This window comes from Salegentibacter maritimus (assembly GCF_016236915.1).
GTDB lineage: Bacteria > Bacteroidota > Bacteroidia > Flavobacteriales > Flavobacteriaceae > Salegentibacter > Salegentibacter maritimus.
Genome location: NZ_JAEHOK010000001.1, coordinates 230,687 through 287,552, shown reverse-complemented (window position 1 = coordinate 287,552; position 56,866 = coordinate 230,687). Strand labels below are relative to the sequence as shown.

At 35.8% G+C, this 56,866-nt stretch carries 58 protein-coding genes (2 of these 58 cut by a window edge); 40 read left to right on the top strand and 18 right to left on the bottom strand.

Translation table 11 applies throughout. From position 1 onward, the window contains the following. On the bottom strand, nucleotides 1–810 hold the 5' portion of the coding sequence (locus I6U49_RS01335; RefSeq protein WP_193709707.1) for a transporter. It extends 165 nt beyond the left edge of the window; 810 of the gene's 975 nt are visible here — the first part of the coding sequence; it begins with the start codon at nucleotides 808–810; the stop codon falls past the left edge of the window. A gap of 106 nt (nucleotides 811–916) precedes the next feature. Between I6U49_RS01335 and I6U49_RS01330 the strand changes: the two genes are divergently transcribed. The 4 genes from I6U49_RS01330 (at nucleotide 917) to I6U49_RS01315 (ending at nucleotide 6,551) form a co-directional block, all read left to right on the top strand. Beyond that, a complete protein-coding gene (locus I6U49_RS01330; protein WP_193709706.1) occupies nucleotides 917–1,192 on the top strand; it encodes a DUF4834 domain-containing protein in 276 nt (91 codons plus the stop codon). A 78-nt stretch (nucleotides 1,193–1,270) separates the two neighbouring features. Continuing rightward, on the top strand, nucleotides 1,271–3,685 hold the full coding sequence (locus I6U49_RS01325; RefSeq protein ID WP_198627289.1) for a YfhO family protein: 2,415 nt from the start codon (nucleotides 1,271–1,273) through the stop codon (nucleotides 3,683–3,685). 108 nt (nucleotides 3,686–3,793) lie between these two features. Further along, nucleotides 3,794–5,086 (top strand): glycosyltransferase family 4 protein, encoded by a 1,293-nt coding sequence (locus I6U49_RS01320; RefSeq protein WP_198627288.1) that lies wholly within the window; start codon nucleotides 3,794–3,796, stop codon nucleotides 5,084–5,086. 1 nt (nucleotide 5,087) lies between these two features. After that, nucleotides 5,088–6,551 carry a polysaccharide biosynthesis C-terminal domain-containing protein gene (locus I6U49_RS01315; RefSeq protein WP_198627287.1) on the top strand — a complete coding sequence of 488 codons (1,464 nt, stop codon included), beginning with the start codon at nucleotides 5,088–5,090 and terminating at the stop codon, nucleotides 6,549–6,551. A gap of 80 nt (nucleotides 6,552–6,631) precedes the next feature. Here the strand turns inward: I6U49_RS01315 and I6U49_RS01310 are convergent, their stop codons facing one another. Both I6U49_RS01310 and uvrA read right to left on the bottom strand, forming a co-directional pair. Then, on the bottom strand, nucleotides 6,632–7,837 hold the full coding sequence (locus tag I6U49_RS01310; protein WP_198627286.1) for a hypothetical protein: 1,206 nt from the start codon (nucleotides 7,835–7,837) through the stop codon (nucleotides 6,632–6,634). 195 nt (nucleotides 7,838–8,032) lie between these two features. Beyond that, entirely contained in the window at nucleotides 8,033–10,819 is a 2,787-nt protein-coding gene (gene uvrA, locus I6U49_RS01305) for an excinuclease ABC subunit UvrA (RefSeq protein ID WP_198627336.1), read from the bottom strand. 237 nt (nucleotides 10,820–11,056) lie between these two features. On the opposite strand from uvrA, the gene I6U49_RS01300 reads away from it, so the two are divergent. Beyond that, a complete protein-coding gene (locus I6U49_RS01300) occupies nucleotides 11,057–11,641 on the top strand; it encodes an RNA polymerase sigma factor (protein WP_193709701.1) in 585 nt (194 codons plus the stop codon). Nucleotides 11,642–11,699: 58 nt separating this feature from the next. Next, on the top strand, nucleotides 11,700–11,852 hold the full coding sequence (locus I6U49_RS01295; protein WP_198627285.1) for a hypothetical protein: 153 nt from the start codon (nucleotides 11,700–11,702) through the stop codon (nucleotides 11,850–11,852). A gap of 43 nt (nucleotides 11,853–11,895) precedes the next feature. On the opposite strand, the gene I6U49_RS01290 is transcribed toward I6U49_RS01295, so the two are convergent. After that, the gene (locus I6U49_RS01290) at nucleotides 11,896–12,552 is read right to left on the bottom strand and encodes an endonuclease III domain-containing protein (protein WP_198627284.1); all 657 of its coding nucleotides are present in this window, start codon (nucleotides 12,550–12,552) and stop codon (nucleotides 11,896–11,898) included. 81 nt (nucleotides 12,553–12,633) lie between these two features. Here I6U49_RS01290 and bcp point away from each other — a divergent pair, with 81 nt between their 5' ends. Then, complete coding sequence (bcp, locus tag I6U49_RS01285) at nucleotides 12,634–13,089, top strand: thioredoxin-dependent thiol peroxidase (RefSeq protein WP_198627283.1); 456 nt, start codon at nucleotides 12,634–12,636, stop codon at nucleotides 13,087–13,089. A gap of 104 nt (nucleotides 13,090–13,193) precedes the next feature. Here the strand turns inward: bcp and I6U49_RS01280 are convergent, their stop codons facing one another. From I6U49_RS01280 to porX, 6 genes are all read right to left on the bottom strand, one after another. Continuing rightward, nucleotides 13,194–13,568, bottom strand: coding sequence for a DUF4258 domain-containing protein (locus tag I6U49_RS01280; RefSeq protein WP_198627282.1), 375 nt, complete (start codon nucleotides 13,566–13,568; stop codon nucleotides 13,194–13,196). A gap of 37 nt (nucleotides 13,569–13,605) precedes the next feature. Further along, nucleotides 13,606–14,805, bottom strand: a complete 1,200-nt coding sequence (locus tag I6U49_RS01275) for an alanine dehydrogenase (protein ID WP_198627281.1) — start codon at nucleotides 14,803–14,805, stop codon at nucleotides 13,606–13,608. A 59-nt stretch (nucleotides 14,806–14,864) separates the two neighbouring features. After that, entirely contained in the window at nucleotides 14,865–15,278 is a 414-nt protein-coding gene (locus tag I6U49_RS01270) for a hypothetical protein (protein WP_232804604.1), read from the bottom strand. 118 nt (nucleotides 15,279–15,396) lie between these two features. Further along, complete coding sequence (locus I6U49_RS01265; RefSeq protein WP_198627279.1) at nucleotides 15,397–15,543, bottom strand: hypothetical protein; 147 nt, start codon at nucleotides 15,541–15,543, stop codon at nucleotides 15,397–15,399. A 281-nt stretch (nucleotides 15,544–15,824) separates the two neighbouring features. Then, on the bottom strand, nucleotides 15,825–16,229 hold the full coding sequence (gene tsaE / locus I6U49_RS01260; protein WP_198627278.1) for a tRNA (adenosine(37)-N6)-threonylcarbamoyltransferase complex ATPase subunit type 1 TsaE: 405 nt from the start codon (nucleotides 16,227–16,229) through the stop codon (nucleotides 15,825–15,827). 85 nt (nucleotides 16,230–16,314) lie between these two features. Then, on the bottom strand, nucleotides 16,315–17,865 hold the full coding sequence (porX, locus tag I6U49_RS01255; protein WP_198627277.1) for a T9SS response regulator signal transducer PorX: 1,551 nt from the start codon (nucleotides 17,863–17,865) through the stop codon (nucleotides 16,315–16,317). A 177-nt stretch (nucleotides 17,866–18,042) separates the two neighbouring features. Here porX and I6U49_RS01250 point away from each other — a divergent pair, with 177 nt between their 5' ends. From I6U49_RS01250 to hisIE, 22 genes are all read left to right on the top strand, one after another. Continuing rightward, on the top strand, nucleotides 18,043–19,272 hold the full coding sequence (locus I6U49_RS01250) for an HD domain-containing protein (RefSeq protein ID WP_198627276.1): 1,230 nt from the start codon (nucleotides 18,043–18,045) through the stop codon (nucleotides 19,270–19,272). A 24-nt stretch (nucleotides 19,273–19,296) separates the two neighbouring features. Beyond that, the gene (gene lpxD, locus I6U49_RS01245; protein ID WP_193709690.1) at nucleotides 19,297–20,325 is read left to right on the top strand and encodes a UDP-3-O-(3-hydroxymyristoyl)glucosamine N-acyltransferase; all 1,029 of its coding nucleotides are present in this window, start codon (nucleotides 19,297–19,299) and stop codon (nucleotides 20,323–20,325) included. Continuing rightward, on the top strand, nucleotides 20,315–21,715 hold the full coding sequence (locus I6U49_RS01240) for a bifunctional UDP-3-O-[3-hydroxymyristoyl] N-acetylglucosamine deacetylase/3-hydroxyacyl-ACP dehydratase (protein ID WP_193709689.1): 1,401 nt from the start codon (nucleotides 20,315–20,317) through the stop codon (nucleotides 21,713–21,715). Before lpxD ends, I6U49_RS01240 begins: the two co-directional genes overlap by 11 nt. 5 nt (nucleotides 21,716–21,720) lie before the next feature. After that, nucleotides 21,721–22,506, top strand: a complete 786-nt coding sequence (gene lpxA / locus I6U49_RS01235; RefSeq protein ID WP_193709688.1) for an acyl-ACP--UDP-N-acetylglucosamine O-acyltransferase — start codon at nucleotides 21,721–21,723, stop codon at nucleotides 22,504–22,506. 11 nt (nucleotides 22,507–22,517) lie between these two features. After that, a complete protein-coding gene (efp, locus tag I6U49_RS01230) occupies nucleotides 22,518–23,084 on the top strand; it encodes an elongation factor P (protein ID WP_193709687.1) in 567 nt (188 codons plus the stop codon). 133 nt (nucleotides 23,085–23,217) lie between these two features. Further along, nucleotides 23,218–24,147 carry a UDP-3-O-(3-hydroxymyristoyl)glucosamine N-acyltransferase gene (locus I6U49_RS01225; RefSeq protein ID WP_198627275.1) on the top strand — a complete coding sequence of 310 codons (930 nt, stop codon included), beginning with the start codon at nucleotides 23,218–23,220 and terminating at the stop codon, nucleotides 24,145–24,147. 7 nt (nucleotides 24,148–24,154) lie between these two features. Beyond that, nucleotides 24,155–24,550: a nuclear transport factor 2 family protein gene (locus I6U49_RS01220; protein ID WP_198627274.1), complete on the top strand. Its 396-nt coding sequence runs from the start codon at nucleotides 24,155–24,157 to the stop codon at nucleotides 24,548–24,550. 137 nt (nucleotides 24,551–24,687) lie between these two features. Further along, entirely contained in the window at nucleotides 24,688–25,563 is an 876-nt protein-coding gene (gene sucD / locus I6U49_RS01215; RefSeq protein WP_198627273.1) for a succinate--CoA ligase subunit alpha, read from the top strand. 130 nt (nucleotides 25,564–25,693) lie between these two features. Then, entirely contained in the window at nucleotides 25,694–26,440 is a 747-nt protein-coding gene (fabG, locus tag I6U49_RS01210) for a 3-oxoacyl-[acyl-carrier-protein] reductase (RefSeq protein WP_198627272.1), read from the top strand. A 77-nt stretch (nucleotides 26,441–26,517) separates the two neighbouring features. Continuing rightward, complete coding sequence (locus I6U49_RS01205; protein WP_198627271.1) at nucleotides 26,518–28,542, top strand: VWA domain-containing protein; 2,025 nt, start codon at nucleotides 26,518–26,520, stop codon at nucleotides 28,540–28,542. Between the two features lie 13 nt (nucleotides 28,543–28,555). Then, entirely contained in the window at nucleotides 28,556–29,374 is an 819-nt protein-coding gene (locus I6U49_RS01200; protein WP_193709681.1) for a prohibitin family protein, read from the top strand. 10 nt (nucleotides 29,375–29,384) lie between these two features. After that, nucleotides 29,385–30,683 carry a serine hydrolase domain-containing protein gene (locus I6U49_RS01195; RefSeq protein WP_198627270.1) on the top strand — a complete coding sequence of 433 codons (1,299 nt, stop codon included), beginning with the start codon at nucleotides 29,385–29,387 and terminating at the stop codon, nucleotides 30,681–30,683. A 359-nt stretch (nucleotides 30,684–31,042) separates the two neighbouring features. Then, nucleotides 31,043–31,906: an ATP phosphoribosyltransferase gene (gene hisG, locus I6U49_RS01190; RefSeq protein ID WP_198627269.1), complete on the top strand. Its 864-nt coding sequence runs from the start codon at nucleotides 31,043–31,045 to the stop codon at nucleotides 31,904–31,906. Between the two features lies 1 nt (nucleotide 31,907). Then, nucleotides 31,908–33,191 (top strand): histidinol dehydrogenase, encoded by a 1,284-nt coding sequence (gene hisD / locus I6U49_RS01185; RefSeq protein WP_198627268.1) that lies wholly within the window; start codon nucleotides 31,908–31,910, stop codon nucleotides 33,189–33,191. A 108-nt stretch (nucleotides 33,192–33,299) separates the two neighbouring features. Continuing rightward, nucleotides 33,300–34,373 carry a histidinol-phosphate transaminase gene (gene hisC, locus I6U49_RS01180; RefSeq protein ID WP_394370297.1) on the top strand — a complete coding sequence of 358 codons (1,074 nt, stop codon included), beginning with the start codon at nucleotides 33,300–33,302 and terminating at the stop codon, nucleotides 34,371–34,373. A 53-nt stretch (nucleotides 34,374–34,426) separates the two neighbouring features. Further along, nucleotides 34,427–34,738: a GIY-YIG nuclease family protein gene (locus tag I6U49_RS01175; RefSeq protein WP_198627267.1), complete on the top strand. Its 312-nt coding sequence runs from the start codon at nucleotides 34,427–34,429 to the stop codon at nucleotides 34,736–34,738. Between the two features lie 4 nt (nucleotides 34,739–34,742). After that, nucleotides 34,743–35,885: a bifunctional histidinol-phosphatase/imidazoleglycerol-phosphate dehydratase HisB gene (hisB, locus tag I6U49_RS01170; protein ID WP_198627266.1), complete on the top strand. Its 1,143-nt coding sequence runs from the start codon at nucleotides 34,743–34,745 to the stop codon at nucleotides 35,883–35,885. A 174-nt stretch (nucleotides 35,886–36,059) separates the two neighbouring features. Further along, nucleotides 36,060–36,653 (top strand): imidazole glycerol phosphate synthase subunit HisH, encoded by a 594-nt coding sequence (hisH, locus tag I6U49_RS01165; RefSeq protein ID WP_198627265.1) that lies wholly within the window; start codon nucleotides 36,060–36,062, stop codon nucleotides 36,651–36,653. Nucleotides 36,654–36,665: 12 nt separating this feature from the next. Next, nucleotides 36,666–37,031, top strand: coding sequence for a four helix bundle protein (locus I6U49_RS01160; protein ID WP_198627264.1), 366 nt, complete (start codon nucleotides 36,666–36,668; stop codon nucleotides 37,029–37,031). 49 nt (nucleotides 37,032–37,080) lie between these two features. Beyond that, a complete protein-coding gene (gene hisA / locus I6U49_RS01155; protein ID WP_198627263.1) occupies nucleotides 37,081–37,818 on the top strand; it encodes a 1-(5-phosphoribosyl)-5-[(5-phosphoribosylamino)methylideneamino]imidazole-4-carboxamide isomerase in 738 nt (245 codons plus the stop codon). 53 nt (nucleotides 37,819–37,871) lie between these two features. Beyond that, nucleotides 37,872–38,627, top strand: coding sequence for an imidazole glycerol phosphate synthase subunit HisF (gene hisF, locus I6U49_RS01150; RefSeq protein ID WP_198627262.1), 756 nt, complete (start codon nucleotides 37,872–37,874; stop codon nucleotides 38,625–38,627). A 272-nt stretch (nucleotides 38,628–38,899) separates the two neighbouring features. Next, the gene (hisIE, locus tag I6U49_RS01145) at nucleotides 38,900–39,517 is read left to right on the top strand and encodes a bifunctional phosphoribosyl-AMP cyclohydrolase/phosphoribosyl-ATP diphosphatase HisIE (RefSeq protein ID WP_198627261.1); all 618 of its coding nucleotides are present in this window, start codon (nucleotides 38,900–38,902) and stop codon (nucleotides 39,515–39,517) included. Nucleotides 39,518–39,648: 131 nt separating this feature from the next. Here the strand turns inward: hisIE and I6U49_RS01140 are convergent, their stop codons facing one another. Genes I6U49_RS01140 through I6U49_RS01130 form a run of 3 tightly spaced genes read right to left on the bottom strand, consistent with a single transcriptional unit; the run spans nucleotide 39,649 to nucleotide 42,030 of the window. Beyond that, nucleotides 39,649–39,978 (bottom strand): CCC motif membrane protein, encoded by a 330-nt coding sequence (locus tag I6U49_RS01140; protein WP_198627260.1) that lies wholly within the window; start codon nucleotides 39,976–39,978, stop codon nucleotides 39,649–39,651. A 10-nt stretch (nucleotides 39,979–39,988) separates the two neighbouring features. Then, nucleotides 39,989–40,285 carry a DUF2752 domain-containing protein gene (locus I6U49_RS01135; RefSeq protein ID WP_232804603.1) on the bottom strand — a complete coding sequence of 99 codons (297 nt, stop codon included), beginning with the start codon at nucleotides 40,283–40,285 and terminating at the stop codon, nucleotides 39,989–39,991. Continuing rightward, nucleotides 40,285–42,030, bottom strand: a complete 1,746-nt coding sequence (locus tag I6U49_RS01130; RefSeq protein WP_198627259.1) for a T9SS type A sorting domain-containing protein — start codon at nucleotides 42,028–42,030, stop codon at nucleotides 40,285–40,287. The genes I6U49_RS01135 and I6U49_RS01130 overlap by 1 nt, the downstream gene beginning before the upstream one ends. Nucleotides 42,031–42,106: 76 nt before the next feature. On the opposite strand from I6U49_RS01130, the gene I6U49_RS01125 reads away from it, so the two are divergent. Further along, nucleotides 42,107–42,304, top strand: a complete 198-nt coding sequence (locus tag I6U49_RS01125; protein WP_198627258.1) for a hypothetical protein — start codon at nucleotides 42,107–42,109, stop codon at nucleotides 42,302–42,304. Beyond that, the gene (locus I6U49_RS01120) at nucleotides 42,304–42,849 is read left to right on the top strand and encodes a Smr/MutS family protein (RefSeq protein WP_198627257.1); all 546 of its coding nucleotides are present in this window, start codon (nucleotides 42,304–42,306) and stop codon (nucleotides 42,847–42,849) included. The genes I6U49_RS01125 and I6U49_RS01120 overlap by 1 nt, the downstream gene beginning before the upstream one ends. A gap of 11 nt (nucleotides 42,850–42,860) precedes the next feature. Here the strand turns inward: I6U49_RS01120 and I6U49_RS01115 are convergent, their stop codons facing one another. Beyond that, the gene (locus I6U49_RS01115; protein WP_198627256.1) at nucleotides 42,861–43,907 is read right to left on the bottom strand and encodes a hypothetical protein; all 1,047 of its coding nucleotides are present in this window, start codon (nucleotides 43,905–43,907) and stop codon (nucleotides 42,861–42,863) included. 99 nt (nucleotides 43,908–44,006) lie between these two features. On the opposite strand from I6U49_RS01115, the gene I6U49_RS01110 reads away from it, so the two are divergent. The 3 genes from I6U49_RS01110 to mtaB all read left to right on the top strand — a co-directional run bounded on the left by I6U49_RS01110 (nucleotide 44,007) and on the right by mtaB (nucleotide 47,365). Continuing rightward, nucleotides 44,007–45,155 carry a cysteine desulfurase family protein gene (locus I6U49_RS01110; RefSeq protein ID WP_198627255.1) on the top strand — a complete coding sequence of 383 codons (1,149 nt, stop codon included), beginning with the start codon at nucleotides 44,007–44,009 and terminating at the stop codon, nucleotides 45,153–45,155. A gap of 109 nt (nucleotides 45,156–45,264) precedes the next feature. Then, a complete protein-coding gene (locus I6U49_RS01105; protein ID WP_198627254.1) occupies nucleotides 45,265–45,714 on the top strand; it encodes an OsmC family protein in 450 nt (149 codons plus the stop codon). A gap of 319 nt (nucleotides 45,715–46,033) precedes the next feature. Next, on the top strand, nucleotides 46,034–47,365 hold the full coding sequence (gene mtaB, locus I6U49_RS01100) for a tRNA (N(6)-L-threonylcarbamoyladenosine(37)-C(2))-methylthiotransferase MtaB (protein WP_198627253.1): 1,332 nt from the start codon (nucleotides 46,034–46,036) through the stop codon (nucleotides 47,363–47,365). Here mtaB and I6U49_RS01095 read toward each other — a convergent pair. Beyond that, the gene (locus I6U49_RS01095; RefSeq protein WP_193709788.1) at nucleotides 47,362–47,664 is read right to left on the bottom strand and encodes a GNAT family N-acetyltransferase; all 303 of its coding nucleotides are present in this window, start codon (nucleotides 47,662–47,664) and stop codon (nucleotides 47,362–47,364) included. The genes mtaB and I6U49_RS01095 overlap by 4 nt on opposite strands. Nucleotides 47,665–47,943: 279 nt before the next feature. Here I6U49_RS01095 and I6U49_RS01090 point away from each other — a divergent pair, with 279 nt between their 5' ends. From I6U49_RS01090 to cls, 3 genes are read left to right on the top strand one after another with little or no spacing between them, the layout of a single operon-like run. Continuing rightward, on the top strand, nucleotides 47,944–48,630 hold the full coding sequence (locus tag I6U49_RS01090) for an alpha/beta fold hydrolase (protein ID WP_198627252.1): 687 nt from the start codon (nucleotides 47,944–47,946) through the stop codon (nucleotides 48,628–48,630). 17 nt (nucleotides 48,631–48,647) lie between these two features. Further along, entirely contained in the window at nucleotides 48,648–49,598 is a 951-nt protein-coding gene (locus I6U49_RS01085) for a lytic transglycosylase domain-containing protein (protein WP_193709662.1), read from the top strand. After that, nucleotides 49,599–51,068 (top strand): cardiolipin synthase, encoded by a 1,470-nt coding sequence (gene cls / locus I6U49_RS01080; protein WP_198627251.1) that lies wholly within the window; start codon nucleotides 49,599–49,601, stop codon nucleotides 51,066–51,068. A gap of 42 nt (nucleotides 51,069–51,110) precedes the next feature. Here cls and I6U49_RS01075 read toward each other — a convergent pair whose 3' ends face one another. Beyond that, on the bottom strand, nucleotides 51,111–51,680 hold the full coding sequence (locus I6U49_RS01075; protein WP_198627250.1) for a TlpA family protein disulfide reductase: 570 nt from the start codon (nucleotides 51,678–51,680) through the stop codon (nucleotides 51,111–51,113). Between the two features lie 140 nt (nucleotides 51,681–51,820). Beyond that, complete coding sequence (locus I6U49_RS01070) at nucleotides 51,821–52,336, bottom strand: tetratricopeptide repeat protein (RefSeq protein WP_198627249.1); 516 nt, start codon at nucleotides 52,334–52,336, stop codon at nucleotides 51,821–51,823. Between the two features lie 152 nt (nucleotides 52,337–52,488). Here I6U49_RS01070 and rpmH point away from each other — a divergent pair, with 152 nt between their 5' ends. The 3 genes from rpmH to I6U49_RS01055 all read left to right on the top strand — a co-directional run bounded on the left by rpmH (nucleotide 52,489) and on the right by I6U49_RS01055 (nucleotide 56,224). After that, on the top strand, nucleotides 52,489–52,647 hold the full coding sequence (gene rpmH, locus I6U49_RS01065; RefSeq protein ID WP_075327124.1) for a 50S ribosomal protein L34: 159 nt from the start codon (nucleotides 52,489–52,491) through the stop codon (nucleotides 52,645–52,647). Between the two features lie 110 nt (nucleotides 52,648–52,757). Further along, nucleotides 52,758–55,610 (top strand): carbamoyl-phosphate synthase large subunit, encoded by a 2,853-nt coding sequence (gene carB, locus I6U49_RS01060; protein ID WP_193709658.1) that lies wholly within the window; start codon nucleotides 52,758–52,760, stop codon nucleotides 55,608–55,610. A 221-nt stretch (nucleotides 55,611–55,831) separates the two neighbouring features. After that, on the top strand, nucleotides 55,832–56,224 hold the full coding sequence (locus tag I6U49_RS01055) for a DUF423 domain-containing protein (protein WP_198627248.1): 393 nt from the start codon (nucleotides 55,832–55,834) through the stop codon (nucleotides 56,222–56,224). 160 nt (nucleotides 56,225–56,384) lie between these two features. Here I6U49_RS01055 and I6U49_RS01050 read toward each other — a convergent pair whose 3' ends face one another. Continuing rightward, a protein-coding gene (locus I6U49_RS01050; protein WP_198627247.1) for a bile acid:sodium symporter family protein crosses the window boundary here: on the bottom strand, nucleotides 56,385–56,866 show its 3' portion. The gene runs 478 nt beyond the window's last position; only the last 482 of its 960 coding nucleotides appear in the window; its start codon lies off the right edge, out of view; it ends in the stop codon at nucleotides 56,385–56,387.

Below are 56,866 nucleotides of genomic sequence, written 5' to 3'. Positions count from 1 at the left end.
AGGAGTGTCTTTAAAATTTACAAGTCCGGAAATATCAACCTGAAAATCTTTTCCAAATAAGTAGGCAGCCCCGCCTCTTAATAACTCATCGGCATATAAATCGCTTATATAGGTTTGAAACTCCCCGAAAACTGCAAATCTGGGGGTAACCGCGTGGGTAAGGGTAAACACTCCTCCGTAAGAAGGATATTCTTCCGTAAACTTATCGGCTATAAAATTCATGACCAATACCCAACGTCCCCAGTTGTTTTGAGTAATAATGGCTGCTTTGGGACTAATCGAAGATTCTCCTTCAAACATATATGGGTTTTCCCACCAGCTAAAATTGGCGCCACCATAAACCGAAACGGCAGGGATTAGACTGCGTAAATCCATACGTTGGTTAGCTTTCCAGCTATATAGATTTACTTCTCGTTTTTTAACACTTATATTGGGATCAAAAATTAAAAATTTACCACCTATAGTATTTGTCTTAAAGTTGGTTACTTTAAATTCATCTACACCATTTCCTGAAGGAATAGAAGTTACCTGGTCCTGAAAGGAACCAAATAAGTTAAGCTCCAGGATTTCGGTTAAAAACCCAAAACGAATACCGTAACTTGCTCCCAAAATATCTGTATCACTATTAAAAAGAGTGTGATTATCGTTTCCCAAATACCCACCTGCTTCCAATTGTAGTACATTTTTTCCTACGGCGTAGGCTCCCTGAGATTCCCCGGGTCTATTGGAGTTAATGGTTTCAGTGTATTGTGCGTTTGCAGTAAAAATTCCGAAGAAGATAAAAGCGATACCTACTTTTAAATAGTGCATATTAGATTGGTTTGTTACTTTCAAAGATAGCAGATTTATTATTTTTTTAGGAATAGAAAGCGACCATTCTCAAGGCTTATTTTTACTTTTGCAAAAAGACCTTAAAATGTTAGAAGCTTCTTTTTCCGATGTATTACAAACGATTCTAATTATTCTATTAGTATATTTTGCTTTTAAAATACTAATTAAATGGTTTGGACCACTTATACTTAAATATTTTCTAAGAAAAGTGGGAAAGCGTTTTGAACAACAATTTAGGCAGCAGCAAGACCCTAACTCTCAAAAAAAGGAGGGAAAAGTTAGTATTGATAAAGGCCCAAAAAGCGGTAGAAAATCTAATAAAAACGTTGGTGAATATATAGATTACGAGGAAATTGATTAATTTCGGGATCAATTTTTTATAATGAATAGGGAGGTAGCTCCCTTTCAGGTTTAATAAATGTGATCTAAAAAAAATCAGATGGCCAATCTTAAAAAGTTTCTACCCCACCTTCTTGTTTTGGTAGGCTTCGTAATAGTTTCTTTATTTTATTTTAGTCCTGTTCTTGAAGGAAAAAAAATCTTTCAAAGCGATATTGTTCAATATATCGGGATGGCCAAAGAGCAAAACGATTTTCGGGACCAAACCGGGGAAGAACCTTACTGGACCGATGCGGCTTTTGGAGGAATGCCCACTTTTCAGTTAGGAGCGTATTATCCGCATAACTATGTGAAAAAACTAGATAATGTTTTACGGTTTTTACCACGACCGGCCGATTATCTTTTTCTTTATTTTTTAGGCTTTTATATTCTCTTACTCTGTTTAAAACTAGATTTTAGATTGGCACTGTTAGGTGCACTTGCTTTCGGGTTTTCTACCTATCTAATTATTATTCTTGGTGTTGGGCATAATGCTAAAGCCCACGCAATTGCCTATATGCCTATGGTTTTAGGCGGCATTATTCTCACTTTTAGGCAAAAGTATTTGTGGGGTTTCTTATTGCTATCGTTAGCAATGGCCTTGCAAATTGGGGCCAATCACTTTCAGATGACTTATTACTTGCTCCTCTTGGTTATTGTGCTGGGAATAGCATATTTAATTGATGCCTACCGAAAAAACATACTTCCTAAATTCTTTAAGGCTTTAGGGGTAATGGTAGTGGCTGTTATATTGGCCATAGGAGCAAATGCTACTAATTTACTGGCCACTCAGGAATATACGGCTTACAGTACCCGGGGAGATACCGGTTTAACAATTTCACCAGATGGATCTGATAAGCCTGCGGCTGGACTAAGCTTTAATTATATTACTGAATATAGTTACGGAATAATGGAGTCTTTAAACCTTTTTAGCCCCCGATTTATGGGTGGCTCTAATGCTGAAGATATTGGTAAAGACACCGAAATTTATGATGCCTTGTTAAAATTAGGAGCTTCCCCGGTTCAGGCGGCCGATTTTGCTGAAAACGCACCTACCTATTGGGGAGACCAACCTTATGTGGGGGCTCCTGCTTATATTGGCGCCACAGTATTATTCCTATTTATTTTTGCCCTATATCTGGTGAAAGGCCGTTTAAAATGGTGGATTGTTGGCGGAAGTGTTTTGGCACTTGTTCTCTCCTGGGGTAAGAATTTCAGGTTTTTCACCGAATTTTTTATAGACTATGTGCCCTTGTACAATAAATTTAGAGCGGTTTCATCTATACAGGTAATTATAGAACTATGTGTGCCCATACTGGCCGTTTACGGACTTTATAAATTATTTGACCCAAAGCTTCAAAAAGAAGCCAAGGTGCAGGCATTAAAATGGTCAGGTATTGTCGTAGGAGGAATTGGTCTAGCTTTATTGCTATTCCGTTCAGTACTGTTTGATTTTAGCGGAGCAGGAGATTCAACTTTAATTCAACAACTGGGAGCCGATTTTGTAAGAGCGCTTAAAGAAGATAGAAAAGCTATTTATACCGAAGATCTAATTAGGTCGCTTATTTTTTCAGCCTTAACAGCAGCCGTAATTTGGCTATATATTGAGAAGAAGATCACACAGAATTGGTTGGTGCCGGCTTTGGGACTCTTAATTCTTATAGATTTGATTCCTGTGGATAAGCGCTATGTAAATAAGGACGATTTTGTAAATGCAGGTCAAATGGATAGGCCATTTCAACCAAATGAAGCCGACCAGCAAATTTTACAGGATGAAGGGCATTACAGGGTTTTTGATGTTTCCGGTAGCCCTTTTAATACAGGGCGTACCTCTTATTTTCATAATGCCATAGGTGGTTACCACGCTGCCAAACCCGGAAGGATACAGGATTTATATGATTTCTATATTTCGAAGAATAATATGGCAGTGCTAAATATGCTAAATGCAAAGTACTTTATTGTTCCTTCTGAAAGTGGCCAGCCACAGGCGCAGCAAAATCCGAATGCTTTTGGTAATGCATGGTTTGTAAATAATATTAAGTGGGTTGAATCTGCTAATGAAGAAATATTAAGTTTAAAAGAGGTTGATCTTCAAAAGACTGCAATTATAAATTCAAAATTTAAGGAGGAAGTTTCTAAAAATTTTAAGGCTGCTGAAAAAGCTGAAATTGAATTAACCAGCTATCAGCCTAACGAATTGGTATACAAAACCAACACATCAGAAGCTCAATTTGCAGTTTTTTCCGAGATGTATTATCAGCCGGGTTGGCAGGCGTATCTGGATGGAGAAGAAGTGGAGCATGTGCGTGTAAATTACGTGTTGCGTGCTATGAATATTCCGGCCGGGGAACATACCCTAACTTTTAGGTTTGAGCCCGAAGTAGTAAATACCGGTAGTAGTATTGCCCTTGCCAGTTCTATTATTTTGGTTTTAATTATTTTAGGAGGATTATATTGGCATCGCCAAAGGCTGTAAAACCCTGAGGCTTGTCTCGAAATTAAAAATTTGTTTCAAACAAATGCCGCGTGGGCTTGCCCCGAGGTAGTTTAGTATAAATCCCGAAAAAGGGAATAAGCTCTTTTCATGGAAAAGGTACTCATTATAACTTACTATTGGCCACCGGCCGGAGGTCCCGGTGTGCAACGCTGGCTAAAGTTTGTAAAGTACTTACGGGATTTTGGCGTTGAGCCGGTGGTGTTTATTCCCGAGAATCCTAATTATCCTATGTTGGATGCCTCTTTTGAGGCCGATATTCCGGAAGGAATCACAATCCTGAAAAAACCTATTTTTGAGCCTTATCAACTAGCCGGAATATTTGCTAAAAATCAAACAGAAACTATAAGTAAGGGAATTATTGCCGCAGAAGAAAATCAATCTTTGCTACAAAAGTCGTTACTTTTTATTCGCGGTAACCTATTTATTCCCGATGCTCGAAAATTTTGGGTAAAACCTTCGGTAAAATTTCTGAAAACTTATTTAAAAGAGCAGAAGATTAAAAAAATAATTACAACCGGCCCGCCACATAGCTTACATCTTATTGGATTAGAACTTAAGAAAGCACTGAAATTACAATGGATAGCCGATTTTAGGGATCCATGGACGCAAATTGGCTATCATAAAAAGTTAAGACTTACCAAAAAAAGTGCGCAAATACATATTGAGCTGGAGCAGGAGGTACTAAATACAGCCAACCATATTATTACTACCAGTTTTACCACAAAAGCCGAATTTGCAGAAAAAACCCCGAAACCAATTAGTGTAATCACCAATGGGTTTGATGCGACCGAAAAAGACCTAAAAAATACCGGTAAATTAGATGAAAAGTTCAGTATTTCCCATATCGGTTCTTTACTTTCCGAAAGAAACCCGCTAAACCTATGGCAGGCCATAGCCGAGCTTTGTAAAGAAAATTCTAGGTTTGCTGAAGACCTTGAGCTAAAATTAGCAGGTACATTAAGCGAAGAGGTGATCGCTTCAATTAAATCTGAAGGTTTAGGTGAGAAACTTAAAGTATTAGGTTATGTAGATCATTCACAAGCCATTAAGCTTCAACAAGAAAGCCGGTTATTGCTATTAATTGAGATTAACAGCAAAGAAACCAGGGGGATTATTCCAGGTAAATTATTTGAGTATTTAATGGCACAAAGGCCAATTTTAGCTATTGGCCCCAAAGAATGGGATGTTGAACGAATTTTAAATGCGACCGGTTCAGGATTCTATTTTCAGTATTCAGAAAAAGAAAAACTTAAAAGCATAATTTTAGCTCATTATAGCAAATATAAAAACGGAGACACTAATTTTGTTTCTGGTAATATTCAGCAATATCAAAGAAAGTATTTAACTCAGCAACTGGCTAATTTGATAAAGAGCGTATAAGATGGGGGTAATTATAAAGCAATCGTTTAAGAACCTAATTACTACCTATTTTGGTTTTGCAATTGGGGCGGTAAACACCCTGTTTTTATTCACTTATTTTTTAGAACAGGAATATTACGGCTTAGTCACTTTTTTACTTTCGGCGGCTAGTTTATTATGGCCGTTTATGGCTTTTGGCGTACATAGCACCCTTATAAAATTCTTTAGTTTTTATAAAACAAGACAAGAAAAAGACCGACTCTTAAATTTAGTCTTGTTTTTGCCCTTGTTGGTTGCTAGTGTTTTAGGCCTAATTGGCTTTATAAATTATTCTTTTTTAATTGATTATTTTACAGAAGGCAATGGACTTGTAAGGCCTTATATATGGTTGATTTTTCTAATTGCCCTGGCCACTTCTTATTTTGAAATTTTCTTTGCATGGTCTAAGCTTTATTACAAAAGTGTTTTCGGGAATTTTATGAAAGAAGTATTTCATAGGTTTTGTATTAGTTTGTTACTGTTGGCGGTTTATTTTAAGTGGATTACAGTGCATCAATTTATCTATTGCATTGCCGGGGTTTTTGTATTGAGACTAATTGCTATGAAAATCTATGCGTTCTCGCTTCATTTTCCAAAACTTGATTTTAAATTTCCTAAGCAATTGTCTCCGGTTTTAAAGTATACATCCCTAATCCTTATCGCCGCATCTGTTGCCACGGCCTTACTAGATCTGGATAAAGTAATGATAGAATATTTTATGCCTATTGAAAATGTAGCTATTTATGGAATTGCCATTTATATTGCAACGGTTATTTCGGTGCCGCAAAAGGCAATGCACCAAATTACAAACCCCATGACAGCTGAATTTCTTAATACAAAAAATACTAATGGCCTTAAAGATTTGTATAAAAGGAGCTCTTTAAATTTATTGATTATAAGTTTATTAATTTTTATTCTGATAATTACCAATGTAAACCAACTCTATGAGCTAATTCCAGATGAGTATCAATTAAGTATTCTGGTGGTTTTGTTGATCTCTTTGGTGAAACTTTACGATAATCTCCTGGGGAACAATAACAGCATTCTTTTTAATTCAGATTATTACAGAATAGTACTTTTTATTGGCGTTCTTCTGGTATTACTGGCTTTTATACTAAATCTGGTCTTTATTCCTGCTCTTGGAATAGAAGGAGCCGCTATAGCCAGTTTTATAGCTTTTTTTATTTATAATTCAATTAAAATATGGCTGGTACATAAAAAATTTAATTTCCTTCCTTTTACTTCTAAAACCTGGCTTATTCTACTAATTGGAGTTTTATTATCCCTTGGTTTTTATTTCTGGGACTTTAATTTTCATCCCGTATTAAATATTATTCTTAAATCTATTTTAATAGGAGTTACTTATATAGTTTTAGCCTATTTTCTGAATTTTTCTTCGGAAGTAAATAGTATAATTAATAAGGTTTTAAAAATTAAGATCTCTTAAAAACGGGAAACCCCCGAAACTTATGAAGCTTCAAGGGGTTTCCAACTAACCAACCAAAAAATTAAATTATGAATTCTTTATTATCTTCTATCCACATTCCGTGCCGAACTTCTTCCTCGTGAAGAAGAATTTGATGTTCTAGCAGAAGATCTTTTATTATTACTGCTTTTTACCGCTCTTGTATTACTATTTCTATTACCGGCTCTTCTGGTAGTAGTTCTTGATTCTCTTGCAGAAGAAGCTTTAGTGGCGCTACTGGAGCGTCTTGTAGGGGTACTTTTTACAGTTCTGCTATTTCTACCGGAAGCATTCACTTTTCTGGAATTAGACCTCCTGTTTATTGCAGTATTCCTTGACTCCCTACCTACTTTTCTTGCTTCAGTTTTAGAACGTGTTCTGTTGTTTTTCACAGCAGTTCTATTGGCTGTACCTCTATAAGATCTTACATTGTTTTCGCGTGCCCTAATACTTGTATTTCGTTTAGATCTCGTAATGTTTTCTCTGGACTTAGCAACATTAGATCTTTGAGCTTTTATATTACTTCTCCGGCTATTTCCCCTGGAAGCAAATTCAGCTTCTTTATTCCTAATCTTTCTTAAATCACGTTTACCAGAAGTTGTTCTTCCTTTATTATAGGAGACCCTCTTTTGATTTGGCCTGTAAAAGTTTTGATGCACGTTTTTAGTATAATAGTTATTGTAATAACTTACATGCTGCACATAAGTAACGCGATTTGGTTGATAATAAGCCCGGTAAGGTTTACCAAAAACAATACTTACACTGCTTCTTGGCCTGGAATAATACCTATGCCAGGGTCTGTAAACATAACTGCTATTATAGTGGTTTATAAACCCGGTATAATTGGTGATTCGGTTAAAACGGTTGTAGTGAATATATAAACCTCCAACTCTTGCAATATGGCCGCGACGGTTATAATCTATAAAAACATTACCTGCTCTTATTATTCTTCCGTAATAATCATAATAAATAGGAACACTTTCAATTTGAATTACAGCACCATAATCGTCATATTGAACATAAGCATCATAATTATAACCTGAATTATAACTAATATTCATATTTGGCGTAGAAATATTTATAACACTTGAGCTTCTGAAATCGGGGTTGTAATAAAAATCAAATTCCCCGTTAGGATAAACGGCAAACTCAACACCATTCTCAATAAAAATAAAAGCATCATTATAAGCTCTATGAATTATAGACTCAGAAGCTTTAGCCGAAAGGCCAATAAATAAAAAGCTGATTAAAAAGGTGATATTTTTCATAGTTTGCGTTTTTAAGTGATCTAAAGAAAACTCTCGGTGAGAATTACTTCATAAAATACAAACCACGTGCCAAAAAAAGGGAAACCTCTAAAAAAAGCTTATTTTAGAGGTTTTTTTATTGTAAATCAATTGTTTAGATATCGAATATTTAATAAAACTGCAATTAAGAAATAAATTTTTCTGAAACAATAATCTTTATAATTTCTCTTTTAGATATTTTGCTGTAACCGAATTTTTAGATTTGATTAATTCTTCCGGGGTTCCGGTAGCAACAATATTTCCGCCGTTAACTCCACCGCCCGGGCCAATATCAATTATATAATCGGCACACTTTACCAAATCCATATTATGTTCTATTACTACCAGGCTGTGTCCTTTTTTAATAAGGGCATTAAAGGATTTTAGTAACTTTTTAATATCATGAAAATGAAGCCCTGTAGTTGGTTCATCAAAAATAAACAGGGCTTTTTCTTTGGTTGCCCCTTTTACTAAAAATGAAGCTAGTTTTATTCGCTGTGCTTCTCCACCGGAAAGGGTAGAAGAGCTTTGGCCTAATTGAACATAACCCAACCCCACATCCTGTAAAGGTTTTAATTTTCTAACGATCTTGTCTAGCTTGTGTTCGGCAAAAAAATGAGTAGCATCGTCAATGGTCATATTCAACACATCGTCTATATTTTTTCCTTCAAACTGAACTTCCAGCACATCTTTTTGAAAGCGTTTTCCGTTACAGGCCTCGCATTCTAAATGAACATCGGCCATAAACTGCATTTCTATGGTTACTTCACCTTCACCTTTACAAACTTCACAGCGGCCGCCTTCAACATTAAATGAGAAATGTTTAGGCTTAAAACCTCTAATATTCGATAATTTTTGATCGGCAAAAAGGTTTCTAATATCGTCGTAGGCCTTAATATAAGTTACCGGATTGGAGCGCGAAGATCTACCAATAGGATTTTGGTCTATATATTCTACGCTTCCAAGATTTTTAAAATCTCCTTCAATATCGGTGTATTGCCCGGCTTTTTCTCCATAACCTCCAATTTTCTTTTGTACTGCAGGATATAATATTTTTTTAACCAGTGTACTTTTACCGCTACCGGAAACACCTGTGATTGCCGTAAATGTTTGAAGCGGAAAAGTTACATCTATATTTTGAAGGTTATGCTCTCTAGCTCCCAAAAGCCTAATTTCACCGGAAGCTTCTCTACGGCTTTCGGGCACCGAAATTTCCTCTTTTCCATTAAGATATTGTGCGGTGAGCGATTTAGATTTTAGAATTTGTTTTAATGTTCCCGTAGCCACAACTTCACCACCGTGGGTTCCTGCTTCGGGGCCTATATCAATAATTTCATCGGCAGCGCTCATAATATCTTCATCGTGCTCTACCACAATTACAGTATTGCCAAGATCTCTCAAGTTTTGTAGCACTCCAATTAAACGTTCTGTATCGCGAGGGTGCAAACCAATAGAAGGTTCATCTAAAATATACATAGATCCTACTAAGCTACTCCCTAACGAAGTTGCCAGGTTAATTCGTTGCGATTCCCCACCAGAAAGACTATTGGATTTCCTATTTAAAGTAAGGTAATCTAAACCAACTTCCGATAGGAATTTAAGCCTGTTCCTAATTTCAGTTAATAGCCTTTTAGCTATTTGTTGATCGTATTCATTTAATGTAAGCTTATCAAAAAACTCCCTAACCTTATCTAAAGGTTTTTCTACAAGGTCGGTGATGCTATGCTTATCTATCTTTACATAATCTGCCTCGGGTCTTAAGCGTTTTCCTTTACAGGTTGCGCAACGTGTTTTTCCGCGGTAGCGGGAAAGCATTACCCTATTTTGAATTTTATAAGCCTTACTTTCTAAAAATTGAAAGAAATCGTTTAAACCTTCAAAATGTTTATTTCCATTCCAAACTAAATCTTTTTGTTCTTGCGTAAGCTGAAACCATGGCTTATGAATTGGAAAATCGAATTTATGCGAATTATTGATCAATTGATCCCGGTACCAACTCATACTGTCACCGCGCCAGGGAAAAATTGCATTTTCGTAAATTGAAAGTCCGGTATTAGGAATTACCAGGGCTTCATCAATACCTATAACATCCCCATAACCCTCGCAGGTAGGGCAGGCGCCATAAGGGTTGTTGAAACTGAATAAATGAACATTGGGCTCTAGAAAACTCATCCCATCCAGTTCAAATTTATTGCTAAAATGTCTCTTTTCTCCCGATTTTAAGCTTTCAATATAAAGTTCGCCCTTGCCCTCAAAGAAGGCAGCATCGGTAGCATCGGCCAGCCTGTTGTAAAAATCTTCTTCATCTTTTGTGATAATTCGGTCTACCACTAATAAAGCATTTTCGGGCTTAGCCTTTTTAAGATTAGCTTCATCTATCCTTAGCACCTTATCTTTAAGCTTGATACGGCTATAACCCTGCTGGGCTAAAACTTTTATTTTTTCTGAAAGTGTACGGCCTTCTTCAATATGAATGGGTGCCAAAAGCAATAACTTTTCACGTTCATCGAAAGTTTTAACATGGTCTATAACATCGGCAACCCTGTCTCTTTTTACCTGGTTACCGGAGATGGGAGAGTAGGTTTTTCCAATTCTGGCAAAAAGCAGTTTAAGGTAATCGTAAATTTCGGTGGAAGTTCCTACGGTAGAACGGGGATTGGTAGAGTTTACCTTTTGTTCTATGGCAATAGCGGGAGCAATTCCTTTTATGTAATCTACTTTGGGTTTGTTTAACCTGCCTAAAAACTGGCGGGCGTAGGAAGATAGACTTTCAACATATCTACGTTGGCCTTCTGCATATAAAGTATCAAAAGCTAAGCTGGATTTCCCGGAACCGGAAAGTCCAGTAATGACCACCAATTTATTTCTGGGAATTACTACATTTATATTTTTAAGATTGTGCAGTTTTGCACCTTTTATAATAATATTCTCCTTAGGATTTACCTTGGCAACGTCAATATTCATGCTCATTTTTCTAGTTCAGGGATGCAAAGATACTTAATAAGCAGCAGGCTTTAAAGCCCTGAAAATCTTATTGTATTGTTAAAATTTTAAACTTTTGTTTGCTTTTGTAGCAGATATCTTACTATATTTGGCCGTTGATTTTTAATAAAAAACACTCGCCTATCGCATAAAGTTACTTTTAAAAACTAAATAACCTAACCTCGGGAGCCCCTACCATCCTGAACAAAAGTAACTAATATGAATAACGTTGAAATTACTGACGCTGTTCTTGTACGCAACTACATGAATGGAAACGAAGCCGCACTAAGTACCCTTATTAACAGACACCAACACCGAATTTACAGTTTTATTTTTTCTAAAGTTTTTGATCGCGATGTTGCTGAAGATATTTTTCAGGATACATTTATAAAAGTGATTAAAACCTTAAAAAAAGGAAAATACAATGAAGAGGGTAAATTTTTACCCTGGGTAATGCGTATAGCACATAATTTGGTAATAGATCATTTTAGAAAAAATAAGCGAATGCCTAAATTTGATAATAGCGGCGACTTTAATATTTTTTCGGTTTTAAGTGACTCAGATTTAAATGCTGAAACACAAATTATTAAAGATCAGATAGAAAACGATGTAAAGGAGCTTATAAAAGAGCTGCCCGAAGATCAATTGGAAGTTCTTACCATGAGAATTTATAAAGACATGAGTTTTAAAGAAATCTCTGAGCGAACCGGAGTAAGCATAAACACTGCTTTGGGAAGAATGCGCTACGCTTTAATTAATCTTCGAAAAATAATTGAGAAACATAATCTTGTTTTAACAAACTAATTTATAATATTCCTCAAAAGATTGCGTTAAAATAAGAAACCAACGCAAAAAATATCTCATGAGGAAACTTTACACTAAAAAACAATCTAAAAAGGATGAGTTGAAGAATTTAGAACCTTCAAAAGAAACCATACAGTTTCTTTTGAACTATTCAAAAAATTTAAGAATTGTAGATTTTCAGGGAATTAAATTTGAAAGCATTCTCAATTAGAAATCAAGAAAAAGACCTGTTTGCAAACAGGTCTTTTTCTTGATTATTTTTTCTTTTTATAATAATCATTAATTACGGTTTTTCTACCTATTTTTTTGGTTATAATATCTTTTTCCAAGTCCCAGCCCCTTGCCGGTGAGTATTGCCGGCCATACCAAATAATTTGCAAATGAAGTTTGTTCCAAAGGTCTTTTGGAAATAAACGTTTAGCATCCTTTTCTGTTTGAGCTACATTTTTGCCGTTGCTTAAATTCCAACGATACATTAACCTGTGAATATGCGTGTCTACCGGAAAGGCAGGAACATTAAATGCCTGCGCCATTACTACACTAGCCGTTTTATGGCCCACCGCCGGTAAAGCCTCAAGTGCTTCGAAACTAACGGGAACCTGACCGTTATGTTCTTCTAAAAGAATTTTAGATAATCCATAAATTCCTTTAGACTTCATAGGGGAGAGGCCAACCGGCTTAATTATGTCCCTAATTTCTTCTACCGAAAGTTTTACCATAGCCTTTGGATTGTCGGCTATTTCAAAAAGTTTGGGAGTGATTTGGTTAACTTTTACATCGGTACTTTGGGCTGATAGCAAAACCGCAATTAATAAGGTGTAAGGGTCTTTGTGATCTAACGGAATAGGTATTTCGGGATAAATATCATTTAAGGTATTAATTACAAATTCTACCTTTTCTTGTTTGGTCATATTGTTTAAATTTACTCAATCACTGAAATTAGTATATCGCTGGAAAATATCCGCGATTTAATAGATACAAAAATAGAAATTATGACAACATTAGAAGTCGGGGATAAGGCCCCAGATTTTTCAGTAGCAGATCAGGATGGAAATACGATTAAATTATCAGATTTTAAAGGGAAAAAATTGGTTTTGTTTTTTTACCCGAAGGCAAGTACACCGGGCTGTACTGCCGAAGCCTGTAATCTTAGAGATAATTGGGAGCGTTTTCAGGAAAAAGGCTATGCTATCCTGGGAGTTAGTGCCGATACTCAAAAAAGACAATCTAACTTTAAAACTAAATATGAGTTTCCTTTTCCACTTTTGGCCGATGAAGATAAGGAAGTAATCCAGGCTTACGGGGTGTGGGGACCTAAAAAGTTTATGGGAAAGGAATATGACGGGATACACCGTACTACTTTTATAATAGATGAAGACGGTAAAATTGAAGAAGTGATTAAAAAAGTAAAAACCAAAGCCCATACAGATCAAATTCTTTCTGAGTAGTATGGCTTTTAAGCAAAAAAGAGTTTGTCAAAAACAGAATGACAAACTCTTTTTTCTCGGCACCGCCAAAGGGTTTAATATCCCAAGGCTTGCCCCGAGTTAGTTTACTGAATTAAGATTGCACGGCGAATAGTAGCTGTACTATCGCAGTTTTCTATTTGCAGCTCAAGTATTGCTTCTTTAACTTTATTGGTGATTAGGTAAACATTACAGGGTTTGCCTTCCGTATTGCTTCGGCTAAAATCTACATTACCATTTTCTAAGCTTTCAGAAACCAGAGCAGTATCTAATTTATTTGTTTCAAAATAATTAAAAGCTTCCGCAGAAAATGCGCGTTCTTTTATCTTTATATTTTTTAATACCCGGTCATTTGGTGAATAGTCACAAGAGGTTTTTTTACCACCCAAAAAAAAGAGTAAAAGCATTATCCCAAAGAATAATCCAACAGAGAAATATCCAATTCTATGAATTAATTTCATTTAAAATAGTTTGAAGAGGCCCTGGTTATAAATTATTCTAAAAAATAAGGAGATTAATATCTCTGTAAGAAAGATCAAACCAGTCGGCTATAGATTTATTTGTTAAAATTCCGTGGTAAAAATACAAACCATTTCGTAAACCTTTATCAAAACGTAAGGTGTTTTCTATACCACCTTCCTCGGCAATATGCAGTAGATAGGGCGTGAAAATGTTACTTATTGAGAGCGAGGATGTTCTGGCATATCTAGAAGGGATATTTGGAACGCAGTAATGCAGTACATTATGTTTGGTGAAAATAGGCTTATCGTGAGTTGTAATTTCACTGGTTTCTATGCAGCCCCCCATATCTATACTTACATCTATAATTACAGCCCCACGTTTCATAGTACTAACCATATCATCTGTTATAAGAACCGGAGAACGATTCTTGCCCCGAACTGCACCAATAAGAACATCACAACGTTTTATTGCTTTTGTTAGATTTTTGGGCTGAATAGTTGATGTATAAAAAGTTTGATTTAGGTTAGCCTGAATATTTCGTAGTCGGGTAAGAGAGCTATCAAAAACTTTTATTCCTGCTCCCAACCCCAAAGCCGATCTGGCTGCAAACTCACCAACAGTGCCTGCTCCTAGAATAACTACTTCTACAGGGGGAACACCGCTAATGTTGCCAAACATTAAACCGTTTCCGTTAACATTATTGCTCATAATTTCAGAAGCAATTAAAACAGAAGCAGTACCTGCAATTTCACTTAAAGCTCTAACAATAGGATAACTGCCGTCATCGTCCCTTATAAATTCAAACCCAAGGGCCGTTATTCTTTTTGAAGCTAATTTTTGGAAATACTCTTTGCACTGGGTCTTAAGTTGAAGTGCGGAAATTAAAATTGTTTGCGGATTTATTAAATCAAGTTCTTTAATGGAAGGAGGTTCAATCTTTAATATAGTAGGGCAGGAGAATACCTTTTTAGTGTTTGTGGTAATTTCTGCACCGGCATTTGCATAATCCTTATCACTGAAGCGTGCCCATTTTCCAGCCCCAGATTCTATCATTACCCTATGGCCGTGAGCGGTTATTGCTGCCACAGCGTCAGGACTTAAGCAAATTCGCTTTTCCTGGTAAGAAGTTTCTTTGGGAATTCCTATAAACAATTCTCCCTTATTCTTATACATTTCCAGGGTTTCCTCCTGCGGAATTAATTGTTCTTTGGTAAAAGGCGAGACTTGTTTGCCCATATTTAGGTGCTAAAACTTTATAATAGGAAAATTACAACTATTTTTAAAAATAGCCCTGATTAAAGTCGGCTATAATAATCTTCTTCGGTGGGCTCCCAATATTCTTTTTCATTTTGGAAGGATTTTAATTGGCGCCTATCGGTTTCAGAAACAGAAGAAAATACAGAAACATCGGTCTCATCAATCTCGCTAAGATCGATGCCGTAGACACGATCAAATATCTTTATTCGAATTAGATAAACAATAGAAAGGATAAGTATAAAAAATGGGGCCAAATAAATTAGTTGATTGGTATCCAACGGGTCTACTCTTAAGTAGACATCTTGATAAATACTTATAACTAATTGGTAGGAATACATTGCAATAGGAATTAAAATAGCATGATACCACCAATGTTTACAGGTAAAAAACCATATAAAAAGAAGAAAAAGTGGAACAATTTTACCAAGATAGGTCCATGCTGCGGTCATCACATTTTCATAATAAAGACTTTCGTAGGTAAAAAAAGAATTTTCCCAAACCTTACCGTTTGGGAAAATTTCATATAAATAAAATATATAAGGTGAAAACGCTATAGTAAGCGCTATAATGCTACCCAGCAGCAGGAATTTTGATTGTTGATCTGTCGACAGCTTGTTCTTTGAGTTGGTCATTATTGTTATCGTTATCAGAAGTTGAAGTTACAAAAAAACTTGCTCCAAAAATTGCTGCTGTAAAAAGTAATGCTTTAAGTTTCATAATATAGGGTTTTAAATTGTTATTTCGTTTTGTTTACTGAAGCAAACCTAGGGAAATATAAAACGCTAAAAATTAATACATTAATCGTACTTTTGCAGCTTTTTTTAAGCAAAAAAATGAGGATATTTCAACAAAATATATTTTATACTAATAAAAAATAAATAACTATAATTTAAAATTATATTGTTTTTTTGCGGTTTTTAATTTTGAACTATAACAAAATTATCTGTTGCAGCTAACACAAAGCTTTTTAGTCAATTTAAGAAAGCATTTGGTTTTTATTAACACAAATTTAACAATCTAGTTTTTTTATCTATAGCTGAAATTTCCACTTTTTGAAATTCATTTTCTAAAAAGCTACTAATATTTTGTGGCCATTCAATAAAAATCCAATTATTGGAGCTCAAATACTCTTCAATACCTATATCTAAAGCTTCATTTTCGTCTTTTAATCTATAAAAATCGAAATGATAAATATTTTCCTGGGGGGTGTGATATTCGTTGACTAACGAAAACGTGGGGCTAGATACCTTATCTATACTTTTTAAGGCTGCAGTTAAAGATTTTATAAGAGTGGTTTTACCTGCACCCATCTCACCATAAAAAAGTAAGACCTTACTTTTTGTATGATTTAATATAAATTGAACAGCCTCGTCAATTTGGGCTAAATTGTAGGTTATAGACATTTTCAAAAAAAGATTTTTGGCATAACAAAGATAGGGAATAATTTTATATCCCCTATAATTTACTGTAAATCAGTGTTTAATGTGTTTATTTTGGGGTTAATACAACAAAAGGAATGATCATTTCCTCTAAGGATACACCGCCGTGTTGGTAGGTGTTCCGGTAATAACTAACATAATGATTGTAATTATTGGGATATGCAAAAAAGAGGTCTCCTTTAGCAAAAATAAAAGAGCTACTCATATTTATACTGGGTAAATGAATACTTTTAGGGTTTGAAATAGCCAAAACATCTTTTTCTTCATAAGTGAGGCTTTTACCCGTTTTATATCTTAAATTTAAACTGGTATTCTTGTCACCTATAACTTTTGATGGATTTTTTGCGTTTATCGTACCATGGTCTGTGGTAAGAATTAATTTAAATCCTAATTGTTTTGCCTGTAGAATAATATCTAGTAGAGGCGAATTTTTAAACCAACTATGAGTTAAGGATCTATAAGACTTATCGTTGGAAGCCAATTCCTTAATTACTTCCATTTCTGTTTTAGAATGTGATAGCATATCTACAAAGTTGTAAACCACAACTGTAAGATCGTTATCCTTTTGGGTTTTAAAGTTTTCAGCAAGTTTTTTCCCACCTTTTAAACTTGTAATTTTATGATATTCATGTTTAAAGGTTTTTCCTAACCTTTTCAATTGCTCTTCTAAAAACTCGGCTTCATGGTTGTTTTTTCCGCCTTCATCTGTATCGTTTTTCCAATATTGCGGAAACCTTTTTTCCATATCGGCTGGCATTAAACCAGAAAACATAGCGTTACGGGCGTACTGTGTTGCGGTAGGTAAAATACTAAAGTAAGGTTCTTCTTTTTCTTTTTTGTAGTAATTAGCTACTACCGGCTCTAATGCTTTCCATTGGTCGTATCTTAAATTATCTACTACAACAAGTAATGTAGGTTGATCTTTGGAAATTTCAGGGATAATCTTCTCTTTAAAAATGGTGTGGGACATTATAGGCGCCTCAACGCTATTTTCGAACCAGTCTGTATAATTTTTGTCTATAAATTTACAAAATTGGGTATTTGCTTCATTTTTTTGTGATTCTAAAATTTCGAACATACCACTATCTTCCAGGTCTTCAAGCTGTAGCTCCCAATAGATTAATTTTTGATAAAGTTCGCCCCATTCTTCAAACGTATTTACCTGACTTAGGTCCATGGCAATCTTTCTAAACTCCTGTTGGTAATTTGATGTTGTTTTTTCAGAAATAAGTCGGGAATGGTCTAAATTCTTTTTTATACTAAGTAGAATTTGATTGGGATTTACCGGCTTTATGAGGTAATCGGCTATTTTAGAGCCAATAGCTTCTTCCATAATATATTCCTCCTCACTTTTTGTAATCATTACAATAGGAAGATTTTCCCTTTTTTCTTTTATTTCAGCAAGTGTTTCAAGACCGGTAAGTCCCGGCATATTCTCATCAAGAAAAACGATATCAAAGCTCTCTTCTTCTATTTGCTCTAAAGCTTCAGTCCCACTTTGGCTGGTGGTTACTTCATAATCTTTAGATTCAAGAAATAGAATATGTGGTTTTAGTAGATCTATTTCATCATCTACCCAAAGTATTTTTATTTTATTCATTCTTTATATTTTTATGCGTTAACTGAGTTTTGATCTCTTTTTTAAATTTGCGACTTTAATACTCGTGAATTCCTATAAATTGTTATAGAGTTGCAGTTTTTTACAACTTATGTAGTGCTTTTTATACTCCCCAACTCTATATATGTATATTTGTTTTGAATTAACACGATAAAAAGTTTGACTGCTACTAATAAACTTAAAATATTAAACGATCCAATTTACGGATTTATTACCATCCCCAGTGAGCGAATCTTTAGTATAATTGAACATCCCTATTTTCAGCGTTTACGCAGAATTTCTCAAATGGGAATGTCATACCTCGTCTACCCCGGTGCTCATCATACCCGGTTTCATCATGCTCTAGGTTGTGTGCATTTAATGCAAAAAGCAGTTCAAGTGCTTCGCTACAAAGGGGTTGTGATTTCTGAAGACGAAGAAGAGGCCCTGCAAATTGCTATTTTACTTCACGATATAGGTCACGGTCCATTTTCACACGCCATGGAACATAGTATTGTGGAAGGGGTAGACCACGAAAATATTTCTTTGCTTTTTATGGAAGAAATGAATCGTGACTTTAACCAAAGTTTAACGTTGGCTTTGCAGATTTTTCGCGGTACCTACAGCCGCAGATTTTTAAATCAATTAATCTCCAGTCAATTGGATATGGATCGTTTAGACTATTTGAGACGAGATAGTTTTTATACCGGTGCTGCTGAAGGAAATATAAACAGTGAGCGACTTATTGCAATGCTGAATGTGGTTAATGATGATTTGGTGATTGAAGAAAAGGGGATTTATTCGGTAGAAAAATTTTTAGTGGCCAGAAGATTAATGTATTGGCAGGTATATTTGCATAAAACCAGTTTGGTGGCAGAGCAACTTTTAATTAGAATGTTAAAACGGGCGAAGGAATTGGTTGAAAAAGGGGAAGACTTGAACGCAAGTAAATCTCTTTCTTATTTTCTGCATAACAGAATTGGGCCGCAAGACTTCATTTCTCAAACTTTATCGGTTTTTGCGCGTTTAGACGATTATGATATTGTCTCTGCAATGAAAGAATGGCAAGATCACGACGACTTTGTATTGTCTAATTTATGTAAAATGATCATTAACCGGGACCTGTTGAAGGTGAAGATTAAAAAGAAGAAACCATCTGTTGAAAAGTTAGAAAAACGCCGGCAAGCTTTTCAGGAAAAAGCAAATGTATCGGCCGAAGAAGCAGCATATTTTGTATTTAGTGGGGAGGTTACCAATACCGCTTATAAAAGCGAAAATAACAATATTAACATTTTACATAAGAATGGGAAGATTAGCGATGTAGCGAAAGCATCGGATCAATTGAACCTAAAAGCGCTTTCAAAAACCGTGATTAAGTATTATATGTGTTATCCGAAGGCCAAACATTAACACTTTTTTTTTATTTTTGCCAGAATGAAATTTACAGCAGCACAAATAGCAGAGATACTTGAGGGAGAAATTGAGGGTAACCCCGATGTAGAAGTATCAGAATTAGCTAAAATTGAAGAAGGAGGCGAAGGTTCCCTAACCTTTTTAAGCAATCCTAAATATACTTCATATATATATTCTACACAGGCTTCTATCGCAATAGTTAATAGTGATTTTGTAGCCGAAGAACCTATAAACACTACGTTAATTAAGGTGAAAGATGCTTATAAAGCATTTTCTACCTTGCTGGAATATTACAATCAAATTAAACTGAACAAAAAGGGAATTGAACAACCGAGTTTCCTGTCTGATTCGGCGAAATTTGGAGAAAATATTTATATAGGTGCTTTTGCCTATATTGGTGAAAACGTAAAAATTGGGGACAATGTAAAGCTTTATCCGAACGTTTATATTGGGGACAATGTGGAAATAGGGGATAATGTAATTGTTTTCCCGGGGGTGAAAATTTATTCTGAAACCATTGTGGGTAATAATTGTGTTATTCATAGCGGAGTTATTGTTGGAGCCGATGGATTTGGTTTTAGTCCGGGAGAAGATGGGAAGTATACAAAAGTACCCCAAATTGGAAACGTGATAATTGAAGATCATGTAGATATTGGTGCCGGGACCACTATAGACCGTGCAACCTTAGGATCTACAATTATAAGAGAAGGTGTGAAATTAGATAACCAAATTCAAATTGCCCATAATGTAGAAATTGGTTCTCATACGGCCATAGCGGCACAAACAGGCATAGCCGGTTCTACTAAAATTGGTAAAAATTGCTTAATTGGAGGGCAGGTTGGTATTGTTGGTCACCTTCAAATAGGAGATAGGGTGAAAATACAGGCTCAGGCTGGTATTGGCCGAAATGTGAAAGATGATGAAATGTTGCAAGGCTCTCCAGCCTTTGGTTACGGAGATTTTAATAAATCTTACGTGCATTTTAAAAACTTACCTAAAACTATAGATACACTTAACCAATTAGAAAAAAAGATTAAAAATGGCATATAAACAGGCGAAACAACATACTATAGATAGGGAGGTTTCCCTTGAAGGGGTTGGGCTGCATACCGGTCAGAAAGTGAAAATGACCTTTAAACCTGGTCCGGAAAATACCGGTTATGTTTTTAAAAGAATGGATCTGGAGGGAGAACCTCAGATAGAAGCAGATGTAAGCTATGTAGTGAATACAAGAAGAGGGACGAACCTTGAGAAAAATGGGGTGAAAATTCAAACCTCAGAGCATGTGCTTGCAGCTTGTGTAGGGCTTGATATAGATAATATTTTAATTGAGTTAGATGCTTCAGAGCCACCAATTATGGATGGTTCTTCAAAGTTTTTTGTAGAAGCTTTAGAGAAAGCAGGAATAGTTAGCCAGGAAGCAGAAAGGGAAGAGTATATAGTAGATCAGGTGATTTCTTATCATGATGAAGAAAGTGGAAGCGAAATTATCGTGATGCCATCAGAAGAGTACCAGGTCACTGCTATGGTAGACTTTGGCACAGAAGTACTGGGCACTCAAAACGCTTCGATTAACCATCTTTCAGAATTTAAGGATGAAATTGCTAATGCAAGAACGTTTAGCTTTTTACATGAACTTGAAGCACTTTTAGACCACGGATTAATTAAAGGAGGTGATTTAAACAATGCTATTGTTTATGTAGATAAAGAGATAAACGAAGATACCTTAAAGAAACTAAGAAAGGCTTTTGAAAAAGATGATATTTCCGTTAAGCCTAATGGAATTCTTGATAATTTAACGCTGCATTATCCTAATGAGGCAGCACGACATAAGCTTTTAGATGTTTTGGGAGATTTGGCACTTATAGGTACACGTATTCGTGGAAAAGTAATTGCCAATAAGCCGGGACATTATGTAAATACCGAGTTTGCTAAAAAACTATCTAAAATAATTAAAACTGAAAAAAGGAATAATGTTCCAAAAATAGATTTGGATCAAAAGCCTTTAATGGATGTGAATGCCATTATGGATATTTTGCCGCATCGCTCACCATTCCTTTTAGTTGATAAAATTTATAGCTGTACCGATAGTTGCGTGATTGGTTTAAAGAACGTAACCATGAATGAGCCTTTCTTTGTGGGGCATTTCCCCGGAAAACCTGTAATGCCGGGTGTACTTCAGGTAGAAGCAATGGCTCAAACTGGTGGTATTTTGGCATTGAAATCTGTTCCAGACCCAGAAAATTACCTTACTTATTTTATGAAAATAGATAATGTAAGATTTAAACAACAGGTAGTACCTGGAGATACTTTAATATTTAAATTAGAATTACTTGCGCCTATTCGCCGGGGAATTTGCCAAATGCAAGGCTCTGCTTATGTAAACGGAAAATTAGCCACCGAGGCCGTATTAATGGCGCAAATTGTAAAATCAAAATAAATTATATGAACCAGCCTTTAGCTTACGTACATCCCGGAGCCAAAATTGCTAAGAACGTAGTAATAGAACCTTTTACCACTATTCATAATAATGTAGTGATAGGCGAGGGATCCTGGATAGGGTCTAACGTAACTATAATGGAAGGTGCCCGAATAGGAAAGAATTGTAGTATTTTTCCGGGAGCCGTTATTTCTGCCATTCCGCAGGATAAAAAATTTGATGATGAAGATACTATTACGGTTATTGGTGATAATACTACTATTCGAGAATGTGTAACCATTAATAGGGGGACTACAGACCGAATGAAAACCGTAATCGGGAAAAACTGTTGGATAATGGCTTATTGCCATATTGCGCACGATTGTATTGTGGGCGATAATTGTATCTTTTCTAATAACAGTACGCTCGCCGGCCATATAAATGTGGGAGACCACGTAGTATTGGCAGGTATGGCGGCAATTCAGCAATTTTGCAGTATTGGAAGACACGCCTTTGTAACAGGAGGCTCTTTGGTTAGAAAAGATGTTCCTCCGTTTGTTAAAGCGGGAAGGGAGCCTTTATCTTATGTTGGGATCAATTCTATAGGTTTGCGTAGAAGAGGGTTTACTACCGAAAAAATTAGGGAAATTCAGGATATTTTTAGAATTCTCTATCAAAGAAACTATAATAATACACAAGCTGTAGCTATTATTGAAGCCGAAATGCAAGCAACGGCAGAAAGAGACGAAATTTTAGAATTCATTAAAAACTCACAACGAGGTATCATGAAAGGATACTTTAGTTCAAATTAAAATAAATTTAAATGGCAAGTACAAGTGACATTAGAAACGGATTATGCATTCGTTACAACCACGATATTTATAAGATAGTTGAATTTTTACACGTAAAACCCGGAAAAGGTCCTGCTTTTGTACGTACCAAACTAAAAAGTGTAACTACAGGAAAAGTTGTAGAAAATACATTTTCAGCGGGACATAAGATAGACGATGTTCGTGTAGAAACTCATAAATTTCAGTATCTATATAATGATGATGAATTTTATCATTTTATGAATGTGGAGGATTACACTCAAATTCGTTTGGTGGAACAAGCTTTAGATCAACCTAAACTTTTAAAGGAAGGTGAAGTGGTTACAGTAATAATCAATACCGAAGATAATGCACCGCTTTCAGTAGAAATGCCTGCAAGTGTAATATTGGAAGTAACACATACCGAACCTGGTGTAAAAGGAAATACTGCCACCAATGCCACTAAACCGGCAACTGTAGAGACAGGTGCAGAGGTGAATGTTCCTTTATTTATAAATGAAGGTGATAAAATTAAAGTAGAAACAGATAAAGGAACTTATAAAGAAAGAATTAAAGAATAATTTTAGTCTTTCAAAAAGTTTTAGGCCAGACTGAACTTGTTTCAGCTTCTAGTTTGTTTAGATATTAAACGCTTAGACTCTGAGATAATCCCCAAATACTGGGGCAGGATGGCTAATTTTTTATAATTAGTATATGAAATTTCCCCAGGAACATAGCTTACAACAAATAGCAACTATTATTGATGCCGAGTATATTGGTGACGCTAATTTCCCGGTAACCGGGATGAATGAAATTCATGTGGTGACACCCGGGGATATTGTTTTTGTAGATCATCCAAAATATTACGATAAGGCTTTAAATTCGGCTGCTACTGTAATTTTGATTAATAAAAAATTAGCTTGTCCCGAAGGTAAGGCTTTGTTGATTTCAGAAGATCCTTTCTCCGATTTTAATAAGCTTACTCAGTACTTTAAACCTTTCAAAAAAGCTGATAAATCTATATCAGAGTCGGCTCAAATAGGAAAGGGTACTCATATTCAGCCCAACACGTTTATTGGCAATAATGTAAGGATTGGCAGTAATTGCCTAATTCACTCAAATGTTAGTATATACGATAATACTATTATTGGAAATAACGTAATTATTCATTCCGGAACTGTTTTGGGAGGAGACGCTTTTTATTATAAAACAAGACCAGAAGGCTTTGATAAATTAAGATCTGGTGGACGCGTAGTAATAGAAGATAATGTTGAAATTGGAGCTAATTGCACTATAGATAAAGGTGTTACCGGAGATACTACCATAAAAGAGGGTACTAAGCTTGATAACTTAATACAGGTTGGCCATGATACGGTTATTGGCAAAAGATGTCTTATTGCCAGCCAGGTAGGGATTGCCGGGGCAGTAATTATCGAAGACGAGGTGACCGTTTGGGGGCAGGTAGGAATGCGTAGCGGAATTACCGTAGAAAAAGGTGGTGTTCTTATGGGGCAGGCCGGTATTACAAAATCTACTAAAGCAAACAAAGTATATACAGGAAACCCAGCGATGGAAGCCAGGGCTAAATTAAAAGAATTGGCACTTTTAAAGCAATTACCTAAATTGCTTGAGAAATTAAAATAATAAATTTATGGGCGTACAAAGTAAAGAGATTGTTGAGAATTTTTATATATCCCTATTTAAAGACGAAAAAGGAGCTCTAGACAATTACTTACATCCCAATGTAAATCTTTCCTGGTACGGTACCACCGGATTTAAAAAGCTGGATTTCGACAAAATATTAGAGCTTAGGGATAATCTAGGAAAGAGCTTCGAATCGCTTAAGGCCGAAGTGGAAAAGATTGTCGAAGAAGACAATCAAATAGCCATACACTTTACCTACCATGTAAAAACAATAGAAAATCCCGACGAAGAAATGCCACTGGCCCACTTTATGGCTATTTGGGAATTAAAAGATAACAAACTTCTTAAGGGTGTTCAAATTTCACAACTGGGTGAAGAAATAGACGTTAGTCCATGGACTTAATTTTGAGTTCTCAAATAATCTGATTTTTAGGCTTGAATTTTACTTAATTTTAAGATTAAAGCCTTAATAAACTTCATAAATCACTTTATCTTTCATTTTTAAAAACTTACTTTTGTAATCGCAAAATCAAAAAAAATATGAGCGTTTTAGTCAATAAAGATTCAAAAATAATAGTTCAGGGATTTACCGGTAGCGAAGGTACTTTTCACGCTGAACAAATGATAGAGTATGGAACCAACGTGGTTGGAGGTGTAACTCCTGGTAAAGGAGGTCAAAAACACCTTAATAAGCCTGTTTTCAATACGGTATCTGATGCTGTTGAAAAAACTGGAGCCGATGTTTCTATAATTTTTGTACCACCAGCTTTTGCAGCAGATGCTATTATGGAAGCAGCAGATGCCGGAATAAAAGTAATTATCACGATTACCGAAGGTATTCCGGTGGCAGATATGGTAAAAGCTTACGATTATATTCAGGATAGAGATTGCCGTTTGGTAGGGCCTAACTGTCCAGGTGTAATAACTCCCGGAGAAGCAAAAGTTGGTATTATGCCAGGTTTTGTTTTCAAAAAAGGTAAAGTAGGGATTGTTTCTAAATCTGGTACTTTAACTTATGAAGCTGCAGATCAGGTAGTAAAACAAGGTCTTGGAATCACAACTGCAATTGGTATAGGGGGAGATCCAATTATTGGAACAACCACCAAAGAAGCTGTAGAATTATTGATGAACGATGAGGAAACCGAATGTATTGTAATGATCGGTGAAATTGGAGGTCAATTAGAGGCAGATGCCGCAACCTGGATTAAAGAAAATGGAAACAAAAAACCGGTTGTAGGTTTTATAGCCGGAGAAACAGCACCTGCTGGCCGTACTATGGGACATGCAGGAGCTATTGTAGGTGGAAGCGAAGATACTGCACAAGCAAAGAAAGCTATTCTTAAAGAAAATGGAATTCATGTAGTAGATTCACCGGCAGAAATTGGGAAAAAAGTGGCCGAGGTAATGAAGGGCTAAAACCTTCCTAAATCATATTGAAATCCTCCTGTATTTAGTGTTTCACCAAATACAGGAGGATTTTTTATTTCTTGGTATTAGCTTTTGTTATATTTGAAACTGTTTAATTAACATCAATCTTTTTATAAATATGAAATTATTAGAAGGGAAAAATGCCATAATAACCGGTGGTAGCCGTGGAATAGGCAAGGGAATTGCTAAAGTTTTTGCCCAGCACGGTGCTAACGTAGCTTTCACTTATAATTCTTCAGCTGAGTCTGCCAATGCATTGGCAGACGAATTGGGCGAATTGGGGGTAAAAGCCAAAGCCTATCAATCTAACGCAGCGAGTTTTAAAGAAGCCGAACAACTTATAAAAGATGTAGCCGAAGATTTTGGGGCTATAGATATTCTGGTAAATAATGCAGGTATCACAAAAGATAATCTCCTTATGCGAATGAGCGAAGAAGATTTTGATAAGGTTATTGAAGTGAACCTAAAGTCGATCTTTAATATGACCAAAGCTGTTCAACGTACCATGTTAAAACAGCGTAAGGGAAGCATTATTAATATGAGTTCTGTAGTAGGTGTAACCGGTAACGCGGGTCAGGCAAATTACGCTGCTTCAAAAGCCGGAATTATTGGTTTTTCTAAATCTATGGCCCAGGAACTTGGTTCAAGAAATATTAGAACCAACGTTATTGCCCCCGGATTTATAGAAACAGAAATGACTCAAAAGTTAGACGACAATGTAGTTGATGGCTGGAGACAGGCAATTCCTTTAAAAAGAGGTGGAAGCCCAGAAGATATAGCTAACGCCTGTGTGTTTTTAGGGAGCGATTTAAGTGCTTATGTTACCGGGCAGGTACTTCACGTAGATGGGGGGATGCATACATAGATAGGTTAGAAGTTAAGAGTGATTAGTTATTAGAACTTTTAACTTTTACCCGGAAAGGATTAACTATCTTCACTTTAATGGAGTTATCTAAAATTTTATTTATCGCCCTGGCTGCATTTATTGCGCTGGGGTTTGCTTTTTTTCAATACCTCTATAAGTCTAGAAAAAGAGGTAGGGATACTTATATTCTTTTTTCATTACGCTTTTTTTCGGTTTTTATACTTCTTTTGCTGCTTATTAACCCTAAAATTGGTTTTATCAGCTATAAGTTAGAAAAACCTATGCTTATTTTGTTGGCAGACGATTCCTGGTCTATAAATCATCTTAAGCAGGAAGATAGCCTTAAACTTATACTGGAAAGCTTTAAGTCTAACGAAAAATTAAATAAACGTTTTGATCTCGTTCAGTATAACTTCGGAAAAGAACTCAAATCGGGCGATATTAATGACTTTAAGGATACTGAAACCAATATTTTTTCGGCATTAGAAGGGGTTGAAGCACTTTCTAAAAAAAGAAAATCGGTTATTGCACTAATATCCGATGGAAATCAAACTTCCGGTCGTAATTTTGAATATTTCAATTCCAAAAATACAGAAATTTACCCTCTTGTAATTGGCGATACCACACAATATCCCGATCTGGAATTAATCAGGTTAAACCTAAATAATTATGCATTTTTGGATAATCGTTTTCCGGTTGAAGCCTTTATTTCATACTCGGGAGAAGATGCGGTAAATACCAGGTTTGTTATTAAAGAAAACGAAAAGGTCATTTTCTCTGAAGAGGTTTCGTTAGATAACGAAAATAGTTCTGTAATAATCCAGGCTCAACTCCCCGCCACAAATTTAGGAGTACTTTCTTATAAAGCTGAAATTGCGCCTTTGGCAACCGAAAAAAACCAGGCGAACAACATTAAAAGTTTCGCGATAGAAGTAATTGATGAGCGTACCGAAATTCTGCTGCTAAGTGCTATGTCGCATCCAGATTTAGGAGCCATTAAAAAGGCTGTAGAAACCAACAAGCAACGGCAGCTTGCCATTAAGTATATTGGTGAAAACCTTACCCTGGAAGACTATCAGTTAGTAATATTATACCAGCCCAATGCTGGTTTTTTATCTGTCTTTGAAGAGTTGAAGAAGAATAACCAAAACTATCTTCTTATTACCGGCACAAAAACCAATTGGAATTTTATAAATAATATTCAGGATTTTATAATAAAAGATTTTACGAATCAAAATCAGGAAATATTCGCGGTGAGAAATCCAAATTTTAACCAGTTTCAATTTGAAGATGCTGTTTTTTCAAATTTCCCCCCGCTTGAAGATAAGTTTGGTAATATTGAGCTTGAAAGTAATAGTATTGAAAGTATTTATTTTCAGGAAATTGAAAATGTAGAAACTACACAACCTTTATTGGCTATAAAGGGCAATGCACAGCGTAAAATAGGCTATATTTTTGGAGAAAATATCTGGCGTTGGCGTTCGGCTAGCTTTTTGGAAGATAAATCTTTTGAAGCTTTTGATAATTTCTTCGGAAAACTGGTTCAAAACCTGGCCTCTACAAAGCAACGAGAGCGATTAACTTTAGATTACGAGTCTTTTTTTTATGAAAATGAATCGGCTATAATTAATGCGAATTTTTTCGATCAAAACTATCAGTTCGATCCAAAGGCTAACTTACTAATTACGGTAGAAGATTCTTTAAACAGCTTTGAGTCCCAATTTATCTTAAAAAATAATACCTACCAGGTAGATTTAGGTGGTTTACCACCAGGTACTTATACTTTTCAGGTTAACGAAGCAGAAACCGGGCTTTCTCGTTCGGGAAGTTTTGAAGTAATAAGTTATAATATTGAGCAAAAATTTATTTCAGCTAACAAAAATGCAATGCAGGCCTTAGCTGAAAATTCTGGAACGAGGATTTTTTACCAAAATCAAACGCAAGAATTTATAAATAGGCTTTTAAATGCCGATAAATACAAGCCTGTTCAAAAAAGCCAACAAAAAGACGTACCTTTGATAGACTGGTTTTACCTTCTATTTCTGCTGGTTTTAATACTGGCAATAGAATGGTTTTACAGAAAGTATAAAGGATTAATTTAAATTTAATTTATATATGGAAAGATTACCCAAGCTTGGAGTTCCTATTCTTATAGGAATCGTTATTTTAATAATTTTTGTCGCAAAATCTACCGTTACAATTGGTTCTGGTGAGGCAGGGGTTTTGTATAAAACCTTTGGAGGTGGTGTGGTTACCGATGAACCGCCTTTAAATGAAGGTTTTCACCTTGTAGCACCCTGGAATAGAGTGTATGTTTATGAAGTAAGGCAACAATCTTTAGAAGAAAAAATGCAGGTTTTGAGTTCTAATGGTCTTGAAATTAAGCTAGATGCTTCTACCTGGTTTCAACCTTCTTATGAGCAACTGGGAAAACTACATAGAGAAAAAGGCGAGCAATATATTCAGCGTTTACTTCAGCCCGCAGTTAGATCGGCCGCAAGGGCGGTGGTAGGAAGGTATAATCCTGAGCAATTATATGCGAGTAAAAGAGAAGCGATTCAGAAAGAAATTTTAGAAGAAACTCAAATTTTACTTAGAGATCAATATGTGCAGGTAAATGAAGTTTTGGTGCGAGATGTATCCCTTCCGCCAAATATTAAAGATGCAATTGAGCGTAAACTACGCCAGGAGCAAGAATCTTTGGAATACGAATTTCGTTTAACTAAAGCTGAGCAAGAAGCAGAAAGACAGCGTATTGATGCTGAAGGTAAAGCACGAGCCAACGATATCTTGAATGCCTCTTTAACCCCAAATATCCTGAAAGAAAAAGGAATTCAGGCAACGCTGGAATTGGCCAGATCGGGTAATTCTAAAACCGTGATTATAGGTTCGGGTGAAGATGGAATGCCTTTAATTTTAGGTGGAGGAAATTAAAATAATGAAAATGAAATCTATTTTCTTAAATTTTGCAAGGCTTTCTATTTTTATAGGAAGCCTTGCTGTTTTTGCCCAAACCACTTCGGTTACCAATTCCGGGACACTTCAAACAGCTAGTCCTGTTGAAGTAGGAATATCTTCAGAAAGAATACAGAAAATTGAAGAGATGCTTCAATTTGCCATAAATGAAAATCAAGTACCGGGTGCAGTTGCCCTAATTGCCAGGGATGGGAAAATTGTTCTTCATAAAGCCTATGGAGATGCAAATGCATCGGGAAAAGAACTTGAAAAAGATGCGATTTTTAGATTGGCTTCACAAACAAAAGCCATTACAGCCACTGCAGTTATGATGCTATGGGAGGAAGGGAAGTTTCGTTTAGACGACCCTATCTCTAAGTATATTCCCGAATTCGAAAATCCAGTAATTTTAAAAGATTTTAACGAAGCAGACAGTAGTTACACCTCGACACCGGCTAAAAATGAAATTACTATTCGGCATCTCTTAACGCATACTTCAGGCTTGGGTTATGGAAGGATAGATGGCGATCAGCGTATGAAGAAAATTTACACCAGGGCAGGAATAGTCGAGTTATTTACCGAAGAAGACATTAGCATTGGTGAAAATATAAAGAAAATGGCCGCTTTGCCCTTACACCATGAACCCGGTGAAAAATTTACATATAGTGTAGGGTTAGATGTTTTGGGTTATTTTATCGAGGTAATTTCAGGGCAGGATTTTGATATATTTCTGAAAGAAAGAATTTTTGATCCCCTTCAAATGAACGATACAAGATTTTATCAGCCTTCATCAAAAAAAGATCGTCTGGTGGCGATTCAACATAGAAAAGATGGCAAATGGACAAATTTTCCGAATACATTTTATAATACGAATTATCCATTAACAAAAGATGGTACTTATTTTTCAGGTGGTGCAGGGCTATCGGGTACGGCAAAAGATTACGCCAAATTTCTTCAAATGTATTTAAATGGAGGGGAGTATAATGGTACTCGTTTGTTAAGCCGAAAAACAGTAGCTATTATTATGGGGAACCAGGTTGGGGAAAAGTTTAATTTTCCGAATCAGTATTACGGTCTCGCTTTTGGCGTGGTAACAGAAACAGGAGAAATAACCGGAGGGCAGGGAAGTGCCGGTACTTTCGATTGGGGTGGCTATTTTAACACGCAGTATTTTGCCGACCCCCAGGAGCAGGTAATCGGTATTTTGTTGAAGCAAACACGGGGAAATACCGGCGATGAAACCGCCTGGAAATTCAGGCAAATGCTTTTTAGTGCTATTGATGATTAATTTGACATTTGAGTATTAATTATATTGTTTTAGACAAAAATTTATAAAAAATAAGAAAGCTGTTTTGCAGTTTAAAATTTATATTTAGATTTGTAATCACAATGAAGAATTTTCAATTACATCACCATCATATTTATTACTGCGCTCAGGCGAGGTAAATTTGGTGTGTTGTAATTTTCAGCATATTTAAAACCCGTTTGAGCTATTCAAACGGGTTTTTTTATTGGCACCGCCAAAGGGTGTAATACCCCGAGGCTTGCCTCGAAATTAAAAATTTGTTTTCAACGAATGCCTCGTGGGCTTGCCCCGAGATAGTTTACTTTATAACCAACAACTAAAGCGTAAAAGAAATTTAAAAAATGAGCCAGGAAAAATTAAGGATTGCTATTCAAAAATCGGGTAGATTAAATGAAGATTCCCTCAAAATACTGAAAGATGCCGGTATTTCTATAGATAATGGAAAAGAACAACTTAAAGCTTCATCACGTAACTTTCCGTTAGAGGTAATGTATCTTAGAAATGGTGATATACCACAGTATTTAAGAGATGGAGTGGTTGATGTAGCCATAATTGGCGAGAATGTGCTAATTGAGAAAGGAAAAGATATTATTCAGGGTGAAAAACTTGGGTTTTCAAAATGTCGTGTTTCTTTGGCTGTGCCAAAATCTATGGAGTACAATAGCCTTAAAGATCTTGACGGCAAAAAAATTGCCACTTCTTATCCTAACACGGTAAATGAATTCCTGGAGAAGAAAGGTATTACAGCCGAACTTCATATCATTAATGGTTCGGTAGAAATAGCTCCCAATATTGGGTTAGCCGATGGTATTTGTGATATTGTTTCCAGCGGTAGCACTTTGTTTAAAAACGGATTAAAAGAGGTAGAAATTATGCTGAAGAGTGAAGCCGTGCTCGCTATTTCTCCTGAAATTTCAGAAGAACGACAGCAAATTCTAGAGAGATTGCAATTTAGATTGAAATCGGTTTTAAATGCGCGTACTTCTAAATATATTTTACTGAATGCTCCCAATGAAAATTTAGAAAAGATCATCGAATTACTGCCTGGAATGAGAAGTCCTACAATTCTCCCGCTTGCCGATGAAGGCTGGAGTTCTATTCATACCGTGATTAATGAAGAACGTTTCTGGGAGGTAATAGATGAATTAAAACAAAATGGTGCCGAAGGTATTTTAGTTGCACCTATAGAAAAAATGGTACTTTAAGATGGAAAAATTTTATAATCCTGCTAAGTCTGAATGGGCTAAAATTTTAAAAAGGCCTACGCAAACTATAGAAGATATTGAAGAAACCGTAAACCAGGTTTTTAGTGAAGTAAAAACAAAAGGGGACACCGCAATATCAAAATATACCGAACTTTTTGATGGAATAAATCTTTTGCAAACAAAAGTTACACAAGAAGAAGTAACTACTGCTGCCGCTAAGGTTTCCAACGAATTGAAAGATGCTATCAAATTGGCTAAAAGCAATATCGAAAAATTTCATGCTGCACAAAAAACCGATAGAATAGAGGTTGAGACAACTAATGGAGTAAAGTGCTGGCAGGAAAAAAGGGCTATTCAAAAAGTTGGATTATATATCCCGGGTGGAAGTGCTCCTTTATTTTCTACAATTTTAATGTTGGCTACTCCTGCAAACATTGCCGGCTGTGAAGAAGTTGTACTGTGTACGCCGCCAGATAAAAATGGAAATGTACATCCAGCCATTTTATATACCGTAGAATTATGTGGTGTGACTAAAATATATAAAGTTGGTGGGATTCAGGCAATTGCAGCAATGACATTTGGTACCGAAACCATCCCAAAGGTCTATAAGATTTTTGGTCCCGGTAATCAGTTTGTTACAGTGGCGAAACAATTGGCAACTCGTTATAATGTGGCTATAGATATGCCGGCAGGCCCTTCTGAATTACTTGTTTTAGCCGATGATTCTGCCAATGCAGCTTTTATTGCCTCAGATTTGTTAAGCCAGGCCGAACACGGGGCAGATAGCCAGGTAGTGCTTGTTTCCAACTCTAAAAGTTTAATGGAAGAGGTAGAGAAGGAAGTAACCAATCAATTAGCAGTTTTACCAAGAAAGGATATTGCTGAAAAGGCCATAGCCCATTCCAGGCTAATATATGTTGAAAAAGAGAAAGATGCTCTGGATTTAATTAATGAATATGGCCCGGAACACTTTATTATTTGTACGACTAACGAAAGTTTTTTCACCGAAGGTATTCAGAATGCAGGTTCGGTTTTTATAGGAAATTTTACTCCCGAAAGTGCCGGAGATTATGCTTCGGGAACCAACCATACACTGCCCACAAATGCTTATGCCAAACAATATAGCGGAGTGAACTTAGATAGTTTTATGAAGAGTATGACTTTTCAAAAAATATCTGAAGAAGGTATTCGCGGAATTGGTCCTGCCATTGAATTAATGGCAGAAGCCGAAGGTTTGGCAGCCCATAAAAATGCGGTGAGCTTACGATTAAAAGAATTAAAGTAATACTAAAAATATCGTCATTCTGAATTTATTACAGAATCTAATATGTTCTAACAGTCTATATCTTAGACCCTGAAACGAGTTCAGGGTGACGAAGAGAATAAATTCAGAATGACGATTAAAGACCATTCAAATAGAATGAATAAATTTAATATAAATAATCTGGTAAGGCCTAATGTGGCCGTTTTAAAGCCTTATTCTTCCGCCAGGGACGAATACCAGTCTACGGGTTCTGAAATGGTTTTTTTAGATGCGAACGAAAATCCGTTTCAAACCGATGTAAATCGGTATCCAGATCCGCAGCAACGTAACCTAAAGGCTGAATTGGCGAAATTAAAAGGTATTGTTTCAGAAAATATTCTACTGGGCAATGGAAGCGATGAAGTACTGGATTTGCTGTTTCGTGCATTTTGCGAGCCGGGAGATGATAATATAATTACCTTGCCTCCTACCTATGGTATGTACAAAGTACTGGCCAATATCAATAATATAGAGAATAGGGAAGTTTTGCTAAATTCAGATTTTGAACCCAATGTAACAGAGATTCTGAATTCGGTAGATCAAAATACGAAAATGATCTTTTTATGTTCTCCCAATAACCCTACGGGTAATTCATTTTCAGAAGAAAAGATTTTAAAAATTCTGAGAAGTTTTAATGGTTTAGTGATTGTAGATGAGGCCTATATAGATTTTTCAGAAGAAAAAAGCTGGTTACATAAACTCGTGCAATATCAAAATCTGGTAGTTACCCAAACACTTTCTAAAGCATATGGTATGGCGGGAATACGCTTAGGAATTTGCTATGCTTCTACAGCAATTATTGAAATCTTAAATAAAATTAAACCACCTTACAATGTAAATGAATTAACGCAAGTAAGGGCTTTAGATAGAGTGCTTAAAAAAGAGCAGGTAGCTTCTGAAATAGCCGATTTAATTAAAGAAAGAACCCTCTTAAGTGAGGCTCTAGCGAATGTTGGGTTTGTTGAGAAAATATACCCATCTGATGCTAATTTTATTTTGGTAAAAGTAGATAATGCCAATAAAAGATATGGGCAATTGTTAGAAAAAGGAATAGTAATTAGAAACCGCACTACGCAACCGCTTTGCGAAAATACACTACGCTTAACTGTTGGAACCCAAGCGGAAAATAAAAAGTTAATAGAAGCTTTAAAGAGTATAGAATAATAAAAAGTATAGTTTTCGTCAAACTGAACTTTTTTTAGCTTCTTTTGATAGAAATGAATAACTATGTTTACATATTAACCAATAAGAATAGAAGCGTTCTTTATATAGGATCTACAAAAAATCTTGTATTCCGACTAAGACAGCACCGTTTAAGAAAAGGAGCGAAGTTTACACGAGATTATAATGTCTTTGATCTTATATATTTTGAAATTATACCTAGTTCCAGATTAGCTAAAGCAAGAGAGAAACAATTGAAAAACTGGCATAAATCCTGGAAATGGAATTTAATAAAGAAATTTAATCCAACTTTAATAAGCCTAAAGTTAAATTCAAAAGGCCCTGAAACAAGTTCAGGGCATAACTAAAGTTATGAAAAAAGTATTATTTATAGATCGTGATGGAACCCTAATTCACGAGCCGGAAGATTATCAGGTAGATTGTATTGAAAAATTGGAATTTTACCCTGAAGCTTTGTACTATTTAAAAAAAATTGCTGAAGAACTGGATTTTGAATTGGTGATGGTAACCAATCAGGATGGCCTGGGCACAGACTCTTATCCGGAAAAAGACTTTTGGCCTATTCAAAATTTTATCATTCAAACTTTCAAAAATGAAGGCGTGGAGTTTAGTGAAATTTTAATGGACCGTACTTTCGCAAAAGATAATTCTCCTACCCGAAAACCTAATACGGGGCTTTTAGAAGGAAAGTATTTAAATAATGAAAAAGAATACGACCTAAAGAATTCTTTTATGATTGGCGATCGGCTTACAGATATTGAGTTTGCCTATAATTTTGGTGGAAAAGGTATTTTTATAGATACACATGAAGATTTGGCCACCGATGAAGTGAAGAATGACCAGGAGAAAGTTAAAGAAGCTATAGCTCTTAAAACCGATAGTTGGAAAGATATCTATGAATTCTTAAAGCTGAAGGATAGAAGGGCAGAAATTTCAAGGAAAACCAATGAAACCGATATCTTTATTCAACTAAATTTAGATGGAACCGGAAAATCTGATATTAGTACCGGAATTGCATTTTTTGACCATATGCTAGATCAGATAGCCCGTCACGGTCAAATGGATCTCACGGTTCAAGTAAAGGGCGATTTAGAGGTTGATGAGCACCATACCATTGAAGATACCGCCATTGCCCTGGGAGAAGTTTTTAGCAAAGCTTTGGGCAATAAACTTGGTATAGAACGCTACGGATTTTGCTTACCTATGGACGATTGCCTGGCCCAGGTAGCTATAGATTTTGGCGGAAGAAATTGGATAGTGTGGGAAACCGAATTTAACCGTGAAATGGTGGGGAAAATGCCTACAGAGATGTTTTATCATTTCTTTAAATCTTTTACCGATGGTGCTAAGGCCAACCTAAATGTAAAAGCTGAGGGGCAAAATGAGCACCACAAAATTGAGGCTATATTTAAAGCTTTTGCCAAGGCAATTAAAGTGGCGGTAAAACGAGATGCCGAAAAAATGATTCTGCCATCAACCAAAGGAATGTTATAGTAAACTATTTCGAGGTAAGGCCACGAGGTATTCGTTGGAAACAAAATTTTAATTTCGAGGCAAGCCAGGGGGGTATTACACCCTTTAACGGAGCCAATAAATGACAGATATAAGTAGTGTGTTAAAAGATATGAAGAATCTCAATACATAGTACTTACTACTGAAAACTAAAATATGAAAATAGTAATAATAGATTACGGGGCGGGTAATATTCAAAGTATAAAATTTGCGATAGAGCGACTGGGTTACGAGGCGATTTTAAGTAGCGATGCCGCAGAAATTAAAACGGCAGATAAAGTGATTTTCCCCGGAGTAGGTGAGGCCAGCAGCGCAATGAAAATGCTAAAGTCTACCGGTTTAGATAAAGTGATTCCAACTTTAGAACAGCCGGTATTGGGAATTTGCCTTGGAATGCAGTTAATGTGTACATATTGCGAGGAAGGAGATACTGATGGCCTCGGAATTTTTGACGCCAACGTAGTGAAATTCGATAATAAATTAAAAGTTCCGCAAATTGGTTGGAATAAAATTTATGATCTAAAATCCCCATTGTTTAGCGGAATTTCAGAAGGAGAATTCGTGTATTTAGTACATAGTTTTTACGTTAAGGAATGTTTAGAAACCATATCATCTACTGAATACGGAGTAGAATATACCTCGGCAATTCAAAAAGATAATTTTTATGGAGTACAATTTCATCCCGAAAAAAGTAGTGACGCGGGCGAGAAAATTCTGGGAAATTTTTTGAAGTTAGAAGTACGAAATTAAAAGTACGAAGTAATGAACGACTTAAAAAAAAGAACAAAACAGTTCGCATTAGATTGCTGGTCTTTCTGTAAAGAAATACCTTATTCCAGAGAGTATAATGCTTTTGCCAATCAACTCATCCGTTGTTCAAGTTCTGTGGGAGCAAATTATAGAGCTTCTCAACGTGCCAAATCTACTGCCGATTTTATAAATAAACTTAAAATCGTTGAAGAAGAAGCAGACGAGAGTATGTATTTTCTTGAATTATTTATGGAAATCATGAAAGGTAAAGACATTAAAAAAGCTCAAAACTTACACCGTGAAGCGGAAGAGATTTTGGCCATTACAGTAGCCTCAATAAATACAGCAAGACGAAAACAACAAAACAAGAAAACATAATTTTAATTTTTAATACTTCATATTTCAAACTTCTAACTTTGTACTTTAAATGAGAATAATTCCAGCTATAGATATTATTGAAGGTAAATGTGTTCGTCTTTCAAAAGGCGATTACAATACCAGGAAAATTTATAATGAAAATCCGCTAGAAGTAGCCAAAAACTTTGAGACGCACGGGATTCAGTATTTACATTTGGTAGATTTGGATGGTGCTAAATCAAAAAATATTGTAAATCATAAAATTTTGGAAGAAATAGCTTCTAAAACCAGTTTAAAAATTGATTTTGGTGGCGGATTAAAAACCGATAAAGATTTACAAATTGCTTTTGAATGTGGCGCACAGCAAATAACCGGTGGTAGTATTGCTGTTAAAGATCCTGAAGTTTTTAAATCCTGGATTAAGAAATTTGGTCCTGAAAAAATAATCCTGGGAGCTGATGCCAATAACGAAAAAATTGCGGTTAGCGGCTGGCAGGAAGAATCTAATAAAGAACTCATACCTTTTATTAGGGAATACCAGCAAGAAGGTATAAACTATGTGATTTGTACCGATATCTCTAAAGATGGGATGCTGGAAGGTCCTTCTTTTGAACTGTACCGCAGAATTCTGGAAGAAACTTCTTCAGACGATAAAAAGCTAAAACTTATAGCTTCAGGAGGAATTTCTACCTTTAGCGAATTACCCAAACTGGCTGAACTTGGTTGTGAAGGCACCATAATTGGAAAGGCAATTTATGAAGGTCGTATTCAAATGAAAGAATTGGAGAAGTTTATTTTAGAGAATTAAATGTACCCCGGTTACTTTCCCTTAAAAAAGAAAGGAACTTTAATATACAAACAATGCTTACAAAACGAATTATACCCTGCCTGGATATTAAAGACGGAAGAACCGTAAAAGGCGTAAATTTTATAGATTTAAGGGATGCCGGAGATCCGGTTGAACTAGCAGAAATCTACGCAAAATCTGGTGCAGATGAATTGGTTTTTCTTGATATTTCGGCTACGGAAGAAAAACGAAATACCCTGGCCGATTTGGTGAGACGGGTTGCCGAAAAAGTTAATATTCCCTTTACCGTTGGTGGTGGAATTTCATCTGTAGAAGACGTGGATATTTTGCTTAAAAATGGAGCCGATAAAGTTTCCATAAATTCTTCAGCATTCAAAAAACCGGACCTAATTAACGAGCTTGCTGCTAAATTTGGGAGTCAATGTATTACCGTGGCTATTGACGCCAAACAGGTAAACGGTGAATGGTTAGTACACCTGGTAGGCGGAAAAGTGCCCACCGATGTAAATTTGTTTCAATGGGCAAAAGAAGTGGAAGAACGCGGAGCAGGAGAAATTCTATTTACTTCCATGAATAACGATGGAACCAAAGAAGGTTTCGCCAATAAAGCATTGGCAGTTTTATCTTCAGACTTAAATATACCCATAATCGCATCAGGAGGTGCGGGAACTATGCAGCATTTTACCGATGCTTTTATAAAAGGAAAAGCAGACGCCGCCCTTGCCGCTAGTGTTTTTCACTTTAAGGAAATTGAAATTAAAGACTTAAAAGAAGAACTTCGTAGAAATGGCGTGGAAGTTAGGCTTTAAATAATAGCAAGAAAAAAGAGAATAGAAGATAGAATAGAGAAACAAGCTTGATTATTGCTATATTTCGTAAAGCTGAACTTGTTTCAGCTTCTAAGTGGTTTAAAATAAAATATTAGATCCTGAAATTAATCCCGAAGCTACGGTCTAAGATGATGTTTTTTAAAGCTTTTAAAAAAAGTTCCTATTCAAAAAAATATAATTAGATCCCGATAAAAATCGGGGCAGGCACTGAAAAGAAATTCAGGATGACATTTATAAAATGAAAAGTAGACATGAATATAGATTTTAATAAGAATAACGACGGACTTGTACCGGCGATAATCCAGGACGCATCTACAAAAAAGGTACTAATGTTAGGGTATATGAATGAGGAGGCTTTTTTGAAAACAAATGAAACAAAAAAAGTAACTTTTTTTAGCAGAACTAAAAATCGTTTATGGACAAAAGGTGAAGAAAGCGGTAATTACCTCCATTTGGTAACTATTAAAAACGACTGTGATAACGATACCTTGTTAATCTCGGTGAACCCTGAAGGCCCAACCTGCCATAAGGGAACAGATACTTGCTGGGCTGAAGAAAATGAGCCCAATTTTGGATTTCTATCTCAATTAGAAGGAATTATCGCCAAGCGAAAAAGAATGAGCGAGGTAGAGCCCGGGTTACGTGAGGATAAAAATTCTTATGTGGTTTCCCTTTTTGATGAGGGAATGAATAAGATAGCTCAAAAAGTAGGCGAGGAGGCCGTAGAAACGGTTATTGAAGCGAAGGATAATAATGATGATTTGTTTTTAAATGAAAGTGCCGATTTGCTTTTTCATTATTTAATTTTATTACAGGCCAAAGGTTTTTCTTTAAAAGATATTGCCAACGTTTTAGAAAAGCGACATTAAATTTTCCATCTTCATAACCTAAAACATAAAAGCCAGCTATTTTAGCTGGCTTTTTAATGCATCGCACGAGGCAGTTTACTCAAAAGAGCCTATTTAGAAAGGCTTTTTTTATTTTTTAGAATCAAGATAATTTATTGATTTTGTTGCATCTCTCTTACAAACTCTTCTTGTATTTCCTGCAACCCTTCAAATCCACCGTATATAATTAAAGCTATAATCATAAAAATCACATAAATTAAACTTATTACAAGACCAATTATAGAAAGAATTTTTCCGGTTTTTACATTTTGGTAACCGGTGTATAATTCAGGTTGGGCGTTGTATATTTCTGTGGCTCTCTTTGCCATAACCAGGGCGATGATCCCGAAAATTATACCGACGCCATAACAGCAGCAGCCAATGATAGAGAGAATTCCGAAAATTAAAATTAAAGTTGAGTTAGGTAGTTGTTGTCTTTCCATAAAGTTTGGTTTATTGGGTTAGTTGAAAATACATGTTCATTTTTATTAAATAACTTATAAGCATCACTGCACCACTAAAAATAATAAGGGCAATTTTTATTTGAAAATCATATCTGAATTTTACAAAAAGGTTCACAATTAGAAAAGCGAGTAGTGTCAAAATAGGATAAATAGCAGGAAACATAAAAAATGCCTGAGTAAACTCCGCTTTAAAAACCATAAGCAAAGCACGTTGCCCCCCACAACCAAAGCAATCTATCCCGGTAAGGCTCTTGTTAAGGCAAGGTAGCATAAATTCTTCCATCATTAGTTTTTGATGCTAATTTTACTGGTGAATTCAAGGTTTTCAGAAGAAATTACCTTTACAATATAGATGGCATCCCGAATACCGGAAGTAGATAATTTATAGCCTTTGCTTCCACCTGCTATGTTTTGTTTAAATATCATTTGCCCATTAAGATTATAAAGTAATATTTGTTTTAAATTGGCTTGCAGTATTTTTACCTCCAATTGTGAAAGTGAATTATTTTGAGCAATAATTACTTCCGGGGATGTAATTTCCAGGTCAACTTCATTTTCCTTTGGTAAAGGACTGTACTCTTTTTCCTGCATAAAACTAATAAAAAAACGTGTACTATAGTTTCCTTTTTCTAAATCTATCGTGAATTCGTTTTCGGAAATAGAATTATAGGTCTCTAAATAGGCATCAATAACAAAGATTTCTTTTGCTTTAAAACCCTGAATATTTTCCATACTGAAACTCAATTTGGAGGCTTCAGATAAGTTTATATACAGCGGGATCTTATCGTTCTTTCTAAAAGGCCTAACCTGAATATTATATAAGGCTTCTGCTATATTCCAGCCGGCATCGTTGTCTAGCATGCCATAAATTTTTGCGTCCATAGCCCAATCTTCTTCTGTGGAAGAGTCTTCCCTAAAAGCCAATAAAAGCTTGCGCGTATATAAATCGTTAAAATTTACATTGAGTTTCAGTAAAGGAAACTCATTTCTTTGTTGATTTTTAAATTCAGAATTTAGGCCATTTTCTTTTTGAAATCTTCTATGTGAATTTTTAAACGAAATATAGCCGTCACTTTTTCCTGTAAGCATAAATGCCTGGCCTATGGGACTGTACTCCCGGGCTATATGCTTGCCATTTGCTCCCGAATTTCCTGTTTCTGCACCGCCATCATTATAAGTTTTAAAAACAGCCGGTGCATAGGCATTGGCACCCGGGGAATACGAACCATAACCGCCTTCATAGTCTTTTAGATAATGGGAGTTTCCATTATCCCTGGAGTCCCAGAAATAGGCTATTCCTGTACTGTTGGGATTTTCTAACAAAAAACTTTGTAAATGAAGGGCCGAAGGATAAGGGTTGCCTACTAAAACGCTTTTATTATTCTTTATTTGGACTTTTATTTCTCCATCATTGGGTAAACCTCTAAAATCGTAGCGTTGTCGGTTTCCGGGATTGTTTTCTATACCATTTATTAGGTTGTGATCGCTACCATTTACACCTTTCATCGTAAAACCTTCTCCCGGTTTTACATCAAAATTATTTCCTATATATGTCCAATCTTCGTAGCTGCTACCCGAAAATTTATAAATCCATCGTGTAGAAATTTTTAAAGGATTAGCATTCCCTTCTAAATTATTGGTAATTAATGCGGGTAGGCTTCTGGTTTTTGTTTTTGGCTGGAAGATTACTGCGCCAAATTGGTTAGTGCTTATATTGTTAGAGACCGGTAGCGACCAGTAATTATAATCGAAAGCATTAGAGGTGCCTTCCTGAAAAACCGAAATCCAACCGTTCCCCGAATTATTATTAGTGCTTTTTACACCTTGTAGTAATTGAGATTCCTTGCGTAAATAAATACTGGCTTCAGTATCGGGAGAATGGTTCTTTTCTAAGTTTATATTATCTTCAATATATAACAATCTATCACTAAGGTAAATATAAGAATCTCCCGTTTGGGAAGGAGTAATATGCAGTTGGGCATTTCCGTAGGAAAACGAGAAAATAAAAGCTAAGAAGTAAATTTGCCTCATAATTCCTGTAACTTTGCAGCAAATACAATAACCGTTTTTTTTAACAGCTTTAAAATAAGGGATAACAGGTAAAATAATGAACAATTCTCAAGTACTAAATACAATTTTAATCGTAGTAGGTGGTGGCCTTTTACTATATGCTATCGCTGCTGAAAATACCCATCCATATTTTAAGATTATTGGCCTGATTACTATTATGCTAGGTCTATATCGTGCTACCAATTTTTGGGTAGAAACGAAAGACGATCATAAAGAAGATGAAAATAAGGAATAATGGAGTTCAAAAAGGGAGATAAAGTTGCGGTTTTAGACGATGTCTTAGAAGGCTATGTATTAAAGACTGAAGCCGATAAAGTTTATATAGAGACCACCGATGGTTTTGAAATGGATTTTAACAGGGAAGAATTGGTGAAAATAGAAACTTCTATAGATGTAATGCCGGGAGACGTAGATTTTGATGAGGTTTTAAAGGAAAAGAAATTACCTCCAAAACCCAAATCCCGACGTATAAAGCCCAAAGAGCGAAATTTACCTCCTATGGAAGTAGATTTGCATATAGAAAAGCTAACCAGGTCTTCCCGCGGAATGAGTAATCACGATATGTTGAACCTGCAAATGGAAACTGCCAAAAGACAACTGGAATTTGCAATTAGCAAACGCATTCAAAAAATTGTGTTTATTCACGGGGTAGGTGAAGGCGTGCTCAAAGCTGAACTCGACTTTTTCCTTGGGCGCTACGATAATCTAAAATTCTATGACGCCGATTATCAAAAATATGGTCTGGGCGCTACCGAAGTCTATATTTTTCAGAATGCCTAATTACCAGGGTTTTATTCTGTTCCTTCTTCATTCTCCTCTTCTGCATCCTGTAATTCCTGTTGGCGGTTTGTTAGTTGTTTAAAGAGAATACCGTTTGCTACCAACCTCCCCAGGTTATAAGAATCAAAACGAATATCTTCCCCGCTGCCATCCTGGCGAATTAGGTTGAAATCCCTAATTACTATAACAGATCTATAATCCCGTTCAATAGAATGGTCTAATTGAAGCTCGTGCTCAAAACTTGGAGAAGAAATTTCTTTATTTAAATAATTTCCAAGTCCGTCTACTTCAGCGGTTAACTCGGGGCTTAGAAAACCATCATCATTTTCATCTATGGCTCTTTGTATATTTTCCTCCTCCACTTCGTGCCGTGTTAGCACAGCATCATTATCATCGTCTGAGTCCAGATAATTTGGAATCCCATCTTCGTCGGTATCTAAATAGCCGTTTTCTGTGGCTGGTTCGCCGGGATCGGCATCTTTTTCACTTGCGGTTGGTACATTATCATTATCATCATCAATATCTAAATAGTCAGGGATGCCATCACCATCGGTATCCAGGTGATTACCTCCATTGGGGTCAAAACCTTCTTCAGCATTCGGTATGCCATCACCATCGGCATCTGCATCTTCATTTAAGCCAAGATCGTTAAAACTGGTAGTGATGGTTACAGTTCCTCCTGCAGAGACATATTCCTCTAAAACCCTTGGGGACCCGGGAGGGACTCCCTGGCAAAAATATTTACTTCCATTAATTTCGGCATCGTAAATTCTATAAACCAATCGGTTTTTTTCACCGCTAAGGCTAATCTCTATAGTATCCTCAACATTTAAAGTTAAGACATTTGTAAGGCTATCGTTTAAAGCGCTGTCGTCCAGTTCTAACGACATAGATTCATAAACATCTTCATTATTTACTACCCAAAGCACCTTCTTATCATCAATTTCACAAATGCTTAAATCACTGTCTTCCAAATCAAAACTGGTTACGGTAATGTCCCCATCGTCACAGGAGTAGAGGGTAAAGCTAAATAGCAGGGCTGCAAAAATCTTTTTCATAGGTATGCGCATATATTCAAACTGAAACAAAAATAGCGGAATTAAGGATTTTTAGGGTAGGTTCTTTTAAATAATTTTATTTCGTTTAATTTTGCAGCGATGAAAAATGTATACCTAGATTCTGCCGCAACCACGCAAATGCGTGACGAAGTAATAGATAAAATGACCTCTGTAATGAAAGAGGTGTATGGAAATCCATCTTCTACACATTCTTTTGGGCGGTCTGCCAAATCTTTAATTGAGCAGGCGCGTAAAACCGTAGCCGGTTATTTAAATGTTAAAGCATCTGAAATTGTGTTTACTTCCGGAGGTACCGAAGCCGATAATCTTGCCCTAAACTCTGCTGTACGAGATCTTGGCGTAAAACGTATTATCACGTCTAAAATTGAGCATCATGCAGTTTTGTATACTGTAGCACAGCTTCAGGATTGTTTTGATATTGAAGTGGCTTATGTTGATTTAGATTCCTGCGGAAATATAAAGGAAACTCATTTAGAGGAGTTGCTGAAAGCATCAGATAAGAAAACACTGGTGAGTCTGATGCACGTAAATAATGAGATTGGCAATAAAATAGATATCAAAAAAATTGGAAAACTGTGTAAAACGCACAGTGCAATTTTTCATTCAGATTGTGTACAGTCGGTGGGTCATTATGATCTTGATTTTAGTGAAATCCCGGTAGATTTTACAGCGGTAAGCGCTCATAAATTTCATGGTCCCAAAGGCGTGGGATTTGCTTTTGTTAGAAAAAACAGTGGATTAAAACCACTTATTTTTGGAGGAGAGCAGGAGCGTGGCCATCGTGCCGGCACCGAAGGAGTTCATAATATTGTAGGCCTGGAAGAAGCTTTAAAACTATCTTTAGATAATTTAGCCGAAGAAAAAGCCTATGTTAGTGATTTAAAAGCTCATTTTATTTCCAAGTTAAAGGCTGAAATTCCCGGTGTGAAATTTAATGGTGAATGTGCCGATTTAAAAAAAAGTACGTATACGCTGGTAAATGTATGTTTGCCGGTACCAGAAGATAAAGCACTAATGCTATTGTTTCAGCTGGATCTAAAAGGAATTGCCTGCTCTAAGGGTAGCGCCTGCCAAAGTGGAAGCGATAAAGGTTCGCACGTTTTAAACGCATTTTTAGATGATGAAGATCTTAAAAAGCCCTCGGTTCGTTTTTCATTTTCACGTTTTAATACCAAAGAAGAATTAGACTACGTGGTAAATACCCTAAAAGACTTTATTGAATCTTAAAAGATTCAAAATTAGTCTTTAAGAGGCTGATCCAGGTCATATTTTAAGGTTTTAAATTGCCGTTACTTTGTTATGTAATTACCCTTTTTTGGGATTAAAATAAATAGTAATGGCCCATAAACACGAATACCGGGTAGACTTAACCTGGAAAGAAGATAGAAAGGGGGAAGTTTCTTCTCCCGAATTAAGCGATATTATTGAAACTGCAACCCCGCCCGATTTTCCAAAAGGAATCCCTAATATTTGGTCTCCCGAACATTTTTTGGTTGCTGCTGTAGAAAGTTGTTTGATGACTACTTTTTTGGCAATTGCTGAAAATTCTAAACTTGAATTTGTCAGTTTTAAATCTCAAGCTACAGGAAAATTAGATAAAGTTGATGGGAAGTTTCAAATGACAGAGATTATATTGAAACCCATTCTGGAGATTTCTAACGAAAACAATGCTGAAAGGGCAAAACGCATCCTTGAAAAGAGCGAAAAAGCCTGCTTGATCTCCAACTCTATAAAGTCTAAGATTATTCTGGAACCAGAAATTAAAATCGCATCGGTAGAAGTATAGTGGTTTTCAAAGTAACAACTAGTGAGTAAAGAGCGCGACAATCTTTTTTAATTGTTTGTGCATTGCGTCATTTTGAAGAAAGCCTGCCTTGACGGGCAGGTTCAGAATGACACTTGAAGGCGAATTTCAACAACAGAATGTCACGTTGGCTATCGCCTCCTCGATGATGACCATAAACCGAAAACTCAAAACTGAGAACTGATAACTGAGAACTGATAACTGAAAACCGATAACCAAAACAATGTTTTCCTAAAACAATAATTGTTGGTATCTTTGCAGCCCCAAAAAACATTTAACTTCTACAGAAACAGGCAGATGTATGAATACTAAGAAGGTCGCATTTTATACCCTGGGTTGTAAACTCAATTTTTCAGAAACTTCTACTATTGCAAGATCTTTTAAGGATGAAGGTTTTGAACGTGTAGAATTTTCTGAAGCAGCTGATATTTATGTGATTAATACCTGCTCGGTGACCGAAAATGCCGATAAACGCTTTAAAACCATTGTAAAACAAGCGCAAAAAGTAAATGAGGATGCATTTGTGATTGCTGTTGGCTGTTACGCGCAATTAAAGCCCGAGGAACTTGCCGATGTAGAGGGGGTAGACCTGGTGCTGGGAGCTACTGAAAAATTTAAAATTACCGATTATCTTAACGACCTTTCTAAAAATGAGATGGGTGAAGTTCATTCTTGCGAAATTGATGAAGCCGATTTCTATGTGGGAGCTTATTCTATTGGCGACAGGACAAGAGCCTTTTTAAAGGTTCAGGATGGTTGTGATTATAAGTGTACGTATTGCACCATACCGCTAGCTCGAGGAATTTCACGAAGCGATAAACTGGAAAATGTACTTACCAATGCTGCTGAGATTTCGGCAAAGGGTATTAAAGAGATTGTACTTACCGGCGTAAATATTGGCGATTACGGCAAAGGAGAATTTGGTAATAAAAAACACGAGCATACTTTTCTTGATCTTGTAAAAGCTCTAGATAAGGTTGATGGGATTGAACGTTTAAGAATCTCTTCTATTGAACCCAACTTATTGAAAAACGAGACCATAGATTTTGTTGCTCAAAGCAAAACCTTTGTCCCTCATTTCCATATTCCATTACAAAGTGGAAGCGATGAGTTATTAAAGCTTATGAAGCGACGCTATATGAGTGGGCTTTATACCGATAGAGTGGCACAAATAAAAAAAGTGATGCCTAATGCCTGTATTGGGGTTGATGTTATAGTAGGCTTCCCCGGAGAAACAGAAGAACGTTTCCTAGAAACCTATAATTATTTAAATGAATTAGACATTTCTTACCTGCATGTTTTTACCTATTCTGAAAGGGATAATACTCCTGCAGCAGAAATGGAAGGTGTGGTTTCTAATAAAGTTAGAAAAAAACGAAGTAAAATGCTACGTGGGCTTTCGGCCAAGAAAAGAAGGGCTTTTTATGAAAGCCAGTTAGGAAGTAATTGCACCGTACTTTTTGAGGGCGAAAATAAAGAAGGTTATATTCACGGATTTACTGAAAACTATGTAAAAGTGAAAGCTCCCTGGGACCCTGCATTGGTAAATACACTACATCAAATAAAACTCACCTCAATTGATGAAGATGGTATAGTTAGATTTGAGTTTGCTGCAGAAAAGGTAGCGCTTTAAATATTAATTCCTACCGGTAACAAGTCTTTATATTTTCTCCTGTTCTTTCTCATAAATTTAGCAATATCGGGGCTGGTGGGCATTACACGCGTGTTTCGATCTTTTATTTCCTCCAGCACGGCTTCAATAAAAGCATCCATATATCCCTGTTCTTTTAAAGGCTCGGGCATAAAAACTTTTGTAAGAAAAATTTTTCGTTCTTGTTGAGAGTATTCTATGGTGGCAAGTTGATCGTTAATGGTAGTTTCAAATTGTCTTAAGAACTCGTTGTCGGTAATTATAATTTCTTCAGCATTCATCATTTCTCTTTTTTTTGTGATAGCTATTTTAAAACAGTATAGGTTATCCTAAATAAGAATAAAAATGGACCAATAAAAGTTACTTTTAGTTCTTGATATAAAGGTAGTTAAATAAAGCTTTGAAAGTTGAAATCCTGATAAGAATCATAAAAATAAAAGGCTTTGAGGATTTGTATATTATTTTTAATCTTTCAATTGTGAAAGCCAAATAATTAGCAGTAATTTTGATAAGTAAATTTACGGTTTTAGGCTAATTGAGAGTGTTATATACTTGTTAAAATGACTAATGAAAAAGAGTTGATTCATGTTTATTTTATGCCGGGAATGGCCGCAAATTCATCTATTTTTGAATTTATAAAACTTCCCGAAGATCGTTTTAAAATGCATTTTTTAGAATGGATTATTCCTAAAAAGGACGAAAGCTTAAAAAGCTATGCCCTACGTATGAATAAATATGTAAAACACGAAAATCCGGTATTGATAGGGGTTTCTTTTGGTGGGGTTATTGTGCAGGAAATGGCTAAAAGCCTAGACTTAAAACGGCTTATTATAGTTTCTAGCGTAAAATGTAGGGCAGAGTTGCCAAGACGTATGCGGTATGCGGCAAGTACAGGTTTATTTAAACTTATACCTACAAGCTTATTAGACTATGTAGACCATTTTGAGAAAATTGCGGTGGGAGACTTTATAAAAAAAAGAGCAAAACTGTATAGACAGTATCTTTCGGTTAGAAATCAACGGTATCTAGACTGGGCCATAAAAAATATGGTTTTATGGAGTTGTGCAAAAGCTCGAAAAGATATTGTTCATATTCATGGGGATAAAGATGAGATTTTTCCCGCTAAATATATTTCAAATTATATCAATGTTAAAAACGGTACGCATATAATGATTTTAAATCGTTACCGTTGGTTTAATAAGTACCTACCTGAATTAATACTTTCAGGAAAAATTGAAGAAAAATAAAATAAAAAATAATTGCTATGAAAATTTTAAAATCTGCTTTAATAATAGTGGGATTACTTACCATTGTGTTTGTAAGTGTTAATGCAACCCAACAGGCCCCCAATTCCAAAATACAGGAATATGTAAAAACCAACGCAAACGATAGGCCGGTAAAAGACTACAATATTTACGCTTTACCGATGCCAGAAAATATAAATTTTGCCGGAGAAGAAGTGCCTTTAGATGATCCAGACATTTATGAGAGAATGGACAGGGAATTACTGGTGAATACTTACTGGCAATCTAATGCCTTGCTTTTAATAAAAAGGGCAAATAAATACTTTCCAATTATAGAGCCTATTCTAAAGGAAGAAGGTGTTCCAGACGATTTTAAATACCTGGCCGTGATAGAAAGTGGTTTAACCCAGGCAGTTTCTCCGGCCGGTGCCAGAGGTTTTTGGCAAATAATGAAAGGAACCGGAAGAGATTACGGCCTTGAAATAAATGATAATGTAGATGAACGTTACCATATTGAAAAATCTACCCGTGTTGCCGCCGATTATCTTAAGAGGTCTAAAGCAAAATTTGGTAGCTGGACAATGGCAGCTGCCGCTTATAATGCCGGGAACAGGGGAGTTGAAAGGCAATTGGAACGCCAAAAGGTAGATGACTATTACGAATTATTGTTAAACACAGAAACCGGCCGCTATATGTTTAGGATTTTGGCTTTAAAAGAAATATTAACCAATCCGGAGCAATACGGTTTTAATTTTGAAGAAAAGCATCTTTATAAAAATATTCCAACAAGGACTGTAAAGGTAGATACCGTGGTGAATGATTTCGCTGATTTTGCGAAACATTTTAACATCAATTATAAAATCCTAAAGATCCATAATCCCTGGCTTAGGGAAGCGCATTTAAATAATGCCTCAAGAAAAGAATATGAAATTAAGATTCCTGAAGAAAATTCTTATACGGCTGTGAAATAAATGAATTATTTCCTGGATAATATCTGGTGGATCTTACTTTCTGCCAACTTCCTTATCGTTTTTATAACGATTGGCTACGAATTGATGCATTTTAGAGAGCCTGTAAAAAGTATTTCCCTAATTTTTGCATTATTAGCCCTACCGGTAATAGGCCTTTTGGTCTATTACTTTTTTGCCCAGGAATTTAGAAAAAGTAAGTTGTTTAACCGAAAGAAACTTTATGATAAAAATATCATTCAGCGCTGGGAAGAAAAGTTAATACTTAATGAGCAGGAACTTATCGAGAAGTATCGTGGGAGAGGTACTATCGAGGAAAAAATGAAACTGGTTCGTTTGCTTCAGAATAATCAAAAAAAGCCAGTCACCTTTAAAAATAAAGTCAGGGTTCTTATAAATGGCGAAAATAAGTTTTCAGCCTTATTTGAAGATATTAAAAAGGCAAAGCATCATATTCATATTGAATATTATATTTTTAACAGCGGTAGAATAGGAAACCGACTCATTTTATTGCTCTGCGAAAAAGCGGAAGAAGGGGTGAAAGTAAGGGTTAGTTATGATTATGTAGCTAGCAGGCTTTCCTCTAAAGCGGTAAAGAAAATGAAATCCTATGGGATTGAAATTTTTCCTTTTATGCCGGTTTGGTTTCCAAATCTAACACGCAAATTAAATTATCGTAATCACAGAAAAATGGCCATTATAGATGGTGATATAGGCTTTATTGGCGGCATTAATATTTGTGATGAATATGTGAATTTTGAAGAAAATCCAAAAGAAAAATTGTTTTGGAGGGATACACATCTAAGAGTGGAAGGGCATGCGGTAAAATCTTTACAGGCACAATTTCTACTTAATTTTAATTTTATTAGCGGAAAAGTCTTAAAAGTTGAAGAGGAGTTTTTCCCGAAGATTGGAATACCAGAAAGGACAGCAGTTCAAATTGCTGCCAGTGGCCCTGATACCGATTGGCAGAATATTATGGAAGCCATTCTAACGGCAATTAACACGGCTGAAGAATATATTTATATTACCACACCTTATTTTATTCCCAACAATCAGATTCTTACCGCGCTCTGTATGGCCAGCCGAATTGGTATTGAAGTAAAGATTATTATTCCGGAAAAGGGAGATTCAGTGATTGCGCGCTATGCTACCAATTCTTATATAGAGCAATTACTGGAGTCTGGTGTTCAGGTTTATCATTACCATAAAGGGATGGTTCATGCCAAAACTATGGTGGTAGACGGTGTGCTAACCAGTATCGGCTCCTGTAATCTTGATAATCGCAGTTTTGATATAAATTTTGAAATCAATGCTTTTTTATATGATACTAGGGTGGCACAAGAAATGACTGAAGTGTATAATTTTGACCTTGAAGAAACTACCGAATTGATCTTAGAAGATTGGTTAAAGCGCCCTTCAACGGAAAAAATAAGGGAAGCACTGGCGAGGCTTTGGGCTCCTTTACTTTAAGGGTGTTAAAGTATGTTTTTTAATAGACTTTACGATCAATTTCTATTGTGGGGATATTTCCCTAAAATTTTCAGGAGCTTCTTGCCCTGACTTTCCAAGCAAATTATTGCTTATGCCAGAATTAATAGCCTCGTAATTAAGTTTAAAAGAAGCTTCCTTCGATAAGTTATATGGTGAAAAACACTTCTTTTTATGTTCATTAGCTTTTTGTTTTGTATCCCAAAATAAGATTGCAATACCTATTTTATCCTGGTATTTCTTAGCAAGCTCATTTAGGACAGGAATTTTTCCTTTGCCGGGAATACACCAGGAAACATAAGTTAAGAGGTAAACCGGCTTTTTAAAATCGTATAAAGCAACAGTTTTATCTTTCAGGTTTAAAAATTTAAAATTATCTATATAAGTTCCTTTTAATTTTGTTTCTACCAGCGTGTCGAACAAGTGTTTTGCTTTTTTAAACTCCCTATGCCTATAAGCTTCTTTTGCTTTTACAGCATATTTAGGTAAGTGCATAGCAAGCGCATCAGAAAAGTAAAGCTTATCGCTTTTTTCAGTTTGTGCCTGGATATTTAATCTGAAAATTATAAAAAGAAAGAGTAAAAAATGTTTCATGCACGTTCTTCTAGCCTACATATAACAAAAGTACTTCGGTAGAAGAAGGCATTGAAATATTATCGATAAGAGGGCGATATTTGCGCTGTAATCTTTTGAATTATCAATAAAAATAGAAATTAACGAAAATTATAATAAAGTTAGATTTTCTTCATTTGTTGCTTCATCATCTTCATTTGGTCTTTAAGCATGCCGTGTTTATCTAGCTTTTTAGCTTCGGCGAGTAAATTGGTTGCTTCTCTTTTTCGGCGTTTGGTCATCGCAATACCGGCAAGATTAAGTTTGGCCATGGCTAAATCCTGATCCATAGAAAGACCTAATTTAATAGCGCGTTTAAAGAATTTTTCAGCCTGGGTAATATTTGTTTGTGAAACCATAAGACCGTGTAGATACCAATAATAGCCTTGTTGTTTTTGTGTAAGGGTAGCTTCCGGATTTTTTATTTTATCCAGCCACTTTTTTGCTCCGGGGAAGTCTTGTTTTCTTAAGCGTAAGAAAGCAAGTAATATCATTTCGTTTTTAAAATACAGGAATACAAAAATTAAGGAAAGAAGTATAAACATGATACCATTTCCAATGTTTCCTTCTACAAACTGCCAAATTGCAACGCCTAATACAGCTCCTGCTAAAACTAACTTGATATTCTTGTTAAACATAAATGTATTTATTTTTAAAGCGGCAAAGGTAGCAAAAACAATTAAAAATAATTTAAAATACCTCTTGTAATAGTTAAAAAGCTTTGTATATTTGCACGCAGTTTTACAGAGAGCTAAAAAACGATTATACAGAAGATTTAAAGATATTTAAAATGAAAAGAACGTTTCAACCATCTAAGAGAAAAAGAAAGAACAAGCACGGTTTTCGAGAAAGAATGGCTAGTGCAAACGGAAGGAAAGTCCTTGCCAGAAGAAGGGCTAAGGGTAGAAAGAAAATATCTGTCTCTTCTGAAAACAGACATAAGCACTAATGATAATTAGTTTTTAAAATATTTAAAGGTGTTACTTTTTTTAGTAACGCCTTTTTTTATATCCAAGCGCTTCCTTATTTTTAAGTTTAATATGCTACAATTTACAAAAAATGCCTAAAAACAACAACCTTAAAAGTATTCTTATTATTGGCTCAGGGCCTATTATTATTGGTCAGGCCTGTGAATTTGATTATGCAGGAACCCAATCTTTGCGTTCATTACGTGAAGATGGTATAGAGACTATCCTGCTTAATTCTAATCCGGCAACGATAATGACCGATCCGTCTATGGCAGATCACGTTTATCTAAAGCCCTTAACGACCAAATCTATTATTGAAATTCTTAAAAAACATCCAAACATAGATGCTGTTTTGCCTACTATGGGTGGACAAACTGCACTTAACCTGTGTATTGAAGCCGATGAAAAGGGAATTTGGGAAGATTTTGGAATCAAACTTATTGGTGTAGATATAGACGCCATAAACATTACCGAAGACCGGGATAAGTTTAAGCAACTTATGGGTGAAATTGGAGTTCCCGTGGCACCGGCAAGAACGGTAACTTCTTATCTTGAAGGGAAAGAAGTAGCACAGGAATTTGGTTTTCCATTAGTAATTCGTGCTTCTTTTACCCTGGGTGGTAGTGGTGCTTCATTTGTTCACGGTCCCGAAGAATTTGATGAAATGCTTACCTATGGGCTCGAGGCATCACCAATTCACGAGGTGTTAATAGATAAAGCGCTTTTAGGTTGGAAAGAGTATGAGCTGGAATTGCTTAGGGATAAGAACGATAATGTGGTTATTATTTGTTCTATAGAAAATATGGACCCTATGGGGATTCATACCGGAGATTCAATTACGGTTGCACCGGCTATGACGCTTAGCGATTCTACCTACCAGCGTATGCGTGATATGGCAATAAAAATGATGCGCAGCATTGGAGATTTTGCCGGTGGGTGTAACGTGCAGTTTGCGGTAAGTCCAGACGAAAAAGAAGATATTATAGCCATAGAAATTAACCCAAGGGTTTCAAGGTCATCGGCTTTGGCTTCTAAAGCAACCGGATATCCAATTGCAAAAATTGCATCAAAACTTGCTATAGGCTATAACTTAGATGAACTGGAAAACCAAATTACAAAGTCAACATCGGCGTTATTTGAACCTACTTTAGATTATGTGATCGTAAAGATTCCACGTTGGAATTTCGATAAATTTGAAGGAGCAGATCGTACTTTAGGCCTACAAATGAAATCTGTAGGAGAGGTAATGGGAATAGGTCGTTCTTTCCAGGAAGCACTGCATAAAGCTACACAATCTCTGGAGATTAAGAGAAACGGACTTGGAGCAGATGGAAAAAGCTATACCAAGTACGACGAAATTATAGAAAAACTTACTTATGCCAGCTGGGATCGTGTGTTTGTAATTTATGATGCGATTAAGGCCGGAATTCCATTAAGCCGAATTCACGAGATCACTAAAATAGATATGTGGTTCCTGCGCCAGTATGAAGAACTTTATGCGCTGGATGTAGAAATTTCAAAATTTGATAAAGATTCTCTACCTAAAGAGTTATTACTGGAAGCCAAACAAAAAGGTTTTGCCGATAGACAAATAGCCCATATGCTTGACTGTTTAGAGAGTGAAGTTTATAATAAAAGGGTAGATTTAGGAATAAACCGGGTGTATAAACTGGTAGATACCTGTGCAGCCGAGTTTAAGGCCGAAACTCCTTATTACTATTCTACTTTCGAAGCTGAAATTGAAACGCCAGATGGCAAAAGATATGTAGATAACGAAAGCAAGGTTAGCGACAGGAAGAAAATTGTAGTATTGGGCTCTGGTCCTAACCGAATTGGCCAGGGAATTGAGTTTGATTATAGTTGTGTGCACGGTGTTTTAGCGGCATCGGAGTGTGGTTATGAAACGATAATGATTAACTGTAACCCCGAAACGGTTTCTACAGATTTTGACGTAGCCGATAAACTTTATTTCGAACCTGTTTTCTGGGAGCATATCTACGATATAATTCGTCACGAAAAACCGGAAGGGGTAATTGTACAGCTTGGAGGCCAAACTGCTTTAAAGCTTGCTGAAAAATTAGAGCGTTACGGTATTAAAATTATGGGAACCAGTTACGAAGCGCTGGATCTGGCCGAAGATAGAGGAAGCTTCTCTAAACTGCTTCAGGAAAATAACATTCCTTACCCTGAATTTGGTACTGCCGAAACTGCAGATGAAGCCCTGGCACTTGCCGATGACCTGGATTTCCCTATCCTGGTAAGACCTTCTTATGTATTAGGAGGGCAGGGAATGAAAATTGTGATCAACAAAGATGAGCTGGAAGAAACAGTAGTAGATTTACTTCGAAAAATTCCGAATAATAAATTATTGTTAGACCACTATCTGGATGGTGCCATTGAAGCTGAAGCAGATGCGATTTGTGATGGCGAAGATGTACAAATTATAGGAATTATGGAGCATATTGAACCTTGTGGGGTTCACTCGGGAGATTCTAATGCGCTGCTACCTCCATTTAATCTTGGAGACCTGGTAATGGAGCAAATTAAAGATCATACCCGTAAAATTGCTTTAGCACTTAATACGGTGGGCTTAATCAATATTCAGTTTGCCATAAAAGATGATAAGGTTTATATTATAGAGGCTAACCCAAGGGCATCCAGAACGGTTCCATTTATAGCTAAGGCATATAAAGAACCCTATGTAAACTATGCTACTAAAGTAATGCTGGGTGAGAAGAAAGTTAAAGATTTCAACTTTAATCCGCAGTTAGAAGGCTACGCTATAAAACAACCGGTTTTCTCTTTTAATAAGTTCCATAAAGTGAATAAACAACTTGGGCCAGAGATGAAGAGTACCGGAGAAAGTATTCTTTTTATAGATAGTCTTAGGGATGATGCATTTTATGAGCTTTACAGTAGAAGAAAAATGTATTTGAGTAAATAAGAAATAGTATTTAAAGAATAGGCCATCTGAAAAGATTTTATAAATCGTCATTCTGAACTTGTTTCATTGAAAGTTCAAACATGCTAGAAGCTGAAACAAGTTAAGCTTGACGAAGCCGGATCTTTTTAGACAACACAATAAACCAAAAACCTACAAGATTTTAATATCTTGTAGGTTTTTCTAATTTAAGTAGTTAACCTATTAGCCTTTAAAAAATATTTATGAAAGAATTTGTACTTATAATTGGTGGAATCTACGGCACACTTGCGGTTGTTTTTGGAGCTTTTGGAGCACACGCTTTAAAAAAACGTTTTTCTGAAGACCAGTTAACAAGTTTTGAGACAGGCGTAAAATATCAAATGTACCATGCGATTATGCTTATTATATTGGGAATTGTTTTTCCGTTTATCGGGGTTTCCCAGCAGCTTATTGCCTGGTTTTTTATTATAGGAATATTCTTGTTTTCCTTTAGTATTTATGGATTAACCTTAAGCGCTTCAGCAGGAAGGAAAATAAAAGTTTTAGGGCCAATAACACCACTTGGCGGACTTTTACTTATTCTTGGCTGGATTTTTTTTACAATCAATATTGCTGAAATCGCAAGTTATCTTTAAATGTTTTAAGATATAAATGTCATCCTGATTCAAAGCTAGCTCCGAAATTTATTAGGAGGTCTAATTTGATGATATTACTATTATTGAGTAAATCGTCATGTTGAACTTGTTTCTGCATCTAACAAGAATCAGCATAAACTTACATCTAAGCAGTATTTTCTTAAGTTTCAGCACGCAATACCCGTTTTCGGTATTTTTCAGCATAAAAAGCAATTAATATTAACTGCAGGGAATGGTAGATCATAATGGGTAAAAGTAAAAGCCCGGTATTGGCGGCATTTCCAAAAATCACTTTTACCATTACAGAGCCATGAACAAGTGATTTTTTTGTGCCACAAAATTGTGCAGTAATCTTATCTTCAATCTTAAATCCTAAAAAATTACTGAGTAAAGCCAGTCCAAAATAAACTACAAAAAAGAGTATAACCACTATTCCACTGAGTTTTAATAAATCCTGGGTTGCTACACTGCTAAAAATATTGGAGGAGAAGGAGTTACTAAAGCTGGAGTAAACAATTAGTATAATGGTAGTTTTGTCTATCAGGCTAAGTTTTTTAGTATGTTTTCTAGCGAATTCACCAAGAAATTTTTGCAGGATTAACCCCAGAATTAAAGGAAGAATTATTTGTAGGAATAATTTTA

What these genes read in the sequence shown, in the direction of transcription:
- I6U49_RS01130 (WP_198627259.1), bottom strand. Translation starts at nt 42,030, where the DNA reads ATGAGGCAAATTTACTTCTTAGCTTTTATTTTCTCGTTTTCCTACGGA.
- hisA (WP_198627263.1), top strand. Translation starts at nt 37,081, where the DNA reads ATGAGAATAATTCCAGCTATAGATATTATTGAAGGTAAATGTGTTCGT.
- fabG (WP_198627272.1), top strand. Translation starts at nt 25,694, where the DNA reads ATGAAATTATTAGAAGGGAAAAATGCCATAATAACCGGTGGTAGCCGT.
- I6U49_RS01095 (WP_193709788.1), bottom strand. Translation starts at nt 47,664, where the DNA reads ATGAATGCTGAAGAAATTATAATTACCGACAACGAGTTCTTAAGACAA.
- I6U49_RS01315 (WP_198627287.1), top strand. Translation starts at nt 5,088, where the DNA reads ATGGGGGTAATTATAAAGCAATCGTTTAAGAACCTAATTACTACCTAT.
- hisD (WP_198627268.1), top strand. Translation starts at nt 31,908, where the DNA reads ATGGAAAAATTTTATAATCCTGCTAAGTCTGAATGGGCTAAAATTTTA.
- hisIE (WP_198627261.1), top strand. Translation starts at nt 38,900, where the DNA reads ATGAATATAGATTTTAATAAGAATAACGACGGACTTGTACCGGCGATA.
- I6U49_RS01105 (WP_198627254.1), top strand. Translation starts at nt 45,265, where the DNA reads ATGGCCCATAAACACGAATACCGGGTAGACTTAACCTGGAAAGAAGAT.
- I6U49_RS01070 (WP_198627249.1), bottom strand. Translation starts at nt 52,336, where the DNA reads ATGTTTAACAAGAATATCAAGTTAGTTTTAGCAGGAGCTGTATTAGGC.
- I6U49_RS01140 (WP_198627260.1), bottom strand. Translation starts at nt 39,978, where the DNA reads ATGGAAAGACAACAACTACCTAACTCAACTTTAATTTTAATTTTCGGA.
- I6U49_RS01160 (WP_198627264.1), top strand. Translation starts at nt 36,666, where the DNA reads ATGAACGACTTAAAAAAAAGAACAAAACAGTTCGCATTAGATTGCTGG.
- hisF (WP_198627262.1), top strand. Translation starts at nt 37,872, where the DNA reads ATGCTTACAAAACGAATTATACCCTGCCTGGATATTAAAGACGGAAGA.
- I6U49_RS01325 (WP_198627289.1), top strand. Translation starts at nt 1,271, where the DNA reads ATGGCCAATCTTAAAAAGTTTCTACCCCACCTTCTTGTTTTGGTAGGC.
- carB (WP_193709658.1), top strand. Translation starts at nt 52,758, where the DNA reads ATGCCTAAAAACAACAACCTTAAAAGTATTCTTATTATTGGCTCAGGG.
- I6U49_RS01200 (WP_193709681.1), top strand. Translation starts at nt 28,556, where the DNA reads ATGGAAAGATTACCCAAGCTTGGAGTTCCTATTCTTATAGGAATCGTT.
- hisB (WP_198627266.1), top strand. Translation starts at nt 34,743, where the DNA reads ATGAAAAAAGTATTATTTATAGATCGTGATGGAACCCTAATTCACGAG.
- I6U49_RS01330 (WP_193709706.1), top strand. Translation starts at nt 917, where the DNA reads ATGTTAGAAGCTTCTTTTTCCGATGTATTACAAACGATTCTAATTATT.
- I6U49_RS01275 (WP_198627281.1), bottom strand. Translation starts at nt 14,805, where the DNA reads ATGGGCAAACAAGTCTCGCCTTTTACCAAAGAACAATTAATTCCGCAG.
- I6U49_RS01055 (WP_198627248.1), top strand. Translation starts at nt 55,832, where the DNA reads ATGAAAGAATTTGTACTTATAATTGGTGGAATCTACGGCACACTTGCG.
- hisH (WP_198627265.1), top strand. Translation starts at nt 36,060, where the DNA reads ATGAAAATAGTAATAATAGATTACGGGGCGGGTAATATTCAAAGTATA.
- I6U49_RS01240 (WP_193709689.1), top strand. Translation starts at nt 20,315, where the DNA reads ATGGCATATAAACAGGCGAAACAACATACTATAGATAGGGAGGTTTCC.
- I6U49_RS01175 (WP_198627267.1), top strand. Translation starts at nt 34,427, where the DNA reads ATGAATAACTATGTTTACATATTAACCAATAAGAATAGAAGCGTTCTT.
- I6U49_RS01085 (WP_193709662.1), top strand. Translation starts at nt 48,648, where the DNA reads ATGAAAATTTTAAAATCTGCTTTAATAATAGTGGGATTACTTACCATT.
- I6U49_RS01135 (WP_232804603.1), bottom strand. Translation starts at nt 40,285, where the DNA reads ATGATGGAAGAATTTATGCTACCTTGCCTTAACAAGAGCCTTACCGGG.
- I6U49_RS01090 (WP_198627252.1), top strand. Translation starts at nt 47,944, where the DNA reads ATGACTAATGAAAAAGAGTTGATTCATGTTTATTTTATGCCGGGAATG.
- I6U49_RS01220 (WP_198627274.1), top strand. Translation starts at nt 24,155, where the DNA reads ATGGGCGTACAAAGTAAAGAGATTGTTGAGAATTTTTATATATCCCTA.
- uvrA (WP_198627336.1), bottom strand. Translation starts at nt 10,819, where the DNA reads ATGAATATTGACGTTGCCAAGGTAAATCCTAAGGAGAATATTATTATA.
- I6U49_RS01320 (WP_198627288.1), top strand. Translation starts at nt 3,794, where the DNA reads ATGGAAAAGGTACTCATTATAACTTACTATTGGCCACCGGCCGGAGGT.
- I6U49_RS01115 (WP_198627256.1), bottom strand. Translation starts at nt 43,907, where the DNA reads ATGAAAAAGATTTTTGCAGCCCTGCTATTTAGCTTTACCCTCTACTCC.
- mtaB (WP_198627253.1), top strand. Translation starts at nt 46,034, where the DNA reads ATGAATACTAAGAAGGTCGCATTTTATACCCTGGGTTGTAAACTCAAT.
- efp (WP_193709687.1), top strand. Translation starts at nt 22,518, where the DNA reads ATGGCAAGTACAAGTGACATTAGAAACGGATTATGCATTCGTTACAAC.
- lpxA (WP_193709688.1), top strand. Translation starts at nt 21,721, where the DNA reads ATGAACCAGCCTTTAGCTTACGTACATCCCGGAGCCAAAATTGCTAAG.
- I6U49_RS01310 (WP_198627286.1), bottom strand. Translation starts at nt 7,837, where the DNA reads ATGAAAAATATCACCTTTTTAATCAGCTTTTTATTTATTGGCCTTTCG.
- I6U49_RS01300 (WP_193709701.1), top strand. Translation starts at nt 11,057, where the DNA reads ATGAATAACGTTGAAATTACTGACGCTGTTCTTGTACGCAACTACATG.
- I6U49_RS01225 (WP_198627275.1), top strand. Translation starts at nt 23,218, where the DNA reads ATGAAATTTCCCCAGGAACATAGCTTACAACAAATAGCAACTATTATT.
- I6U49_RS01295 (WP_198627285.1), top strand. Translation starts at nt 11,700, where the DNA reads ATGAGGAAACTTTACACTAAAAAACAATCTAAAAAGGATGAGTTGAAG.
- I6U49_RS01125 (WP_198627258.1), top strand. Translation starts at nt 42,107, where the DNA reads ATGAACAATTCTCAAGTACTAAATACAATTTTAATCGTAGTAGGTGGT.
- I6U49_RS01110 (WP_198627255.1), top strand. Translation starts at nt 44,007, where the DNA reads ATGAAAAATGTATACCTAGATTCTGCCGCAACCACGCAAATGCGTGAC.
- I6U49_RS01280 (WP_198627282.1), bottom strand. Translation starts at nt 13,568, where the DNA reads ATGAAATTAATTCATAGAATTGGATATTTCTCTGTTGGATTATTCTTT.
- I6U49_RS01075 (WP_198627250.1), bottom strand. Translation starts at nt 51,680, where the DNA reads ATGAAACATTTTTTACTCTTTCTTTTTATAATTTTCAGATTAAATATC.
- lpxD (WP_193709690.1), top strand. Translation starts at nt 19,297, where the DNA reads ATGAAATTTACAGCAGCACAAATAGCAGAGATACTTGAGGGAGAAATT.
- bcp (WP_198627283.1), top strand. Translation starts at nt 12,634, where the DNA reads ATGACAACATTAGAAGTCGGGGATAAGGCCCCAGATTTTTCAGTAGCA.
- hisC (WP_394370297.1), top strand. Translation starts at nt 33,300, where the DNA reads ATGACGATTAAAGACCATTCAAATAGAATGAATAAATTTAATATAAAT.
- I6U49_RS01120 (WP_198627257.1), top strand. Translation starts at nt 42,304, where the DNA reads ATGGAGTTCAAAAAGGGAGATAAAGTTGCGGTTTTAGACGATGTCTTA.
- porX (WP_198627277.1), bottom strand. Translation starts at nt 17,865, where the DNA reads ATGAATAAAATAAAAATACTTTGGGTAGATGATGAAATAGATCTACTA.
- rpmH (WP_075327124.1), top strand. Translation starts at nt 52,489, where the DNA reads ATGAAAAGAACGTTTCAACCATCTAAGAGAAAAAGAAAGAACAAGCAC.
- tsaE (WP_198627278.1), bottom strand. Translation starts at nt 16,229, where the DNA reads ATGTCTATAACCTACAATTTAGCCCAAATTGACGAGGCTGTTCAATTT.
- I6U49_RS01195 (WP_198627270.1), top strand. Translation starts at nt 29,385, where the DNA reads ATGAAATCTATTTTCTTAAATTTTGCAAGGCTTTCTATTTTTATAGGA.
- sucD (WP_198627273.1), top strand. Translation starts at nt 24,688, where the DNA reads ATGAGCGTTTTAGTCAATAAAGATTCAAAAATAATAGTTCAGGGATTT.
- I6U49_RS01265 (WP_198627279.1), bottom strand. Translation starts at nt 15,543, where the DNA reads ATGAAACTTAAAGCATTACTTTTTACAGCAGCAATTTTTGGAGCAAGT.
- cls (WP_198627251.1), top strand. Translation starts at nt 49,599, where the DNA reads ATGAATTATTTCCTGGATAATATCTGGTGGATCTTACTTTCTGCCAAC.
- I6U49_RS01290 (WP_198627284.1), bottom strand. Translation starts at nt 12,552, where the DNA reads ATGACCAAACAAGAAAAGGTAGAATTTGTAATTAATACCTTAAATGAT.
- hisG (WP_198627269.1), top strand. Translation starts at nt 31,043, where the DNA reads ATGAGCCAGGAAAAATTAAGGATTGCTATTCAAAAATCGGGTAGATTA.
- I6U49_RS01205 (WP_198627271.1), top strand. Translation starts at nt 26,518, where the DNA reads ATGGAGTTATCTAAAATTTTATTTATCGCCCTGGCTGCATTTATTGCG.